49 protein-coding genes, 3 tRNA genes and 2 pseudogenes (1 of these 54 running past the window's edge) are annotated in these 56,929 nt (G+C 71.1%); 31 read left to right on the forward strand and 23 right to left on the reverse strand.

Annotated elements, in window-relative coordinates:
- The first annotated feature begins 162 nt into the window (after positions 1-162).
- Both AB0877_RS02665 and AB0877_RS02670 read left to right on the forward strand, forming a co-directional pair.
- Complete coding sequence (locus tag AB0877_RS02665; RefSeq protein WP_366605955.1) at positions 163-1,593, forward strand: extracellular solute-binding protein; 1,431 nt, start codon at positions 163-165, stop codon at positions 1,591-1,593.
- 125 nt (positions 1,594-1,718) lie between these two features.
- Positions 1,719-3,626, forward strand: coding sequence for an ABC transporter permease subunit (locus AB0877_RS02670; RefSeq protein WP_366605957.1), 1,908 nt, complete (start codon positions 1,719-1,721; stop codon positions 3,624-3,626).
- Between the two features lie 198 nt (positions 3,627-3,824).
- Here the strand turns inward: AB0877_RS02670 and AB0877_RS02675 are convergent.
- From AB0877_RS02675 to AB0877_RS02685, 3 genes and pseudogenes are all read right to left on the reverse strand, one after another.
- Positions 3,825-4,379: pseudogene (locus AB0877_RS02675) on the reverse strand (dihydrofolate reductase family protein); the annotation flags it as partial.
- 105 nt (positions 4,380-4,484) lie between these two features.
- A complete protein-coding gene (locus AB0877_RS02680) occupies positions 4,485-5,381 on the reverse strand; it encodes a helix-turn-helix domain-containing GNAT family N-acetyltransferase (protein WP_366605959.1) in 897 nt (298 codons plus the stop codon).
- Between the two features lie 27 nt (positions 5,382-5,408).
- Positions 5,409-6,569 (reverse strand): low temperature requirement protein A, encoded by a 1,161-nt coding sequence (locus AB0877_RS02685; protein WP_366605961.1) that lies wholly within the window; start codon positions 6,567-6,569, stop codon positions 5,409-5,411.
- Positions 6,570-6,749: 180 nt separating this feature from the next.
- Between AB0877_RS02685 and AB0877_RS02690 the strand changes: the two genes are divergently transcribed.
- Entirely contained in the window at positions 6,750-7,214 is a 465-nt protein-coding gene (locus AB0877_RS02690; protein ID WP_366605963.1) for a hypothetical protein, read from the forward strand.
- 55 nt (positions 7,215-7,269) lie between these two features.
- Here the strand turns inward: AB0877_RS02690 and AB0877_RS02695 are convergent, their stop codons facing one another.
- Entirely contained in the window at positions 7,270-9,579 is a 2,310-nt protein-coding gene (locus AB0877_RS02695) for a glycosyl hydrolase family 65 protein (protein WP_366606187.1), read from the reverse strand.
- Between the two features lie 259 nt (positions 9,580-9,838).
- On the opposite strand from AB0877_RS02695, the gene AB0877_RS02700 reads away from it, so the two are divergent.
- Positions 9,839-10,468: a phosphatase PAP2 family protein gene (locus AB0877_RS02700; protein ID WP_366605965.1), complete on the forward strand. Its 630-nt coding sequence runs from the start codon at positions 9,839-9,841 to the stop codon at positions 10,466-10,468.
- A gap of 16 nt (positions 10,469-10,484) precedes the next feature.
- Here AB0877_RS02700 and AB0877_RS02705 read toward each other — a convergent pair whose 3' ends face one another.
- The gene (locus AB0877_RS02705) at positions 10,485-11,162 is read right to left on the reverse strand and encodes an A24 family peptidase (protein ID WP_366606189.1); all 678 of its coding nucleotides are present in this window, start codon (positions 11,160-11,162) and stop codon (positions 10,485-10,487) included.
- Between the two features lie 852 nt (positions 11,163-12,014).
- Between AB0877_RS02705 and AB0877_RS02710 the strand changes: the two genes are divergently transcribed.
- The 12 genes and pseudogenes from AB0877_RS02710 to AB0877_RS02765 form a co-directional block, all read left to right on the forward strand.
- Positions 12,015-12,524, forward strand: coding sequence for a hypothetical protein (locus AB0877_RS02710; protein ID WP_366606191.1), 510 nt, complete (start codon positions 12,015-12,017; stop codon positions 12,522-12,524).
- The gene (locus AB0877_RS02715) at positions 12,518-13,447 is read left to right on the forward strand and encodes a hypothetical protein (RefSeq protein ID WP_366605966.1); all 930 of its coding nucleotides are present in this window, start codon (positions 12,518-12,520) and stop codon (positions 13,445-13,447) included. Before AB0877_RS02710 ends, AB0877_RS02715 begins: the two co-directional genes overlap by 7 nt.
- A complete protein-coding gene (locus tag AB0877_RS02720) occupies positions 13,444-14,103 on the forward strand; it encodes an SAF domain-containing protein (RefSeq protein ID WP_366605968.1) in 660 nt (219 codons plus the stop codon). The genes AB0877_RS02715 and AB0877_RS02720 overlap by 4 nt, the downstream gene beginning before the upstream one ends.
- Before the next feature lie 2 nt (positions 14,104-14,105).
- Positions 14,106-14,906: a ParA family protein gene (locus AB0877_RS02725; RefSeq protein ID WP_366605970.1), complete on the forward strand. Its 801-nt coding sequence runs from the start codon at positions 14,106-14,108 to the stop codon at positions 14,904-14,906.
- Positions 14,896-16,437 carry an ATPase, T2SS/T4P/T4SS family gene (locus AB0877_RS02730; protein ID WP_366605972.1) on the forward strand — a complete coding sequence of 514 codons (1,542 nt, stop codon included), beginning with the start codon at positions 14,896-14,898 and terminating at the stop codon, positions 16,435-16,437. Before AB0877_RS02725 ends, AB0877_RS02730 begins: the two co-directional genes overlap by 11 nt.
- Positions 16,438-16,441: 4 nt before the next feature.
- Positions 16,442-17,344, forward strand: a complete 903-nt coding sequence (locus tag AB0877_RS02735; protein WP_366605974.1) for a type II secretion system F family protein — start codon at positions 16,442-16,444, stop codon at positions 17,342-17,344.
- Complete coding sequence (locus AB0877_RS02740) at positions 17,341-18,213, forward strand: type II secretion system F family protein (protein ID WP_366605976.1); 873 nt, start codon at positions 17,341-17,343, stop codon at positions 18,211-18,213. The genes AB0877_RS02735 and AB0877_RS02740 overlap by 4 nt, the downstream gene beginning before the upstream one ends.
- A gap of 24 nt (positions 18,214-18,237) precedes the next feature.
- Positions 18,238-18,441, forward strand: a complete 204-nt coding sequence (locus AB0877_RS02745) for a hypothetical protein (RefSeq protein WP_366605977.1) — start codon at positions 18,238-18,240, stop codon at positions 18,439-18,441.
- A gap of 5 nt (positions 18,442-18,446) precedes the next feature.
- Entirely contained in the window at positions 18,447-18,890 is a 444-nt protein-coding gene (locus AB0877_RS02750) for a TadE family protein (RefSeq protein WP_366605979.1), read from the forward strand.
- Entirely contained in the window at positions 18,887-19,354 is a 468-nt protein-coding gene (locus tag AB0877_RS02755; RefSeq protein WP_366605981.1) for a TadE/TadG family type IV pilus assembly protein, read from the forward strand. Before AB0877_RS02750 ends, AB0877_RS02755 begins: the two co-directional genes overlap by 4 nt.
- On the forward strand, positions 19,351-19,803 hold the full coding sequence (locus AB0877_RS02760) for a pilus assembly protein TadG-related protein (protein ID WP_366605983.1): 453 nt from the start codon (positions 19,351-19,353) through the stop codon (positions 19,801-19,803). Before AB0877_RS02755 ends, AB0877_RS02760 begins: the two co-directional genes overlap by 4 nt.
- Before the next feature lie 14 nt (positions 19,804-19,817).
- A pseudogene (locus AB0877_RS02765) lies at positions 19,818-20,852 on the forward strand (LysM domain-containing protein); the annotation flags it as partial.
- Positions 20,853-22,119: 1,267 nt separating this feature from the next.
- Here the strand turns inward: AB0877_RS02765 and AB0877_RS02770 are convergent.
- On the reverse strand, positions 22,120-22,974 hold the full coding sequence (locus AB0877_RS02770; protein WP_366605985.1) for a Rieske 2Fe-2S domain-containing protein: 855 nt from the start codon (positions 22,972-22,974) through the stop codon (positions 22,120-22,122).
- A gap of 185 nt (positions 22,975-23,159) precedes the next feature.
- Here AB0877_RS02770 and AB0877_RS02775 point away from each other — a divergent pair, with 185 nt between their 5' ends.
- Entirely contained in the window at positions 23,160-23,960 is an 801-nt protein-coding gene (locus AB0877_RS02775) for a crotonase/enoyl-CoA hydratase family protein (RefSeq protein WP_366605986.1), read from the forward strand.
- A 1-nt stretch (position 23,961) separates the two neighbouring features.
- Here AB0877_RS02775 and AB0877_RS02780 read toward each other — a convergent pair whose 3' ends face one another.
- From AB0877_RS02780 to AB0877_RS02815, 8 genes are all read right to left on the reverse strand, one after another.
- Complete coding sequence (locus AB0877_RS02780; RefSeq protein WP_366605988.1) at positions 23,962-27,648, reverse strand: discoidin domain-containing protein; 3,687 nt, start codon at positions 27,646-27,648, stop codon at positions 23,962-23,964.
- Between the two features lie 189 nt (positions 27,649-27,837).
- Positions 27,838-30,735 (reverse strand): discoidin domain-containing protein, encoded by a 2,898-nt coding sequence (locus AB0877_RS02785; protein WP_366605990.1) that lies wholly within the window; start codon positions 30,733-30,735, stop codon positions 27,838-27,840.
- 143 nt (positions 30,736-30,878) lie between these two features.
- Positions 30,879-32,498, reverse strand: a complete 1,620-nt coding sequence (locus AB0877_RS02790; RefSeq protein WP_366605992.1) for a glycoside hydrolase family 13 protein — start codon at positions 32,496-32,498, stop codon at positions 30,879-30,881.
- Between the two features lie 138 nt (positions 32,499-32,636).
- Positions 32,637-33,524 (reverse strand): carbohydrate ABC transporter permease, encoded by an 888-nt coding sequence (locus AB0877_RS02795; protein ID WP_366605994.1) that lies wholly within the window; start codon positions 33,522-33,524, stop codon positions 32,637-32,639.
- 11 nt (positions 33,525-33,535) lie between these two features.
- Positions 33,536-34,492, reverse strand: coding sequence for a sugar ABC transporter permease (locus AB0877_RS02800; protein WP_366605996.1), 957 nt, complete (start codon positions 34,490-34,492; stop codon positions 33,536-33,538).
- Between the two features lie 87 nt (positions 34,493-34,579).
- Positions 34,580-35,959, reverse strand: a complete 1,380-nt coding sequence (locus tag AB0877_RS02805; RefSeq protein WP_366605998.1) for an extracellular solute-binding protein — start codon at positions 35,957-35,959, stop codon at positions 34,580-34,582.
- A gap of 333 nt (positions 35,960-36,292) precedes the next feature.
- On the reverse strand, positions 36,293-37,297 hold the full coding sequence (locus tag AB0877_RS02810) for a LacI family DNA-binding transcriptional regulator (RefSeq protein WP_366606000.1): 1,005 nt from the start codon (positions 37,295-37,297) through the stop codon (positions 36,293-36,295).
- An 80-nt stretch (positions 37,298-37,377) separates the two neighbouring features.
- Positions 37,378-38,853, reverse strand: coding sequence for an FAD-dependent oxidoreductase (locus AB0877_RS02815; protein ID WP_366606002.1), 1,476 nt, complete (start codon positions 38,851-38,853; stop codon positions 37,378-37,380).
- A gap of 92 nt (positions 38,854-38,945) precedes the next feature.
- Between AB0877_RS02815 and AB0877_RS02820 the strand changes: the two genes are divergently transcribed.
- Complete coding sequence (locus tag AB0877_RS02820) at positions 38,946-40,022, forward strand: serine hydrolase domain-containing protein (RefSeq protein ID WP_366606004.1); 1,077 nt, start codon at positions 38,946-38,948, stop codon at positions 40,020-40,022.
- Here the strand turns inward: AB0877_RS02820 and AB0877_RS02825 are convergent, their stop codons facing one another.
- Entirely contained in the window at positions 40,023-41,348 is a 1,326-nt protein-coding gene (locus tag AB0877_RS02825) for a deoxyribodipyrimidine photo-lyase (RefSeq protein WP_366606006.1), read from the reverse strand. It abuts the gene before it with no gap.
- On the reverse strand, positions 41,345-42,268 hold the full coding sequence (locus AB0877_RS02830; protein ID WP_366606008.1) for a phytoene/squalene synthase family protein: 924 nt from the start codon (positions 42,266-42,268) through the stop codon (positions 41,345-41,347). The genes AB0877_RS02825 and AB0877_RS02830 overlap by 4 nt, the downstream gene beginning before the upstream one ends.
- Positions 42,269-42,332: 64 nt before the next feature.
- On the opposite strand from AB0877_RS02830, the gene AB0877_RS02835 reads away from it, so the two are divergent.
- The 8 genes from AB0877_RS02835 to AB0877_RS02870 all read left to right on the forward strand — a co-directional run bounded on the left by AB0877_RS02835 (position 42,333) and on the right by AB0877_RS02870 (position 47,936).
- Positions 42,333-43,475: a polyprenyl synthetase family protein gene (locus tag AB0877_RS02835; protein WP_366606009.1), complete on the forward strand. Its 1,143-nt coding sequence runs from the start codon at positions 42,333-42,335 to the stop codon at positions 43,473-43,475.
- A gap of 28 nt (positions 43,476-43,503) precedes the next feature.
- Positions 43,504-44,985 carry a phytoene desaturase family protein gene (gene crtI, locus AB0877_RS02840; RefSeq protein ID WP_366606010.1) on the forward strand — a complete coding sequence of 494 codons (1,482 nt, stop codon included), beginning with the start codon at positions 43,504-43,506 and terminating at the stop codon, positions 44,983-44,985.
- Positions 44,982-45,602: an isopentenyl-diphosphate Delta-isomerase gene (gene idi, locus AB0877_RS02845; RefSeq protein WP_366606012.1), complete on the forward strand. Its 621-nt coding sequence runs from the start codon at positions 44,982-44,984 to the stop codon at positions 45,600-45,602. The genes crtI and idi overlap by 4 nt, the downstream gene beginning before the upstream one ends.
- Positions 45,592-46,536, forward strand: coding sequence for a MerR family transcriptional regulator (locus tag AB0877_RS02850; RefSeq protein ID WP_366606014.1), 945 nt, complete (start codon positions 45,592-45,594; stop codon positions 46,534-46,536). The genes idi and AB0877_RS02850 overlap by 11 nt, the downstream gene beginning before the upstream one ends.
- Before the next feature lie 75 nt (positions 46,537-46,611).
- Positions 46,612-47,391, forward strand: coding sequence for a polysaccharide deacetylase family protein (locus AB0877_RS02855; protein ID WP_366606016.1), 780 nt, complete (start codon positions 46,612-46,614; stop codon positions 47,389-47,391).
- 154 nt (positions 47,392-47,545) lie between these two features.
- Positions 47,546-47,618 (forward strand) — tRNA-Glu (locus tag AB0877_RS02860).
- 73 nt (positions 47,619-47,691) lie between these two features.
- Positions 47,692-47,765, forward strand: a tRNA-Asp gene (locus AB0877_RS02865).
- Positions 47,766-47,862: 97 nt separating this feature from the next.
- Positions 47,863-47,936, forward strand: a tRNA-Phe gene (locus tag AB0877_RS02870).
- Positions 47,937-48,382: 446 nt separating this feature from the next.
- Here the strand turns inward: AB0877_RS02870 and AB0877_RS02875 are convergent.
- The gene (locus AB0877_RS02875) at positions 48,383-49,435 is read right to left on the reverse strand and encodes a hypothetical protein (protein ID WP_366606017.1); all 1,053 of its coding nucleotides are present in this window, start codon (positions 49,433-49,435) and stop codon (positions 48,383-48,385) included.
- 156 nt (positions 49,436-49,591) lie between these two features.
- On the opposite strand from AB0877_RS02875, the gene AB0877_RS02880 reads away from it, so the two are divergent.
- The gene (locus tag AB0877_RS02880) at positions 49,592-50,119 is read left to right on the forward strand and encodes an SRPBCC family protein (RefSeq protein ID WP_366606019.1); all 528 of its coding nucleotides are present in this window, start codon (positions 49,592-49,594) and stop codon (positions 50,117-50,119) included.
- 13 nt (positions 50,120-50,132) lie between these two features.
- Here the strand turns inward: AB0877_RS02880 and AB0877_RS02885 are convergent, their stop codons facing one another.
- Positions 50,133-50,837 carry a DUF2786 domain-containing protein gene (locus AB0877_RS02885; protein WP_366606021.1) on the reverse strand — a complete coding sequence of 235 codons (705 nt, stop codon included), beginning with the start codon at positions 50,835-50,837 and terminating at the stop codon, positions 50,133-50,135.
- 129 nt (positions 50,838-50,966) lie between these two features.
- On the opposite strand from AB0877_RS02885, the gene AB0877_RS02890 reads away from it, so the two are divergent.
- On the forward strand, positions 50,967-51,407 hold the full coding sequence (locus AB0877_RS02890) for a hypothetical protein (RefSeq protein WP_366606023.1): 441 nt from the start codon (positions 50,967-50,969) through the stop codon (positions 51,405-51,407).
- Positions 51,408-51,463: 56 nt separating this feature from the next.
- Here AB0877_RS02890 and AB0877_RS02895 read toward each other — a convergent pair whose 3' ends face one another.
- Positions 51,464-51,853, reverse strand: coding sequence for a hypothetical protein (locus tag AB0877_RS02895; RefSeq protein ID WP_366606025.1), 390 nt, complete (start codon positions 51,851-51,853; stop codon positions 51,464-51,466).
- A gap of 155 nt (positions 51,854-52,008) precedes the next feature.
- Here AB0877_RS02895 and AB0877_RS02900 point away from each other — a divergent pair, with 155 nt between their 5' ends.
- Positions 52,009-53,355, forward strand: a complete 1,347-nt coding sequence (locus AB0877_RS02900) for an ABC transporter substrate-binding protein (RefSeq protein WP_366606027.1) — start codon at positions 52,009-52,011, stop codon at positions 53,353-53,355.
- Between the two features lie 67 nt (positions 53,356-53,422).
- On the opposite strand, the gene AB0877_RS02905 is transcribed toward AB0877_RS02900, so the two are convergent.
- Together AB0877_RS02905 and AB0877_RS02910 are read right to left on the reverse strand one after the other, a co-directional pair.
- The gene (locus AB0877_RS02905) at positions 53,423-54,166 is read right to left on the reverse strand and encodes an enoyl-CoA hydratase/isomerase family protein (protein ID WP_366606028.1); all 744 of its coding nucleotides are present in this window, start codon (positions 54,164-54,166) and stop codon (positions 53,423-53,425) included.
- A gap of 52 nt (positions 54,167-54,218) precedes the next feature.
- Positions 54,219-55,076, reverse strand: coding sequence for a 3-hydroxyacyl-CoA dehydrogenase family protein (locus AB0877_RS02910; RefSeq protein ID WP_366606030.1), 858 nt, complete (start codon positions 55,074-55,076; stop codon positions 54,219-54,221).
- A 177-nt stretch (positions 55,077-55,253) separates the two neighbouring features.
- Here AB0877_RS02910 and AB0877_RS02915 point away from each other — a divergent pair, with 177 nt between their 5' ends.
- Positions 55,254-55,541 carry a hypothetical protein gene (locus tag AB0877_RS02915; protein WP_238660820.1) on the forward strand — a complete coding sequence of 96 codons (288 nt, stop codon included), beginning with the start codon at positions 55,254-55,256 and terminating at the stop codon, positions 55,539-55,541.
- A 54-nt stretch (positions 55,542-55,595) separates the two neighbouring features.
- Here the strand turns inward: AB0877_RS02915 and AB0877_RS02920 are convergent, their stop codons facing one another.
- Positions 55,596-56,375 carry a class I SAM-dependent methyltransferase gene (locus tag AB0877_RS02920; protein WP_366606032.1) on the reverse strand — a complete coding sequence of 260 codons (780 nt, stop codon included), beginning with the start codon at positions 56,373-56,375 and terminating at the stop codon, positions 55,596-55,598.
- 54 nt (positions 56,376-56,429) lie between these two features.
- Between AB0877_RS02920 and AB0877_RS02925 the strand changes: the two genes are divergently transcribed.
- Positions 56,430-56,819, forward strand: coding sequence for a PPOX class F420-dependent oxidoreductase (locus AB0877_RS02925; protein WP_357206845.1), 390 nt, complete (start codon positions 56,430-56,432; stop codon positions 56,817-56,819).
- A gap of 98 nt (positions 56,820-56,917) precedes the next feature.
- Here the strand turns inward: AB0877_RS02925 and AB0877_RS02930 are convergent, their stop codons facing one another.
- Positions 56,918-56,929, reverse strand: the end of a protein-coding gene (locus AB0877_RS02930) for a BldC family transcriptional regulator (protein WP_007073996.1). It continues 198 nt past the right edge of the window; only the last 12 of its 210 coding nucleotides appear in the window; its start codon lies off the right edge, out of view; it ends in the stop codon at positions 56,918-56,920.

The raw sequence follows: 56,929 nt of genomic DNA on the forward strand, positions 1-56,929 counted from the left end.
GCGGACCCGCCCACCACCGTGGCAACCCACCGGCGCACTGATCTCGACGGGCGGCCCTCGGTGGTCGCCGGCAGAAACCAACTGGAGCACAACCGTCGCGGTGTCCGCCAGCCATGCCTTCGGCGTGCAGCCGTGCGCGGGAGATGAAGGAGGCGAGTGTCCATGGAGGACAAGTCGGGGTGGTCACGGCGCGGCTTTCTGGGGATGGGGGTTGGGGTGCTCGGCGCGGCCGGTCTGGCCGCGTGCGGGGGCGACTCCGACCCGCCCAGCAGGGTGCAGCCGGAGGTTCCGCAGGAGCTGGTCGACGCCGCGGCGGCGATGAAGGGCTCGTCGATGGGCATGCTGTCGCAGAAGCTGTATTCGACGGCGGCGAACGAAGCCCTCGACAGCTCGATCAAGAAGTTCGCCGACACCACCGGCACGAAGATCGAGAACAGCCTGGTCCAGGCCGACGCCGGTGACGTGGTGGCCAAGATCGACGCCGAGGTCAAGGGCGGGGTGGCCCGTGACCTGGCATTCATGACCGACTCGCGGTTCGTCGCGCAGTTCCACGCGCTGGGGGACCTGGAGGACGTGACGGACGTCGTCGACGCGCTGACCGCCAAGTACGGCGAGCCCTGCGCCGAGGCCAAGAACTTCTGCGTCTTCGACGGCAAGTGGTTCGCCATCCCGTACCACTTCATCGGGATCGGGTCGTTCCTGCGCAAGGACTGGATGCAGGACAAGGGCATCTCCCCCAAGGACATCTACAGCTGGGAGGAGCTGCGGGACCTGTGCCTGGAGATCTCCGATCCGGCCAAGCGCCGGTTCGGCTGGGGCATGACGGTGAACCGGTCCGGTGACGGCAACGGCATGATCGAGGCGCTGATCAACGCCTACGGCGGGTCGATCGCCGGCAACGACGGCCGGAAGGTCACCTTCAATTCCCCGGAGACGGTGCAGGCGGTCAGCTTCCTCGGCGACATCTACACCAACCCGAAGTACAAGCCGATGTTGCCGCCGGGGATCGCGAGCTGGACCGACACCAGCAACAACGAGAACTGGCTCGCCGGGATCCTCGGCTACACCCGCAACCAGTTCAGCGTGTACGCGGACTCCAGGACCAAGAAGAACCCGGTGCACGCCAACACCCACGTGTTCTCCGACTGCATCGGACCGGCGACCGACAATCCGCTGCTGCTCGGCCAGTCGCAGGGCTTCGTCGTCTTCAAGGGCGCCAAGAACCCGGCGCTCGCCAAGCTCCTGGCGCAGTACCTGGTCAGCGCGCCCGCGCTGCTCGGGGTGGCGAAGGAGGCACCCGGCCTGGTGATGCCCGCCTGGGAGAAGGTCTGGGACGCCGACCCGTTCTTCACCAGTGGCGACCCGGCGTTCCCGATGCTGCGCAAGATCACTGAATTGAAGCTGCCGCTGAACACGAAGAACGGCCTGACCTTCCCGCAGAAGGCCAGCGCGGGCCAGCAGGCGGTGGGGTCGGCCTACGTCCTCACCGACATGATGCAGCAGGTCGTGCAGGGCACCGCGCCGGCGCAGGCCGTGTCGGCCGCCCACACGAAGATGGTGCAGATCTTCAACCAGCAGGGGCTGCCGCAGTGAGGTCTGTCCGTCCTGTCCGGGTCCCGGCGGCGAGGAAATCTTCGCCGTCGGGGCCCGGCTCCCTCACCGCTGTCCAGCGGCGGCTGGGTCGCGACTGGCGACTCGCGGCCCTGTTCCTGGCGCCGATGGCGGTGCTGGTCGGTGGGCTCGTCCTCGTGCCGATCGCCCGGTCGATCATCACCAGCACCACCGAACGGCACGGGCAGGACACCGTCTTCGTCGGCCTGGACAACTATCTCGCGCTCGTCGGCGACGACCAGTTCCACACCGGCGTGGTGAACTCGTTCGTATTCACCGCGTACGCCGAGATCTTCAAGGTCGTGCTGGGGCTGGCCGCAGCCCTGCTGCTGCACCATCGCCGACGTGGGCGGGCGGTGCTGGCCGGGCTGCTCCTGGTGCCGTGGGTGGTGCCGACGGTGGTGACGGCGTTCAGCTGGCGCGCGCTGCTCGACCCGATCTTCGGCAGCGTCAACACGCTGCTCACCGCCACCGGAATCGGGCCGTTGCTGGCCAGCGCCCACCTGGTCGACAGTTGGCCCGCGGGCTGGCTGTCCGACCCGGAGCTGGCCATGCCGTCGGTGATCCTCGTCAACGTCTGGAAAGGGGTGCCGTTCTTCACCGTGTGCTTCCTCGCGGGGTTGAAGGCCATCCCCGCAGACCTCTACGAGGCGGCGACCATCGACGGCGCCTCGTCGTGGCAGCGGTTCAGAAGTGTGACGCTGCCCGGACTGCGCCACGTGATCACCGTGACGGTGACCCTGTCGTCGATCTGGACGTTCAACAACTTCGACCTCGTCTGGTTGCTGACGCAGGGCGGCCCGGGCGACGTGACAGCGCCGTACGTGCTCATCGCCTACTCGAAGGCCATCCTGCAGTTGCAGTACGGCGCGGGTGCGGCGGTCACGCTCGTCATGCTGCCGATCATCGGCGGGCTGGTGTTCGTCCTGGTCCGGTTGTTGCGCCAGGACACCAACATCAAGTTGCCCCGGCGACGCCGCTCGGCGCTGCGGATCGGGGCGCAGCGGTGGGCCGGGACGGCGCGGAGGGCAATGCCGTGGGTCCTCACCGCGCTGGTCACCGGTCTGCTGCTCTGGGCATCACCGCAGATCTTCTGGAAGGCGGCGGTGGTCCTCGGTGTGATCCTGCTGATCGCGGCGGGGGTCGGCCGGGTGGTCTCGACCCTCCAGTCCCGAGGTGGTCGCCGTTCGTCGACAGTGGTGTCGGGGCTGGGTTCCTGGGCCGCGCTGGCTGGCCTGCTCTTCTTCGTGCTGGGCCCGCTGTACTGGATCTTCGTCACGGCCTTCAAGTCCGAGGGCCAGGTCGTCATGCGTACCGACGACCTGTGGCCGACGCCGTGGACGCTTGAGCAGTTCGGCGCCCTGTTCGACAACCAACCGTTCGGCCGCTGGTATCTCAACACCCTGCTGGTGTCCGCGGCGTCGACCGCTGTGGCACTGGTCTGCGCCGCCCTGGCGGGCTATGCGCTGGCCCGGCTGCGATTCCGCGGGGCGCAGGGCTTCACCGTCACGGTGCTGCTCACCTACGTGATGCCGGGCGCGCTGCTGTTCATCCCGCTGTACCAGATGCTGATCGGTGCCCGGCTCACCGACTCGTTGTGGTCCCTGGTGGTGACGTACCCGACCTTCACGCTGCCGTTCGCCACCTGGCTGCTGGTGGGGTACTTCTCGTCGATCCCCATCGAGTTGGAGGAGGCCGCCCTGGTCGACGGGTGCAGCCGCATCCAGGCGTTCGGCCGGGTGGTGCTGCCGCTGGCCAAGCCAGGGCTGCTGGCGGTCGCGCTCTTCACCCTGACCAACGCCTGGAACGAGTTCCTCTTCGCCTTCGTGTTCATCACGAAGGACGAGTACAAGACGCTCCCGGTGGGGATGCAATCCATGATCGCCGGAGACGTCGTGCCGCAAGGGCAACTCGCCGCGGCGTCGCTGCTGGTCAGCATCCCCGTGGTGATCATGTACGCCCTGGGGCAGCGCTTCCTGACCGAGGGGCTCACCGCCGGCGCGGTGAAGGGCTGACCGGGGCAGCCGACCGCTCGCGCTACCAGGCCGTGTCGACGGCCGGCTCGTAGGCGTTGCGGGCGGGAACGACGAACCCGACGGGCTCGCCGTTCCCGCCCGACGTGCCGACGCGCCACCACTCACGAGGGCGGTGACGGGCTCACGCGGACTCGGCTCCGGTCGGTGTGCGCGTAAGGTGAGGAAGAGCGCGCCGCTGTCCAGGACTGTGTGGTCGGTCAGGCGCCAGGTGCGTGGGGCGAAGACGGCGTCACGGCCGAAGAGCGGGATGCCGGCACCGATGGTCAACGGGGCGAGTTTGACGATCAACTGGTCGATCTCGGGGTAGAGGGCACCGGCCAAAGCGCCGCCGCCGATCACCCAGACATCCTTGCCGTCGTGCCGCTTCAGCTCTCGTACCGTGGCGATCGGGTCTTGGCCGATGACCTCGACGGCCGGGTCCGGGCTGCTGCCCAGCGTCCGGGAGAACACCAGGTGGCGCAGGTGCGGGTACGCGTCGGTGACACCGGCCTTCAGGCCCACCTCGTAGGAGTTGCGCCCCTCCACCACGGTGTCGAACCGGCTGCCCTGGTCGGTGATGCCGAACGCCTGCCGGGCCGGACCCGGCAGGGTCTCCGGGTACTCCGCGACGAGGTGGCGCAGGTAGTCGTCCGGAATGGGCCAGAACCCGCCGGGGCCGGTCGGGTCGGCGCCGTCGGGGCCGGCGATGAAGCCGTCGAGCGTGGTGGCGATGTAGTACACGAGCTTGCGCACGGGTGGCTCCTTCAGTGGAGGCGGATGCTGATCATCGCTCCGACACCCGTCAGCATTCCCCAGCAGGACCAGGCCGACAAGATCGCGACTGGGGCGCGCGTCGCCTCACCGCCTGAGCTGCTTCTCGAACCAGTGGTGGGCGTAATGCTCGGTGTTGTACGCCTCGATCTCCCGGTAACCGGTCGCCCGGTACAGGGCGATCGCCTCGGTGAGGTCGCGGTTGGTGTCCAGCCGGACCGCTGTGGCGCCGCGCTCGGCGGCGTACCGTTCCAGCTCACCCAGCAGCCGCCGCCCGACGCCGAGCCCGCGTACGGTGTCGGACACCCACACCCGTTTGACCTCGGCGGGCGCGTCGGGGTGGAGTTTGACGGCCCCGCAGCCGATCGGTTCGCTGTTGAGGGTGGCGAGCAGGAGCACCCCGTTGGGCGGGACGAGCGCTTCGTCGGGGAGCGGTTTGCTCAGCGCGGGGTCGAACCCGCCGTCGAATCGTCGTGCGATGTCACGGACGTAGGCCCGCAGGCATGCACGGGCTCGCGGGTCGCTCGGTGGGCACGGCTCGATGACGACCATCGAGCCCATGAGCAGCCGTTCGACCTCGGCCATGGCGGTGACGAGTCGTTCGCGGCGGTGTTCGCCGAGCGGTTCGAGGATCGAGGCGGCGAGATTGTCCGACCGTTGGTCGAGGTCGGTCCACTGGGTTCGGCCGGCCTCGGTGAGCGTGACGACGCGGACCCTGCCGTCGCCGCCGGTCTGGTCGACCGGTCCGACGGTGACGAGGCCGTCGTTCTCGAGGGTGCGCAGGAGTCGACTGAGATATCCGGAGTCCAGGCCGAGCCGGGCCCGTAGCGCGGCGACCTCGGCACCGGCGGGGCCGATCTCCCAGAGCAGCCGGGCCTGCCCGAGCGGGCGTCCCTGGGCCATGTACTCGTCGTCGAGCGCGCCCACCCGTTGGGTGACCGTCCGGTTGAAGCGCCGCACGGCGGCGATGAGAGCCGAGTCCATATACCTGACTTTAGTCAGGCTTCTAGACTACGCGCCAGCTCGGTGCCGGTACGAACCGATCCCGGCGTGGTCCAGGACGACCACCGCGAGCACCACCCCGGTGGCGACGGCGCTGACCGCCAGCAGCGGCATCCGCAGCACAACCCCCGCGCCGGCCAGCACGAACAGAGCGGCGACCCGGGGCCAGGAGAATCGCCGGTGGATCGCCGCCGAGAAGAGGATCCGCCCGAGGAGGAACAGCATCGGGCCGCCCAGGATGAACAGGACCGCTGTCATGTCACCGGTGCGCAGCGGATGCGAGATGCTCAACTCGGCGCCGACGGAGGTGACCACCAGCCCGGCGATCATCACCAGGTGCAGATATCCGGTGGTGACGCCGAGACTGGCCGGATCGGCCCGCTCGATGGCGGGGCCGAGGCGCTGGCCCGCGGGCGTGACGTAGAGCAGACCGATCAGCACGGCGGTGGCGAAGACCAACAGGAAAGCGGCGGTCTGCGGGAAGTGGAGATCGGTGCCGGCGTACGAGAGGCCGGCGACCAGGACGAGTTCACCGAGCGCGATGATCATGATCTGCTGGTACCGCTCGGCGAAGTGCCTGCCAGCCAGGTGCAACTCCTGCCGCCCGGTCCGGCCCAGCCCCGGCGTGGGCCAGCGCAGGCGCGGGCCGGTGAGGTCGATGGCGAGGGCCAGCACCCAGAGCGGCACCCGCCACTGCGGCAGAAACCCACCGACCAACCACGGTACGGCGGAGACGCTGAACCAGCAGAGGATGCGCAGCGTTCGAATCTGTCGCGGATGACCGCGCAGCCAGACGGTGGTGACCACACCCCGGGCGATGTGCACCGAGACGTACGCGCCGGCGAAGAGCAGGCCCCGCCCGTCCAGCGCCTGCGGGATCGCCACCCCGGCCAGCAGGCTGCCCAACGCGGCACCCACCAGCAACCACCGCACCGCCGGACTCTCCGGGTCGTACCAGTCGGCGAACCAGGTGGTGGGCACCCAGATCCACCAGATCCCGGTCAACAGCAGGGCGGTACGCAGCGCGCCGGCCAGGCTGAGGTCGTGCAGCAGGTGGGCGGCCAACTGACTGAGCGCGAGCACGAACGCCAGGTCGAAGAAGAGCTCCAGGAACGACGCGCTCAGCGGCGAGTTGCCGCCCCGCAGCAGCCGTTCGGGTCTGCTCGCCATCGGCGCTCCTCCCGCCGACACACGCCCTGCGTCCGTCGTACCACCCGAGGCCGGCCACCGGAGGCGAAAGCGGTCAGCCGCGGAGCGACGACCCACCGCCCCCTCGTGTCGTTGATCCGGCTGCGCCCATGGTCACCGCTGACCACGGTGGGGGCACCGACTCAACGAGGAGGGACGCCGATGACCGCTCAGCGCGAGACCGTGCAGGTCGACCACGACCTGTTCCGCGCCGTGTACGACTCGCCCGCATCACTGCCCGGCCGACACCGGTGGACCACCCCCGAGTCGGACGTCCGGCGGCTGGAGAAACTGCTCGGCATGCCGGCGCGCAGCATCGGCGCCCCGCTCTGGGTCAGCGGCGACGAACCCGACTGCCCGAAGTGCCGTCGCCGGGTCACCTGGTACGACATCGTCTCGTCGGCGCTCTCCGGCCTGCACGACAAGGCCATGATCGCCACGGTCATCCTGGGCGAGCGCAAGTACGTCAACACCGAGATCCCGGATGCCATCGCCGGGGTGCGCTGCTCCGACTGTCACACGGCGATCGACGGCCTGCGCAGCTTCAAGTGCCACAACTGGGCGTACGCCTTCGAGGCGCTGGAGGCCGTCCGCCAGCGGATGGCCGGCGGTCCCGTTCCGACCTGAACCGCCCGCGCCGGCTCGGAACGGAGCCGCGCCAGCCCGAAACGGTCGGGGCGACTCAGGCGGCGCAGCGGCGGGTGGGGCGGCGGCCGGGCGGGGAGGGCGGTTCCGGGCCGGGGTCGGGCACCGGCGGCATCGGTCGGGTGACCGGCTCGGCGCCGGTGACCCGCAGCGACTCGCCGTGGTGCCGCAGCTCGACCTCGACGTCCGCGGCGGCGTCGGGCAGCTCGTAGCGGACCTCGGCCGGAGTCAACGTGACCCGCAGCCGGTGGCCACGCCAGCGCAGGCTGAACGCCAACCGGTCGATCCGGCGCGGCAGCCGGGGGTCGAAGGAGAGCACCCTCCGGTCGTCGCGCAGCCCACCGAAGCCCTGCACCAGAGCCAGCCACGCGCCGGCCAGCGAAGCCAGGTGCAGCCCGTCGGCGGTCTTGTCGCCCAGGTCGGCCAGGTCCTGCAGGACCGACTCGGCGAACAGGTCGTACGCCAGATCCAGGTGCCCGACCTCGGCGGCCAGCACGGCCTGCGGTGCCGCCGACAGCGACGAGTCGCGGACCGTGCGGGCCTGGTAGTAGGCCAGGTTGCGGGCCTTCTCGTCGGCGGTGAACTCACCGGGGCAGAGCTGCATGGCCAGCACCAGGTCGGCCTGCTTCACCACCTGCTTGCGGTACAGCTCCAGGTACGGAAAGTGCAGCAGCAACGGGTAGTCGTCGTCACCGGTGTTCGCGAAGTCCCACTCGGGCTGTTCGGTGAAACCGGCGGCCTGCTGGTGCACCCCGCGCTCGCTGTCGTACGGGATGGCCATCGCGTCGGCGGCGGCCCGCCAGCCGGCCACCTCGTCGCGGTCCACGCCGAGCCGGTCGGCCAGCTCGGGATGCCCCTCGGCCGCGTCCGCCGCGCCGCGCAGATTGCGCTTCGCCATCAGGTTGGTGAACACGTTGTCGTCGACCAGCGCGGCGTACTCGTCCGGGCCGGTCACCCCGTGCAGGTGGAAGTCACCCCCGTTCGACCAGTGGCCGAAGCCGTGCCAGAGCCGGGCGGTCTCCACCAGCAGTTCCAGCCCCGCCTCGGCCAGGAACCGCTGGTCGTCGGTGGCCGCCAGGTAGCGCAGCACCGCGTCGGCGATGTCGGCGTTGACGTGCAGCGCGGCGGTGCCCGCCGGCCAGTAGCCGGAGCTTTCCCGACCGCCGATGGTGCGCCACGGGAAGGTCGCGCCGGTCAACCGCAGCTCGGCGGCCCGCTCCCGCGCCTCGGGCAGGTGGGCGTGCCGCCAACTCAACGCCGAGCGGGCCACTGCCGGGGCCAGGTAGGTGAGTACCGGCAGGACGTAGCTCTCGGTGTCCCACAGGACGTGCCCGTCGTAGCCGTTGCCGGTCAACCCCTTGGCCGAGATGGTCCGGTCGGAGTCCGGGCGACCAGCCTGGATCAGGTGGAACATCGCGAACCGAACGGCCTGCTGAAGCTCCGGATCGCCGTCGAGCCGCACGTCGGCGACCTGCCAGGCCGCGTCCAGGGCGGCGCGCTGGTCGGTGAGCAGGGCGTCGAAGCCGTCCGCGCGCGCCGCGTCCGCCTCGGCGGCGACCAGGGCGGCCAACTCGTCGGCGGGCGTCGCGTCGACCGCCGCCCACTCGTACGCGGCGAACTTCGTCAGCCGCAACGGCTCCCCCGGGTGCAGGCGACCCGCCACGGTCAGCCGTACCCGGTCCGGCGTGCAGTCGCCGCTGGTCGTCACGGTGCCTGGGCCTTCCAGCAGGTGACTGACCGCGACCGCCACCCGCTGGCCGCTGCGCTCGGTGCGGTGCACCAGCACGCCGTCGAGGCCGGTCGCACTGTGCTTCTCGGGGGTCAGCGGGTCGGTGGGCACCGAGGCGGCCCGAGGGTCGTCCGAACGTTCCGGCACCTTCTCGTTGGCCAGCAGGTCCGAGCAGACCCTCAGCTCGACGGCGGTGTCCAACGGCTCGACCTCGTAGCGGACGGCAGCCACCGGGCGGCGCGGCAGGGACACCAACCGGGTGCTGCGGATGCGTACGCCCCGCCCGGCCGGTGAGACCCACTCGGTCTCCCGGCGCAGCACGCCAGTACGCAGATCGAGCACCCGTTCATGGCGGCGCAGCGACCCGGTCCGCAGATCCAACGGCTCGTCGTCGACCCAGAGCCGGATCAGCGCGGCGTTCGGTGCGCTGATGACGGTGTCGCTGGCCGGCGGGAACGCGTACCCCTCCTCGGGATAGCTCAGCTCGCGCCGCTCGTGGAACCCGCTGACGTAACTGCCCGGCATCCCGCACGGGGCACCCTCGTCGAGCACCCCACGCCAGCCGATCCACCCGTTGCCCAACGCGAAGATCGACTCGGTCTCGCCGAGTCGGTCCATGTCGGCTTCCGTGCGCCGGATCTGCCAGGTCTCGTCGTCCGCCGTAGGGGCGGTGGACTGCGGTTGATCGGTGGCCGAACCGGTTTGCACGAGGTCTCCTGTCGATGTCGACGTCCTGGACAGCCAACCAGAGCCGGCTGTGCGAAACCTGGACGAAGGTCCCACGGACCACCCGACCTTCGACAGCAGCGATGCCCTCTGGCCCGTTCCTAGGGTGTCCCCCAGGTGAACGAGGTATGAACGTGAAGTGAGGTGATGCATGGTCGACAACGGCAGCATTGACGTTCCGGAGATCAGCGCCGAGTGGTACAGCGACGTCGTCGACGTCGCCGCCGGCAGCCCAGAGCCGGTGCAGTGGTTCGTCGGGCACGCCACCGAGGGGGTGATCCTGCTACTCGGCGCGCTGCTGGTGATGGCCGCGCTGAGCCGCTGGTTCGGCCGCCCGCACGACCGGGCGCTCGCCCTGGTCGCGCCCGTGCCGGCCATCCTGGCGTACGCGGGCAGTGAGTTCCTCAAGACCGTGGTGAACCAGGACCGCCCCTGCCGGACGATCGGTCGGGAGATCATCGCCGGCGTCTGCCCACCGCCGGGCGACTGGTCGTTCCCCAGCAACCACGCCACCATCGCCGGCGCGCTGGCGGTCACCACGTTGCTGCTCTCCCGCCGACTCGGTCTGGTCGCGCTGCCCCTGGCCGCGCTCGGCGCCTTCTCCCGGGTCTTCGTGGGCGTGCACTACCCGCACGACGTGATCGCGGGTGTGCTGTTCGGTGCCCTGGTCGCCGTGGTGCTCACGCCGTTGCTGGCCCGCCCGACCAGTGAGGTGCTCCGCCGCCGGGCCAACCGTCCCGGCAGCCCGGCCCCCAAGCTGGCCAGCCGATCCGGCCCCTGATCGGCAGCGAGGCGGGTCAGGTCGCCAGCAGGAGGGCGGCCGTTGTGCCGAGCAGCAGGAACGGGCCGAACGGCAGGTGGGTGCCCCAGTTGGCGCGGCGGGTGGCCAGCAGGACCAGACTCACCAGGGCGGAGAGCCCGAAGGTGAGCACCAGCCCGAACAGCAGCACCGGCCAGCCGTACCAGCCGAGCAGCGCGCCGACGCTGAGCGCCAGCTTGGCGTCGCCCAGCCCGAAGCCGCGGCGGCCGAGCAGCACCGCGGTGCTGGCGAAGAAGAGCGCCAGCCCGGTGCCGCCGACGACGGCTCGCAGCCAGTGCCCCGGGTCGGCGTCGAGCGCGGCCACACCGAGCAGCAGCCAGGCCCCGGCCGCCGCGGGCAGTGTGAGCCGGTCAGGCAGGCGGTGCACGGCCAGGTCGACGAGGATCGCCGGGATGGTCCAGCCCAGCCACCAGACCAGCGCCGGCAGCACCCCGCCGGGCGGGCCGGCGATCGCCAGCAGCACGGCCGTCGCGAGCAGTGCCAGCTCGACGGTGGCCGGCGGTGGGCCGACCCGGGCGCGGCACCGACCGCACCGCGCCGCCGGGCCCAGCGCCGGCCAGGGGCGGGTCAGGCCGACCGGCGCGCCGCAGGCGTCGCAGCCACTCCGGCTGGGCAGACCCGGGGGTACGGCGTAGCGCAGCGCGGCCAACCGCATCAGCGGGCTGATCGCGAGGACCGCGAACACTGTCGAGACCCGGGTGCGTGCCACCGCCGGGGCGGGGTCACCCGGTCGTTCGCGCGGCGGATCGGGCGTCGCCTGGCCCGCAGGGTCCGTCACGGCACCGGACGGTTGGGCTGCCGGACTCAGATCGGGTCGGTCTTCCCGCCCGGGAGTGGCCGCCGGGGGGCCGGTCAGCGCCATGTCTTCTCCATTGCGGGTGACTGCTCCCCTGCGACAGCGAACACGGATCGTGATTGCGCGCTCGCTACGGTGTAGCGGATGGCGCAGAAAGCGACCTGCTGACCGGAGCCCGCGCGGCCGCTTTCGACCAACTCCGAGCCGGGCGTGCCGTTGGACGAGGTAGCCCGCTCACCGGGGGCCGACGTCGGTCGAATGCCGGGATCAGACCACGATGTCCCACTCCCGCGACCGGTGACGCGACTGCGGCGAACCCGTCCGGCCCGGCGACGCCGCATCAATAACGACAGTTCGCTCGCCCATTGCCCGGGGAGCAGTGTGGACACCCGCCACCACCACCTCACATCACGCTGAGTGTTCACATGAATTGCCTCTGTTGCATCGGCGAGCGTCAGCCTATGCTCGCCCCTTGGGTGCGACGCAAGCCTCACCTTCACCATCGGACGACACAGGACCCCAATTCGCAGAAGATCCGTAACGGTGAATGCAGAAGCGCAATGAACGCTCCGGATGTGCTGATCCGGGCGCGCTTCCGCATGCCCGACGGCGGTGAACCGTCACCGCCCCGGGCGACCACGAGGAGGCTCGACGGTGCGCGGACGGCAGCTCAGAAGAGCGGCAATCTGCCTGCTGGTGGGCGTGGTGGCGATGCCGGTCGCCGCCTGCGCCAGCGGACGGGAAGCGGTCGAACGGCCGACGGAAGTCCGCGACAACGGACCCCGGACCGATTCCGACGTCGAACGACGCGCTGCCGAAAAGGCGGCACTCGACGCGTACTCCGGATATCTCGCGGCCTCGCGCACGGCGGGCCTGCGCAGTGATCCGCGTTCGCCGGAACTGACCCGGTTTCTCGGTGATCCACTTTTGACTCGGGTCCGGGTGTCCATTCGCGAGGCTAAGGAGCACGGCGCAATGCGTACCGGATCGTTCAAGTCCGACCCGACCGTGACCGCCGTCAGCCTGGACGCGAAGCCGGCCACCGTGGAGATCCAGGACTGCCTGGACACGACCGGCTACCGGTTGGTCTACGCCAAGAACAAGCGGGCGGTACCGGGCAGCGGCGGCGGCAGACACCTCTCCACCGCCACCGCGACCCGATATCCGGATGGTCGCTGGCTGATCAACTACGGCGCGACGCACCGGGACCAGCCGTGCTGAGCCGGGCCGCGACAACCCGACGGGTGCTCGCCGGGATCGGCCTCACGCTCCTGCTGGTGGCCGGTGCGGCCCCGCCGGCCACCGCCGCCCTACGGGCCGACCCGGGAGCCGGCTGCCCGCCCGACCAACCCGACTGCAGCGTCTGGGACGACGAACCCGGCAACCCCGGTGATCCCGGCGGCGGCGGTGACGACGGTGGGGGCGGGGACGACGGGGGCGGCGGCGGGAGCGGCGTCTGCCAGTGGAACGGGCGGACCATCCCCTGCTACGACGAGGACCTGGGCTGGTTCAACAGCGGCGACGGCTGCTACTACAAGCTGACCGAGGGGCCGGAGCCGCCCCCCGAGGGTGAGCAGTGGTATCTGCAGACCTGCAACGGCGGCGACCTGGGTGCCCAGGACATGGTGACGCTGGCCGATCCGCCGGCCGGCTTCGGCGCCCCGCCCAACCCGGAGGAGCTGGCCCGTCGCGCCCTGGCATCGATCAAGCTGTTGCCGGCCCCGTTGGGCGTCGCGCCCCGCAAGCGCGTCGGCCCCGGCCTGGTCGGCCTGCCGGTGTGGATGTGGTCCGAGAAGAAGTCGGCCTACTTCGGCCCGATACAGGCCCGCGCGACCGACCGGGACGTGACCGTCGAGATAACGGCGAAGGTCACCGAGATCGTCTGGGACATGGGCAACGGGGACAAGGTCTCCTGCCCTGATGAAGGCACCGAGTACAAGCCGACGGGCGATCGGGCCGGATCCACCTCCCCGGACTGCGGCTACGACAAGGGCTACCAGAAGGCCGACACCTACCGGGTCACCGCCACCACCCACTGGACGGTGACCTGGCGCGGCGGTGGCCAGAGCGGAGAAATCCTGGTGACCCGAAACAGCGGCACTGTTCCGATCCAGATCAACGAACTTCAGGTGGTCACCAGATGAGCCTCGCGACGCGCAACGGGACCCCGTCGGTGGACGCACCCGTCAACCCGCCCACGGTGGTCCGCCAGCGCCGGGTCCGTCCCGGGCTGCTCGGTCTCGCCGTCCTCCTGATCGCGTTGGGTGGGCTGGGCGCGGCCTTCGCGGTCACCTCGGTACGGGCCACCGGCAGCTATCTGGCGGTGGCCCGACCGGTCGAGGTGGGCCGGGAGATCAGCGCGGCCGACCTGGTCACCGTGCAGGTCGCCGGCGGCCAGGGGCTGCGCCCGGTGCCCGCCGCACGGCTCGACGAGGTGGTCGGCAAACGGGCCGCGGTAGCGCTGCTCCCGGGCACGCTGCTCACCCTGGGGCAGGTCACCGACGACCCGCTGCTCGGCCCCGGCCAGCAGCAGATCGCGCTCGGTCTGAAGACCGCCCAGGTGCCGGCCCGCGAACTGCACCCCGGCGACAAGGTCCTGCTGGTCAGCACCCCGGACACCGATGCCGAGAAAGACACGGCCGCCGCCGGCACCCGATTCTCGGCCACGGTCATCGACATGGTCAGCCCGGCCGACGACGACCGGGTCCTGTACCTGGCGCTACTGACCCGTGACGTACCCGCGGTGGTGGCGCTCGCCGCACAGGAACGACTCGCCGTCGTACTGACCGAGGCGGCCTGAGCATGGCGATCATCGCGCTGGTGTCCGCGAAGGGTTCGCCCGGCGTCACCACCTCGGCGCTGGCCTGCGCGCTGGCCTGGCACCGGCGGCTGGTGGTCGCCGAATGCGACCCGGCCGGCGGCTCGATCCTCGCCGGCTACCTCGGCGGCCAACTGGACGGCCCACGCGGCATCGGAGAGCTGGCCGTCGGCGAGTTGCGCGACGGCAACCTGGAGACCGCGTTCTGGTCCCAGCTGGTCGACCTGGACGCCCCCCGCCGGGAACGACTGCTGCTGCCCGGCCTCGTCGACCCGGCCCAGAGCGGCAGCGTCACCCCGCTCTGGCAGCGCTTCGCCGACTACTTCGACGCCCTCGACCGCGGCACCCCCGGCTACGACGTCCTTGTCGACTGTGGTCGGCTGCACGTGACCGGGCCTCCGTGGCCGGTGCTGCGGGCCGCCTCGGTGGTGCTGTTGGTGACCCGGGCGAACCTGCCGGACCTCTCCGGCACCCGCGCGGTGGTCACCACGATCGAACGGGACTTCGCCGAGCACCGGGTGCCCCCGGGCACCCTGCGGCTGCTGTTGGTCGGCCACGGGCACGGGCGGGCCGAGATCAGCCGCGCCCTGAAACTGCCCGTCATCGCCCGGCTGCCGCACGATCCGCGTACCGCCGGGGTGCTCGCCCTGGGCGGGACCGTGCGGGCCGGTCGGCCGCTGATGCGCGCGGCGGCCGCGCTGGAGGTCCCGATCGGGTCGCTGCTGGAGCGGCGACGGGCCCGGTTGGCGTGGCCAGTGCAGCAGGGGGTGCCGGATGCGGTTTGAGCCGGTCTCCACCGATCCGCGCCAACAGCCACCGGCAGTGACCTCCACCGCGCCGCCCCTGGCCGTGCCGAACGGCCGGCACCACCAGTCCGGGCCGCAACCGCCGTCGACGCCGGCGGCCAGCCCGCCGCCCGAGTCACCGCCCCGGGCGCGGATGGACTTCCAGGTGGTCCGGGAGCTGCGCCGGGAACTCACCGAACGACTCACCCTCTGGCAGCGCGGCCGGGAGTTCACCGTCGACGAGGAGGACACCGAGCGGGCCCGACTCGCCGTCACGGTGGTCGCCGCGTACGCGGACTCGGTGCGCCGGGCCGGCACGCCGATGCCCGCCGGCGACGAACGCCTGCTGCTCGACCAGGTGACCGCCGAGCTGGTCGGGCTCGGCCGGCTACAGACGCTGCTCGTCGACGACACCATCGAGGAGGTGCACATCCTCGGCTGCGACCAGGTACGCATCACCCGGCACGGCGGTGGGGTGGACTGGGCCGAGCCGATCGCCGACAGCGACGCCGAGCTGGTGGAGATCCTCCAGGCGGCGGCCCGTCGGGCGGGCGCGACCGAGCGGTCCCTGTCCACCGTGAAGCCCACCCTCGACCTGCAACTGCCCGACGGCAGCCGGCTGGCCGCGGTGTTCCTGGTCAGCCACCGCCCGTACGCGGTGATCCGCAAGCACAACACCCTGGACGTGAGCCTCGACGACCTCGCGGGCGCCCGAGGTGACCTGGACGAGATGATCGACCCGCTGCTGCGCGACTTCCTCCGCGCCGCGATGCGCGCCGGTCTGAACATCATGGTCGCCGGGTTGGCCGGCGCCGGAAAGACCACTGTCATCCGCGCGCTGATGAACGAGATCCCGCAGGACGAGCCGTACGTGCTGCTGGAGGAGAGTCGGGAGCTGCTCCCGGCCCGCCGCCGGGAGCGGCACCGGGCGGTGATGAGCTTCGAAGCCCGGGAGGGGCACGGCGAGCGCGGCTTCGACGGCCGCCCGGCCGGTGAGGTGACCATCGCCGACCTGATCCCGTTGTCGCTGCGGATGGGCGTCCTACGGATCATCGTGGGCGAGGTGCGGTCCCGGGAGATCGTGCCGATGCTCCAGGCGATGACCACCAGCCGGGGGTCGATGTGCACCATCCACGCCCGTACCGCCGCCGGTGTGGGTGAACGGATCGTCGAGCTGGCCCTGGCGCACGGGCGCGAGATGACAGTCGACCAGGCCCGGCGGATGGCCGGCAACGCGCTCGACCTGATCGTCTACGTCACCGTCGAGGACGAGACCGCGATCGGCGGGCGGAAGCACCGGTTCGTCTCGCATGTGGAGGAGGTGATCGGGGCCGGCGAAGCCGGTCGGATCACCACCACCACCGTCTTCGGGCCCGGCCCGGACGGTCGCGCGGTCCCCCGGCACCTGCCGGAACGGGTCCGCGACCAGTTGCTGCGGGTGGGTTACGACGCGCGGCTGCTGACCCGGTGGGTCGAGGCCGGTGCTGGTGCCTGGCGGCGGCCTCGGCAGACCCGACTGGCCCGGCGGTGACCTGATGTTCGACAGCCTGGAGTTGATCGCGGTGGTCTCCGGCGCGGCCTGTGTGGCCGGGCTGCTGCTGGCCGTGGTCGCCCTGGTCGGCACCCGTCGACCCGCGGGACGACGGCCGGGCCGCGGGCCGGGGCTGAGCCGGCTGTGGCGCGGGCCGGGCAACACACCGACCGAGCATCGCGCCTACCAGGCGCTGCTGGCCGCCGCGCTGGCCGCCGGCGCATTGGCGTTCCTGCTGACCGGGTTGCCGGTGGTGGGCCTGCTGGTGGCGGTGGCGGTACCCGGCACCCCGTGGCTGTTCGGAGTCGGCAAGGCCGAACAGCGGGCCATCGCCCGGATCGAGGCGGTCGGCGAGTGGACCCGCCGACTCAAGGACGTCTCCGGCACCGGGCAGGGCCTCCAGCAGGCGATCATCGGCACCATCGGCAGCGTGCCACCCGGCATCGAGGACGAGGTACGGCTGCTCGCGGCCCGCCTCCAGGCCGGCTGGATGGCCCGCTCCGCCCTGTTGGCGTTCGCCGACGAGATCGCCGACCCGGTCTGCGACCAGGTGGTGGCGGCGCTGATCCTGCACCTGTCGGACCGGGGTGAGCGGCTGGGTGACGTGCTCAGCTCCATCGCCGGCGCGGCGTCCGCGGAGGTGGCCACCCGGCGGGAGATCGAGGCCAAGCGCACCCAGCCCCGGTTCGCGGTCCGCTTCCTCACCGGGATGACGCTGGCGACCCTGGCGTACGGGCTGATCAACACCGAGTACATCAGGCCGTACGGCACCCCGGTGGGTCAGCTGGTGATGGCCGCCCTCGGCGCCGCCTTCATCGGCCTGCTGGCCTGGGTGCGGTCGATGAGCCAGCCGCAACGGCCGGCCCGGTTCCTGCCGGCGCCCGACCCGAGCGAGGTGATCGCGTGATCGTGAACTGGCAGTTCGTCCTCGCGGTCTGCGGTGGCGCCGGGGTCGGTCTGGGTGTGTTCCTGGTGGTCCGGGAGCTGGTGCCGGCGACACCGGCGCTCGGGCCCGCGCTGCGCCGGCTGCATCAGCCGCCGGGCACCGGCCGGGTGTCCACGCCCGCGTCCCGGCGACTCGACTGGCTGACCGGGATGTCCCGCTGGATGCGGCCGCCGCAGATGCAGCTCGCCCTGATCGGTCAGACGCCCGAGCAGTACGCCTTGTCGGTGCTGCTGTCCGCGCTGATCGGGCTGGCCACACCGACTCTGCTCGGGGTGATGCTGTGGGCGCTCGGCGTCTCGTTCCCACTGGTGGTGCCGGTGCTGGGCAGCCTCGGCCTGGCGTTGCTGGCCGCCCTGCTGGCGCACCGCGCCGTACTGACCAAGGCTGCCGCCGCCCGCGACGAGTTCCGCCAGGCCGTCTGCACCTACCTCGACCTGGTGGCGTTGCAGCTCTCCGCCGCGCACGGGCCGGTGCAGTCGCTGGAGCGGGCGGCGGCGGTCTGCGACGGCTGGGTGTTCGACCGACTCCAGGAGTCGCTGCGGATCGCCCAGATGCAGATGCACGCGCCCTGGGACGAGCTGCGCGACCTGGCCGACAAGATCGGCATTCCCGAGTTGGGCGACGTCGGCGCGATCATGCGTTCCTCCGGCAGTGAGGGCGCGCAGGTGCACGAGACGCTGCGCAGCCGGGCGGACTCGTTGCGCGACCAGATCCGCACCGACAACCTGGCCCGCGCCGAGGGGATCACCAGCAAGCTCGACATCCCGGGCGCGCTGCTCGTCTTCGTGCTGCTCGGGTTCGTCCTCTATCCGTTCATCGCCCGTGTGTGACCCCGCCCCCTGAAGGAGAACGCCATGTCCATCCTCAGCTACCTGCACGTCGTGGTGACGACGCGCCTGGCCGAACTGCGCCGCGATGGTGAGCGCGGCGACAGCCCGGTGCCCACCGCAGTGATCATCGCCGGCCTGGTCGCCGTCGCCATGGCCATCACCGCTCTGGCTCTGACCAAGGCCAGGGGCTGGATGAACGGCATCCCGAACTACACGGTCCCGAAGTAGCCGGGATGCGTCGAGCCGCGTACCCGAGGTGGAGCCGAGCGGTCACCGCCGCCCGGCGCCGCCTCGCGGGCGGCGACCGCGAGCGGGGCGCCAACCCGGTGGAACTCGCCGTGATGATGCCGTTGATCCTGGTGCTTCTCTTCGCCTCGATCCAGGTCGCGGCCGTCTTCCTTGCCCGCTCCACCGCGTTGAACGCCGCCCAGAGTGGCGTCAACGCGCAGCGGACGTACCAGGCGGGCAACGGTGCCGGGGTGGAGAGCGCCTCCCGCTTCCTGAAGGGCGCCGGCGGCTGGCTGGTGGGCTGGGAGAAGGCCGGGCCGACGTGCGTGACCACCACGACCGACGTGACCTGCACGGTCAGCGGCCGATCCCTGTCCGTGGTGCCGGGCGTGGACTTCGCGATACAGCAGACCGCCCACGGAACGGTGGAGAGGGTGACACCGCCATGACCCGTACCGCCGAGCGGGGCTCGGTCTCCATCGAGGTGGCGGTCCTCGCGCCCGCGTTCATCGCGCTGATGGTGCTGGCCGGTGTGGTCGGGCGCAGCGCCGTGGCAGCGGAGACGCTCCAGACCGCCGCGCACGACGCCGCCCGGGCCGCCTCGATCTCCCGGAATGCCGACACCGCCCGCGAGAATGCGCTGAAAGCCGCCCAGGATCAGCTGGACTGGCACGGCCTGGCCTGCGCCAACGACCTGGACCCGACGTTCACCGGCAGGTCGCCCGGCAACGCCTCCAGCTTTGACGAGGCCTTCAGCAGCTCGGTCGGTTCGAACGCCACTGTGACGGTGAGGATCAGCTGCCTGGTGTCCTTCAAGGACATCACGCTCGGCATCCTGCCCGGAATGAAGACTGATCGGCTGATCACCGCGGAGTTCACCTCCCCGCTCGACCGATACCGGAGTCGGCAATGACGGCGGCCACCGCCTCGGCTGCCGGGCCCCCGCGGGCCGGTGAGCACGGCCGGGTGAGCATCTTCCTCGCTGTGACGATGATCGGCGTACTGGCCATCATCGGCCTCTCCTTCGACGCCGCCGGGCAGCTCCGCACCCTGCAACACGCCCAGAACCTGGCCGCCGAGGCGGCCCGGGCCGGCGGTCAGGCCATCGACCGCGCCACCGCCATCGAGGGCGGGCCGAAGCGGATCGACGAGCCGGAGGCGCGCAAGGCGGTGGCCGACTACCTGACCGCCGTGAAGACCGCGGGCCACACCGTGAACTTCCCCGATGTCGACGGGGAGACCCTGATCCGGGTGACCGTCTCCATCACCTACCAACGCTCCATGATCGGGCCGTTCGTCCAGGAGAAGACGGTCACCGTCACCGGCGAGGCGACCGCGCGTGCCATCACCGCAACACCGTAGGAAGGAAGGCAGCCATGCCCGTATCGGGTGGTTCCGTCGTACGGCGGACCGGACGGATCCTCACCGGCATCGGCGCGCTGGTCGTGCTCCTGGTGCTGCTGGTCGGCGCGCCGATCGCGCTGCTGGCCTTCGCCGGTAACCCGCTGCCTGATCACCTACCCACGATCAGCGAGGTGGGCACCGCGCTGACCAGCCGGGACGACGGCCAGCTCTTCCTGCGGGCGATGGCCCTGGCCGGGTGGTTCGGCTGGGCCACGTTCGCCTTCTCCGTCCTCGTCGAGTTGGGCGCACAGACCCTGCGCCGGCCGGCGCCGAAGCTGCCCGGGATGGGCCGCCAGCAGAAGGCCGCCGCCGCGCTGGTCGGCTCGGTCGCGCTGATCCTGGTCGCCAGCCCGGCCGCCGCCAGCGCCGCGGCCATCTACAACACGCCGGTGTACGCCAGTCCGAGCGCGACGTCCGTCACCACCTTGGCCGCGCCCACCCGAGCCGCGACGACACCGGACACGGCAGCGCCGGTGGCTCGGGCCGGCCTGCTCGGCCTGGCCGGGACGGGGCTGGCCGCACCCGGTGCCTCGGCGGCGAACGACGAGGCCGCGCCGGTGTACCGGGTGGCGCGAGGCGACTACCTCGGGGAGGTGGCCGAACGGTACCTGGACGAGTTCGACGACTACCGACAGCTCGCCAAGCTGAACAGGATCGACGACCCGGACCGGATCCGCCCCGGCCAACTGCTCCGACTGCCCACGGAGGCCGCCGACCAGGGGTCCCGGCAGCACGCCACCGGTCGGCTCGTCGACAGGGCCGCGGCACCGAAGCCGCCCGCGCCCCGGCCGGCGCCCGAGCGGGCCGCACCGCCGCGGGTGGCCCCGGCACCAACCAGCGGTACGGAGTCAGCGGGCCAACCACCGGCGATGACAGTCGGTGCCGCCCGGGTCGGTCCCGCCGATCGGGTGAACCGCCCGCTGGCGGTCTCTGCCGTGCTGGCCGTGGCGAGCATCGTCGGCGCCCAGATCGGCGCAGTCCTGGGGCTGCGCCGCCGTCCAGCCACCGCCGGAGCGGCTCCCCGACTGGCCACGTCCTCCCGCACATCACGCCGCGGCGCGGGCCGAAGCGGTACGGGCGCGGGCCGAAACGGTGGCTCGGGCCGAAGCAGTGGCGCGGGCCAGGGCGGCAGTGGCGCAGGCCGAAGTGGCGCGGGCCAGGGCGGCAGTGGCTCGGGGCACGGCAGTGGCGCGGGCCGGCGCAGCGGTGGTGGGGCGGCCGGGAGCGGTGCAGCCTGGGCTGCCAGCCGGGCGGCCGCGGCCATTGAAGGCCCAGCGACACCGCACGGCGGCGCGGTACCGAGCGGGAACGACTTCGCACCGCGGGGCGGCGCAACGACGCATGTCGGCAGCGGGGTCGCACCCGCCGGTAGTGCGGTGACGCCCGCCAGTCGGGTCACGTCCGCCAGCGGCGTGACCCCCGCCAACGAGGTGACGCCCGCCAGTCAGGTGACCTTTGCCAGTGGGGTGACGTCCGCCAGTGGGGTGACGTCCGCCAGCGGGATAGCGCCCGCCAGCGGGGTGACGCCCGCCGGCAGCGGAATGGCCTACCCCGGCAGCACGGCGTTCCCGGGCAGCGGGATGGCACTCTCCGGCGGCACGGCACCCCACCGCAGCGGAATGACGGCCGCCGGCCCCGAGCGCTGGGATGATGACGAAGGCTGGGCCGGTGCTGGCGGCGAGGGCGGGCTGTTCGACGGCGGGCACGGCCTGGACTCGGTACCGGACGGTCCGCCGGTCGGCCGACACCGACGCACCTGAGCGGCCCGCACGCCACCCCTGCGACGCGGCTGGCCACCCCAGTCGGCGGTGTCCGCCGGACCCTGCGCGCAGGCGGCGTCGTGGGCAGCGACGCGGCTGCGCCACGCTGCGACGCGGCTGGCCACCCCACGCTGGACTGGTTCCACCACGTCGCGCCGGTCACGCCCGAGGCGGTCTGGTCACGCCGCCCTGGCGGGGCGGCCGGGGCGACATCTCGGAGAGCCTGATGACCCTGGGTCATCATGATGACTCACAGACATCAGCGTAAAAGAAGTAAGGCCCTGGGGCGCGGAGCATCTGCGTGAGGTGCGGCCAACCCGACGCCGGATGCGCCCGGACCAGGCCGCAGCGAGGGTGGGTCAGCGCCAGACCACAGCGCGGACAGGGCAGCGCCAGACCACAGCGCGGGCAGGCCAGCGCCAGACCACAGCGCGGGCAGGCCAGCGCCGGACCGTGGCGCGGACAGACCATGGGGCGGACAGACCATGGCGCGGGCGGGCCAGCGCGATCGAGGTCAGGGCAGACGGGTCTGGAGCACGCCGTTCTGGATCCGGGTGGGCAGGGTCTGCTGGTCGTTGCCGGACGGACCCTGTACGACCTCGCCGCCGTTGAGCCGGAAGGCGCTGCCGTGCCACGGGCAGACCACGCAGGCGTGACCGTCGATCTCCTGCACCTCACCTTCGCCGAGCGGCCCGCTCTGGTGCGGGCAGCGCTCCAGCATCACGGTCACCTCGTCACCGTGCCGGTAGAGGATCACCGAGATGTCGTCGTCCACCTCCCGGGTGATCAGCGTGCGTTGCGGCAGCGTCGCCATGTCGGCCAGCGAGTGCCAGCCATCGGTCATCCGGTGCAGCTCGGAGACGCTCTGGTTGACCTGGGCCCCCTGCTTGTACGCCAGGTGACCCCCGATGTACGCGCCGAGGCTCACCGTGGAGAGCCCGAGAAAGCCGAGGGCGCGACCCATTCCGTGGCGGCCGGACAGCCGGGCGGCCAGCGAGCCGGCGTAGAGCGTCATGCCGACGGTGTTGGCGGCGGCATGCACCAGGCCGACCCGGCGCTGGTCCCGGGCGAGTGCCGCCCAGTCGTTCAGACCGGCGACGGCCGCCGGAACCGCGCTGACGGTGCCCAGACCGACCAGCACCGTGGCGGGCCGGCGCTGCCCAGGCATGAGGTCCAGCACCGCGGCGCTGATCCACGCGCCGACCGGCACCTGGACCATCGCCGGGTGCAGCGGATGCCCGAGGGTCACCCCGTGCAGCAGGTCGCGCAGCCGGCGTGGACGCAGCGTGCCCAGGACGACCTTCTGCAACCGGTCACCCGCGCGGTCCAGCCGGGAGTCCTGCTCAACTTTCGTCAGAAGTGCTCGCACGAGTACCGACTTCCCGGCGATCGCCGTCGCAAACCGGCCAGCGGCGACAAACCTGCCGCATCACCCACGCCGCCGATCTTGCACTTTGTGCTCCCGGAATTCGGGGCACAAGCGGCGGATCGACAACCCAAAGTGCAAGATCGGCGGGGATTGTGGGGGTGGGGCCGGGCCGGCATGCTGGCGGGATGGGTGTGCGGGTGGAGCGGGTCGGGGCGGTCACCACAGTGGTGCTGGACCGGGCGGACGCTCGGAACGCCGTCGACGGTCCTACGGCTCGGGCGCTGGCGGACGCGTTCCGGGCCTTCGAGGCCGATCCGGACGCGTTGGTGGCCGTACTCTGGGGCGCCGGTGGGACGTTCTGCGCCGGCGCCGACCTCAAGGCGATCGGCACACCGAGCGGCAACCGGGTCGAACCCGAGGGGGACGGCCCGATGGGTCCGACCCGGATGACTCTCAGCAAACCGGTGGTCGCGGCGATCTCCGGGTACGCGGTGGCGGGCGGGCTGGAACTGGCGCTCTGGTGCGACCTGCGGGTCGCCGAGTCCGACGCGACACTCGGGGTCTTCTGCCGCCGCTGGGGAGTGCCGCTGATCGACGGTGGCACAGTCCGGCTGCCCCGGTTGATCGGCGAGAGCCGGGCCATGGACCTGATCCTCACCGGCCGGCCGGTGCCGGCCGACGAGGCGTACTCGATGGGGTTGGTCAATCGGTTGGTGCCACCCGGCCAGGCGCGGGCCGCGGCCGAGGAGCTGGCCGCGGCGATCGCCCGGCATCCGCAGACCTGCCTGCGCAACGACCGGGCGGCGCTGCTGGCCGGCGCGGGACGACCGGAGCCGGAAGCGCTGGCGACCGAGTTGGCGTACGGGATGGAATCGCTGGCCACCGACGCGCTGGCCGGCGCGGCCCGGTTCGCGGCGGGCGAGGGCCGACACGGCGCGACGCCGCCGGGAGGGTGGGTCCCCCCGACGGCGTCGGCTACCGGGTGACTCAGTTGCGGATGATGGTGAACGTCGAGGTGGGGTTCTGGATGTCCACCGCGTTGTTGCTCAACCGGAGGTTGTTGAAGGTGACCGACCCGACGGCCGGCCCCTGCCCCGCCTCCGGCATGGGGTTCGCCCAGATGGCGTAGCCGGACTTCGCGTCGTAGGCGTCCCCGCTCTTGCGGGCGCCGCTGATCGAGACGTTCGTGAAGACCGTGTCGGTGATCGGGTTCTGCGGCTGCCCACCGACGTAGTTGGTCTGGAACATGATGCCGCTGTAGGTCGGATCGATGATGTCGACATCGCTGACCCGGATGCCCTGGAACACCTTCGAGGCGGAGAAGACCCAGATCGCCGGGAAGGTCTGCCCGCCCCAGAAGTGCCCACCGGCCCGCACGATCGAGATGTTCTCGAACCGGGTCGGCGGGTTGGCACCGAAGCCGTTCATCGGGTAGCCGAAGTCCAGCGAGCTGATGGTGATGCCCGAGTAGACCAGGGTGTCCGCGATGTAGATGTTGCGGAACGTGTTGCCGTAGCCGCCGTACACGGCGACACCGGCGGCCCGCCAGGTCAGGGTCGAGGTCAGGTTCTCGTAGATGTTGTCCTTCATGTCGGCGCCGCCCGCGTCGATGGCCGAGAACAGCGCGAAGCTGTCGTCGCCGGTGGCCCGCGCGTCGTTGTTGCTGACCAGGTTGTTGGTGCTCCCGTTGGTCATGTTGATGCCGTCGGCGAACATGTTCCGGATCCGGGAGTTCTTGATCGTCATGTAGTCGGTGTTCGCGCCCCAGTAGAGGCACACCATGTGCTCGTTCCAGATGTTGTCGATCACGATGTTCGACACGTTGGCGAAGTCGAACACCTTGCCCGGACCGTCGATCCGGGAGGTGTAGTTGCCGAAGTAGGCGAAGTTCTTGAAGGAGGAGTTCGCCGCCGAGTTCTCGGCCCGGAAGCCGATGTCGGTGTTGTCCTGGCCCGATGGCGCGTTGAACCGGGTGTACCAGGGGCCGGCACCGGTCACCTGGACGGCCTTGCCGTACACCTGGAACTTCGACGAGGTGGAGTAGTTACCCGCCGGCAGGTACACCCCGACCAGGTTGCCGGTGGTGTCCATCCGCACCCGGTCCAGGGCGTTCTGCACGTCCTGGTGGGTGAAGCCGGTCGGCGTGGTGTAGCGCGCCGGATCCGGGTTGGCGATCGGCGCGACCTGCTCGGTGTTGATGAAGTCGATCGCGTACGTGGTGGTGTTGGCCGGGTCCTTCTGCAGACGGATCTTGCTGCCGGCCGGGACGGTGGAGTTGAGCATGACGTTGGCTTCGTCGTAGATGTGCCGCGGTCCGCCAGCGCTCGGGGAGTTGCCCGGGCTGGCCTCGCTGCCGTAGAGCCAGGCGTACCGGGACGTCAGGTCGATGGCCTTGTGGAAGGTGCCGTTGACGTAGACGTTCAGGGTCGAGTTGATCCCACCGCCGCCCGGCGCGTCCGGGATGGAGAAGCGGGTGACCAGCGTGTTGGTGCTGGCCCGGGTGGTGAACTCGACGTAGCTGCCGGTCGAGTTGAGGGTCACCGCCCGTCGGCCGGACGCCTCGCCGGCCAGGTCGCCGATCTCCCGGTTCGGCCCGACGACCGCCGCGCCGCCGCCGACGACGCCGTCCTCGGCCTCGTACATGTCGTACGGCATGTTGGCACCGCGACCGACGAAGAGCGGCCGGTCACTGGTGTTGTTGGCCTGCTTCACCGGCAGCTCGTTGCCGTCCACGGCGAGCACCACCCGGACGGTGTACTTGCCGTTCGCGGCGGTCCAGGTGCCCAGGCTGATCGGGCCGACCGTGGCACCGGCGTTGATCACGCCGGAGTACGAGCCGGTCAGGGTACGGACCACGGTGCCGGACTCGTTGAGCACGGTCAGGGTGATGCCGTGCGCACCGGAGGCGGAAGCCTGGTTGCCGGCGTTGCGGATGGACACCGAGAAGGTGACCGTGTTGCCGGCCGACGGGTTGCCCGGCGACCAGGCGACCGCCGAGGCGACCAGGTCGGAGCTGGCGACCGCGGCGACGACCAGCGGGCTGGGGTTGGTGTAGCTGTTGTTGGTGTCGTCCTGCTCGACGACGGTGTTCGACTCGTCCACCTTGGCGCTGAGCGGGTAGCTGCCCGAGTCCCGGGTGCCGATGCTGGCGCTGACGGTGGTCGAGGCACCGGCCGCGAGACCGCCGACCGAGGCCGTGCCCACCCGGGTGGAGCCCAGGTAGAAGTTGACGTTGGTCGCGCCGGAGGCCGCCGAACCCGCGTTACGTACCGTCGCGGAGAGCGTGATGGTGCTGGTCTCCACCGGTGCGGACGGGCTGAACGACATGCCGGTAACGGTCAGGTCCGGGTTCGGGGCCGGGGTGCCGAAGACCTGGAACTCGGCCACCTGGCCGGCCGGGGCACCGGTGTTCGAGGCGATCGAGAGCCGTACGTCGGCCGCCGCGCCGGAGACCGGGATGGTCACCGTGTTGCCGCTGCCCGGGTTGAAGCTGTAGTTCGCCGCGCCGACCAGGGTGGTGAAGCTCGACGAGCCCTGGTCCCGGCCGAGCACCGTGATGTTCTGGGTACGCGCGCCCCACGCCGAGTCCGGGTTGAGCTTCACGACGACCTGGCTGAGGGTGGCGTTCGCGCCGAGCTGCACGGTCAGCGTGCTCGGGTTGCCGTTGCCCTCCCAGTAGGTGGCCACGTTGTTGTCGTTGGCGTTGGTGGCCACGAACGTGTGCACGAACCCGGAGGCGCTGATCGGCTTGCCGATCGCCAGGTTGGAGCCGGTCGGCGGGTTGCCGGTGCCGGTCCGGGTCACCGTGTTGCTGTTCGACGACTGGTTGCCGGCCGCGTCCTTGGCCCGCACGTAGTACGACACCGTGGCACTGGTCGGCTGGCTGTCGGTGTACGTGAGGGTCGAGCCGTTGACGCTGCCGCGCAACGCGCCGTTGGCGTAGACGTCGTACCCGGTCACCCCGACGTTGTCGGTCGACGCCGACCAGGCGAGCCGGATCTGCCCGCTGGCCGGCTGGGTGTAGGCCAGGCTGCCGGGGGCACTCGGGGCCTGGGTGTCGTTGCTGCCGGTGGCGCCGTACACCTCGACCTCGGACAGCTGGGCGGCCGGCCAACCGGTGTTGCCGGTGACCTGTACGCGTACGTAGCGGGTGCTGGCGGCGGTGAAGCTGACGGTCGCGGTGTTGCCGCTGCTCGGGTTGAAGGTGTAGCCGGCGGACGCCTTCAGGGTGGTGAAGGACGATCCGTTCGTCGAACCCAGGACCGACAGCGTCTGCGTACGGGTCTGCCAGTCCGATGCGGGTGGCAGCTTGAGCACCACCCGGTCCACGCTGACAGTGGCGCCGAGGTCGGCCTGGATCCACTGCGGGAACGCGTTGTTGGCGCTCTCCCAGTAGGTCGAGGCGTTGCCGTCGTTGGCGTTGCCCGCCACGTAGTTCTGGTTGTAGCTGCTGGCGGTCATGGTGGCGGAGAGCCCGGCGAGCATGGCCACGCGGGCGGCCGCTGCGGACGGGTCGGCCGCCGGTGCCGCGCTCGCCATGGGGGTGACGACCGGGGCGGTGGCGAGGAGCACGCCGGCGAGTACGCCGGCGAGCAGCCGTCGGTGGCCCGTGCGGGAGACGGGATTGTGCGCGCCGGTTGGCGGCGTGCCTCGTCTGGTGCCGTTACTGGACATGGGGTCGCTACACCTCTTTCGGGGGTGGGTGTGGGTGCGTTGCCCGGTGACGGGTGCAGGGGTACGCCCGTCGTTGGGCGACAGGTGGGGGACGGTGCTGGATGGGGACGGGGTCGGACGGCCGGCGCGGCGTTGCGCCGGGACGCCCGGACCGGGTGCCCCCGCCCGGTCCGGGCGGGGGCACCCGACCTAGCTGGAGTAGACCTCGAACTCGCTGAGCTGGCCGGCTGGCCAGCCGCTGTTGCCGGTGACGGTCAGCCGCAGGTACCGCTGGGTGGTCGCCGTGAAGGTCACGGTGACCGTGTTGCCGCTGGCCGGGTTGAAGCTGTAGCCGGCGGACGCCTTGAGCGTGCTGAAGGTCGAGCCGTTCGTGGAGCCGAGCACCGCCAGCGTCTGCGTACGCGTCTGCCAGGCCGATGAGGGTGGAAGCTTCAGCACGACCCGGGACACCGACCGGTCGGCGCCCAGGTCCACCGTCAGCGACTGCGGGAACGCGTTGTTGGCGCTCTCCCAGTAGGTGTTCGCGTTGCCGTCCACCGCGTTGGGGGCGGCGTACACGTCGGAGTGGCTGGTCTCGGTGATCGACCGTCCGGCCGCCAGGTTGCCGCTGGGCGGCGGCGTGGTCGGCGGCGGGGTCGTCGGGGGCGGGGTGGTCGGGGGCGGCGTGGTCGGCGGCGGGGTGGTCTGGGTGCCGCCGTACACCTCGACCTCGGAGAGTTGCGCGGCCGGCCAGCCGCTGTTGCCGGTGACGGTGACGCGGATGTAGCGGCGGTCACCCGAGGGCAGCCCGATCGACACCGTGTTGCCCGAGCCGGGGGCGAAGACCCGACCGCCGGACGACGCCAGGGTGCTGTACAACGAGCCGTCGGTGGAGCCGAGCACCGACAGGGTCTGGGTGCGTTGCTCCCAACCGCTGGGCAGTTTGAGCGCCACCCGGTCGACCGACCGGGACGCGCCCAGGTCGATGGTCACCGACTGGGGGAAGGCGTTGTTGGCGCTCTCCCAGTACGTCGACGCGTTGCCGTCCACCACGTTGGCGGCCGTGTAGCTCTGGTTGGTGCTGGTGGCGGTCGTCGACCGGCCCAGCGCCAGGTTCCCGCTGGTCGGGGGCGGCGTGGTGGGCGGTGGGGTGGTCGGGGGCGTCGTGGTCGGGGGCGGGGTGGTGGTGGGCGGCGGCGAGGTGGGTCCGCCGCCCCACTGGGGGTTGGGCCACGGGCCGCAGTACGGGGTCGGGGTGTACCAGCCGGAGTTTCCGGAGCCCTGGGTGATCTGGAAGCCACCGCCCACGCAGTTGTGCATCGGGTTGCTCTGCGCGATGTTGGTGGCCCGCACGTTGGTGAAGGACACCTGGCTGGGTGCCTGCACCTGGAGCGCGTACGTGCCGGCGCCGTCGATCCGCACGTTGGAGAGGTTGATGCCGCTGGTCTGACCCTCGATCCAGTGCAGCGCCGCGTAGGAGCTGTCCAGGATGTCGGTGTCGGTGATGTTGATGGTGGCCTGCTGGAACGACTCGTTCAGGGCGGAGAACCAGATCGCCCCGACGCCGAAGTTCCAGTTGTAGTCCGAGTTGCCGTTGCGGATCAACGTGTTCCGGGCGATCGTCCAGGTGCCTCGGACCGCGGTGTCGCCCTGCACACCCGGATAGCGGTTCGCGACGTGGATGCCGCCGCCGTTGGTCAGCGAGTCGGCGGTCACGTTGTCGGTGATCTTGATGTCCCGACCGCCGTAGCTGACCAGGTGGTTCGCCAGCAGGGTCACCCCGATGGTGTTGCGGGTGAAGGAGTTGTTGACGTTCGGCACGCTCTGCGCCCACATCGCCAACGCGTCGTCACCGGTGTTGCGGACGAACGTGTTCGTCACCGTCGAGTTCGTCACCCCGGTGTGGAAGTTCACCCCGTCCGCGGTCTGGTCCAGGATCCGGCTGTTGCGGATGGTGAAGTTGTCCATCGGGCCGTCCATCCACGCCCCGACCTTGGTGTTCTCCAGCCAGAGGTTGTCGACCACCGAGTTGGTCATCGCCCCGCCCAGGGCGTTGACCTGGTCGTCGTCGACCCGCTCACGGATGTCGCCGATGATGGCGAAGTCCCGCAGCGTGACGTTGCGGCTCGGCCCGTTGGCCTCGTGCGACCGGACCGGGCCGGTGTAGCCGCCACCGGGGACGTACTTGCCGTAGACGCCCACGGACCGGTTCCGCTCGGTGGGGTGCCGGCCGCCGAGCACCGAGTACCAGGGGCCCGCGCCGCGCAGAGTCACCCCGTCGACCACCACGTGATCCCAGAGGGTGAAGGTGCCGGTCGGGATCCAGACCGCCCGGCCCTGCGCCTTGCCGGCGTCGACGGCCGCCTGGAACTTCGCCGTCGAGTCGGTCGCGCCGCTCGGATCGGCCCCGAAGTCGGTGACCACGTCGATGACACCGGAGGGCTTGGCGATCGGCGCGACCAGCTCGAAGTCGGCCAGGTCGATGGTGAACGTGGGCGACTGGGCGGTCGAGGAGACCTGGAGCCGGATCTTCGTGCCGGCCGGCTGGGTGCTGCCGAACAGCGCCCGGGTCTCGTCGTAGAAGTGGTGCGGGTTGGTGTCACCCGGGTTGTTGTTGAACGGGTAGCCGCCGTAGTACCAGCCGTACTTCGACGTCACCGGGACCGACTTCAGCAGGTTGCCGTTGGCCCGCAGGTCGATGGTGGCATCCCGGCCGGTGCCGGCCGAGTTGTCCGGCAGGCTGTAACGGAAGGTGACAGCGTTGGCCGGGGCGGTGAGGGTGAACTCGACGTACTCACCGACGGCGTCCAGGGTGACCGCCTCCCGACCGGACGCCTCGGACGGCAGCGTGCCGTAGCGCCGGTCCGGGCCGATCTTCGTGCCGTTGTGGGCGACCTTCTCCGCCTCGTGCTCGATGAACGGCACGGTGGCGCCCCGGTTGGGGATGTCGAAGGGGGACAACCCCGCCGCCGAGGCCGGGGTCGCGGTGCCGGTGACCGCGAGGACGGTCACCGAGGTGGCGGCGAGCACGGTGGCGGAGATGGCGGCCAACAGTGCCCTGGTCGGGTGTCGAAGGTGGTGCGGGGTGCCGGTGGTGTGGTTGGCCATGAGCTGCGCTCTCCCTTTCGTCAGGCAGGCCAGATCCCCCCGTGTCGGTGCGGTGTCGCGCGTCCCCCTCGGTGCTCCCTTCCTGGGTGGCGTGGTGCCGGCGGCCGGGACGGGCCGCCGGCACCACGGCGAGCAGAGTCAGGTCAGGCCGGGCCGTCCGCCCCGCGCGGCCCGTCGGTGGATTCGGCGGTACGCAGCCAGACCGCTGTGTCGGCCGGCAGCAACCCGTCGTCGAGCGGCCCGCTGGCCAGCAGCAACTCCCCCTGAGCTGGCATCGGCACCGGTACGGCGGACAGGTTGACCAGGCAGGTGAAGCCACCGCCACGGCTGAACGCCAACACTCCGTCCGGGGCGGGCAGCCAGGTCAGCTCACCGTCACCGAGCGCCGGGTCGGCCTTGCGGGCCTGGATCGCCGCCCGGTACAGCTCCAGCATCGAGGCCGAGTCGCCGGTCTGCGCGCTGGCTGTCCGGTCCTTCCAGTCGGCCGGCTGCGGCAGCCAGGGCGCCGCGGCACCGTCGGGGCTGAACTCGAACGGCGGCTCGTCCCCGCCCCACGGCAGCGGTACGCGGCAGCCGTCCCGACCGGGGTCGATCCGGCCGGACCGCTCCCACATCGGGTCCTGCCGCATGGCGTACGGGATGTCCTCGACCTCGTAGAGGCCCAACTCCTCGCCCTGGTAGACGTAGGCGGCACCGGGCAGCGACAGCGAGAGCAGCGCCGCGGCGCGGGCCCGACGGGTGCCCAGCTCCAGGTCGGTCGGGGTGCCCTCGCGCTTGGCGGCGAAGCTGAACCGGGTGTCCGCGCGGCCGTAGCGGGTGACGTGCCGGGTGACGTCGTGGTTGGAGAGCACCCAGGTGGCCGGCGCGTTGACCGGCGCGTGCGCGCTCAGTGTCCCGTCGATGCTCTCCCGCAGCGCCGCGGCGTCCCAGGCACAGCCGAGGAAGTCGAAGTTGAACGCGGCGTGCAGTTCGTCCGGGCGCAGGTAGTTGGCGAACCGCTGCCGGTCCGGCAGCCACACTTCACCGATCAGCGCCCGGTCGGCGTACTCGTCGGCGACCCGACGCCAGCCCCGGTAGATGTCGTGCACGCCGTCGAGGTCGTGGAACGGGTGCGGCTCGTCCTCGCGGACCTCGGGCAGCGTCCCGTCCTTGACCAGGAGCCCGGCCGAGTCGATCCGGATGCCGTCCACGCCCCGGTCGAACCAGAACCGCAGGATGTCCTCGAACTCCTCCCGCACCCGGGGGTGGTCCCAGTTGAAGTCCGGCTGCTGCGGGGCGAACAGGTGCAGGTACCAGTCGCCGGGGGTGCCGTCCGGGTTGGTGGTGCGGGTCCAGGTCGGCCCGCCGAACTCGCCGACCCAGTCGGTGGGTCGCTCGTCGCCGTTGGGGCCCCGGCCGGGCCGGAACCAGAACAGGTCCCGTTCGGGTGCCCCGGGCCCGGCGGCGAGCGCGGCCTGGAACCAGGGGTGCGCGTCGGAGCAGTGGTTGGGCACCACGTCGACGATGGTTCGGATGCCCAGCGCGTGCGCCTCCGCGATCAGCGCCTCCACCTCGGCCAGGGAGCCGAACACCGGGTCGATGTCGCGGTAGTCGGAGACGTCGTAGCCGGCGTCCGCCATCGGGGACGGGTACCAGGGGCTGAACCAGATCGCGTCGACGCCGAGCGCGGACAGGTGGTTCAGCCGGGACCGGATGCCGGCGATGTCTCCGATGCCGTCGCCGTTACCGTCGGCGAAGCTCCGGGGATACACCTGGTAGATCACGGCTCCACGCCACCACGGACTTCTGTCAGCTGTGGACACGAGCACCTGCTTTCTGCGTCAGTACGTCGGCGGGTTCGCCGGACCTGGTCATGTGTCGGGCGAACGGTCGTTGTTCGCCGCGGAAGGATGCGGTGGTGGTTATCCCTTGATGCTGCCCGTGGTCAGACCGGACATGATGTTCCGCTGGAAGATCAGGAAGATGATGACCGTCGGGATCGCCGCGATGACCGACGCGGCGATCACCACGTTCATCGGTGTGCCGCCGGCGAAGGTGTAGATGCCGACGCTCACCGTCCGGGTCTCGGGCGAGGGCATGACCAGCTTCGGCCAGAGGAAGTCCTTCCACACCGCCGTCACGGCGAAGATCGAGACGACGCCGAGGATGGGACGCGACAGCGGCAGGATGATCGACCAGAGCGTACGCAGCGACGACGCCCCGTCCATGAGGGCAGCAGCCATCAGCTCCTCGGGGATCGAGTCGAAGAACCGCTTCAGCAGGAAGATGTTGAACGCGTTGGCGACCATCGGCAGCCAGATGGCGAACGGCGAGTCGAGCAGGTTGATGTGCAGGATCGGCAGGTCGAGCACCGTCACGTACTGCGGAACGATGAGGACCATCGCCGGGATCATCAACGTCGCCAGCATCAGGCCGAGGATCGCGTTGCCGAAGATCGGTCGGAGCTTGGACAACGAGTACGCCGCGGCGCTGTCGAAGACCAGTTGGAACAGCACCGCGCCGATCGCGTAGTAGAAGGTGTTGAACAGCAGTTTGGCGAGGGCCAGGTTGTTCCAGGCGTCGATGTAGTTCTGCGGCTGCGGATCCTTCGGGAACAGCGAGGGTGGGGTCTGCGCGATCTCCTGGCCGGACTTGAGCGCACCGGTGACCATCCAGTAGAGCGGGCCGAGGAACACCAGCGTGAACCCCGCCACGACGATGACCAGCAGCGTCCAGTAGATGACCTTGCCGCGCCCCCGGCTGATCTGGGTCTGGGAGATGAGGGTCCGGGTTCCGGAATCCTGTGCCATTCCTCGCCGTCCTAGTCCTGTTTCGCAGTCAGCCGCACGTACACGGCGGAGAAGCCGGCCAGCACCACGAGCATGATCACGCCCAGCGCGGCGGCGCCGTTGAGGTCGTTCTGGAAGAACCCGTGCTGGTAGATGAGGTACGCCACCGAGGTCGCGGAGTCCTCCGCGCCCGCACCGTTGGCGAGGATCAGTGGCTCGATGAAGAGCTGCATCGTGGCGACGATCTGGAGCATCGCCAGGAGCGCGAGGATGAGCCGGGTCTGCGGGATCGTGACGTGCACGATCCGCCGCCAGATCCCGGCGCCGTCCAGCTCGGCGGCCTCGTAGAGCTCACCGGGGATGTTCTGCAACGACGCCAGGTAGATCAGCACCGCGCCGCCCATGTTCATCCAGGTCGACGCGACCACCATGGCCGGCATCGTCATCTCGGGCGACTGCATCCACTGCGAGGTGGGCAGGTGCAGCGCCTTGAGGATCGCGTTGAAGAGCCCCGCCTCGCTGGGGTCGTACGCGTAGAACTTGAAGAGGAACAGCGCGGAGGCCGGCGGCAGCATCACCGGCAGGTAGACCAGGATCCGCAGGTACCCCTTGCCGTGGCGGAGTTCGTTGAGCAGGATCGCCACGAAGAACGGCACCACGTAACCGAGAGCGAGTGCGAGCACCGTGAAGTAGAAGGTGTTCTGCCAGGCCGTCCAGAAGCTCGGGTCGGCGATGATGCGGGAGTAGTTGTCCCAGCCCACCCAGGTGGTCTCGCCGCGCCGGGTCCGCTGGAAGCTCATCACGATGCCGCGGATCATCGGGTACCAGGAGAAGACGACGAAGCAGAGCACCGCCCCGATCAGGAACGCGTGACCGGTCAGGTTGTCCCGTACCTTGCGGCCGAGGCTGGTGCGCTGCGGCCTCGCCGAGTACGGCGACGGCGGGCGGCCCGGTTTCCTGCGGGTCTCCGGGACGGTGGTGATCGCCAAGGCAACTCCTGGGTGAGTCGGTGACGTCGACGGCGCGGTGCGGGGAGTGTGGGGGCCGGGTCGGCGTACCGGCCCCCACACGATCGGTCAGCTCTCGGCGGCGAGGAGCTGGTTGACCTTCTCCTCGGCGGTCTTGAGCAGTGCGTCGATGTTCGAGTTCGGGTTGGTCAGCACACCCGACATCGCGGCGTCGAGCACCGCGTAGACGGCCTGGGCGTTGCGCGGCTCACCCTTGATCGGAACCGGGGTCGCCTCGAAGAGCGCGAAGTTCGCCGTGTCGACGTTCGCGTTCGCCTTACGCAGCTCCAACTCCTGCTTCTGCGCGTCACTGCCGTTGGCGAAGAGCAGCGGCTGCGGCAGACCCACCGGGTAGTTCTGCGGCTTGGCCCGGACGTAGTCGAACTGGCCCTTGCCCGGGGTGAGCTTCTGGTACGCGACCCACTTCAGACCGGCCTTGACCTGCTCGGGAGTGAGGTCCTTCTTGAAGAAGTAGCCCTCGCCACCGCCGAGCGTCCCCTTGGCCGCGCCGTCCTGGCCGGGCAGCGGTGCCATCGCCCAGTCCTGGAACTTGCCCTGGAACTGGCTGACGATCGCCTGGGTGGCGTCCGGCGCGCCGATGAACATGCCGACCTTGCCCGCGCCGGCGTTCGTCAGCAGGTCACCCCACTGGAGCAGCTGACGGGCGCCCATGCTGTTGTCGCCGTACCGCATGTCCTTGAGGTTCTGCAGGACCTGCTTGCCCATCGGGTTGTTGAAGTCGGCCTTCTTGCCGTCCTCGCTCAGCACCGTGCCGCCCTGCGAGTAGAGCAGGGAGGTGAAGTGCCAGCCGCCGGTGTTGCCGGCGCTGTACTCCGAGTAACCGGCGATGCCGTTGCCGAGCGCGGAGATCTTCTTGGCGGCGGCACGGACCTCGGCCCAGGTCTTCGGCGGGCTGTTCACGTCCAGCCCGGCCTGCTGGAACAGGGCCTTGTTGTAGACCAGACCCATCGAGTAGTTCTTCACCGGAACGGCGTAGAGCTTGCCGCCGTCGGTGAAGACCTCCTTGAGAGCGGGGTCGACGCTGTCCCAGGTCGGGACGTTGTCCTTGTTGGCGTACTGGCTGATGTCCATCGCCTGACCGGAGTCGAGCACCTGCTGGAGATCGGTCATGTAGCCGTAGAACACGTCGGTCACGGTGCCGCCGGCGAGGCGGGCGGTGAAGTCCGGCGGGTTGTTGCACTGCTCGCCGACGCTGACGCTCTTGATGGTGATGTCCGGGTTCTGCTTCTGGAACTCGGCGACGTCGTCGTTCCAGTTCTTCAGCAGCTCCTTCTGGGCGCCGACCGGCTGGCAGTCGACGGTGATGGTGACCTTGCCGCTGGCGTTCGAGCCCTTGTCGTCGCTCTTCGTGGAGCACGCCGTGAGGCTGAGCCCCAGGCCGGCCACGAGCGCGACCGCCGCAGCCTTTCGGTATTGCGGTACGGACATCTGTCCATCCCTTCGGGAACGGGTGACTCCAATGACCTTCGCTGATCTGCGGTGATACGACCTGACGCCCAGTAGCTGCGTCGGAGCCAGGTGTGAGTGGAGTCACTGTAGCGAGGCCGACTCATTTCGGCAAGGTATCGACACTGTTCCGAAAGGACACGACGTGGTTACGACAGATGTTGGCAAGCCGCTGAAAGAGGCCCGACTTGTTGGCTATTGATCGCCTATGACCGGTCATTCGGCCCGGTCGATGCCGATCGTGGCGGGCAACGACGAAAACGGCCGCCGACCGCGCGAGGCGGTCGACGGCCGAAGCGTCGTTCGGTGTGGTGCCTAGCGGCCGGGGGCGGGCGCGGTGGAACCCCGCACCACCAGCTCCGGCTCGAACAGCAGCTCGTCCTGGAGGACGCCGGCACCCTCGATCTGGGTGACCAGCAGATCCACGGCGGCCTGCCCCATCGTCTCGATCGGCTGCCGCACCGTGGTCAGCGGCGGGTCGGTGCACGTCATGAAGGCGGAGTCGTCGTAACCCACCACCGACACGTCGGCCGGAACCGACCGGCCCAGCCGGCGGGCCGCCCGGATCGTGCCCAGCGCGAGCACGTCGCTGGCGCAGATGATGCCGGTGACGCCCCGCTCGACCAACTTCGTCGCGGCGACCCGCGCGCCCTCCAACGAGAAGCTGGAGCGCTCGACGCACTGGGCGCCGCCCTCGTCCCAGCCGGCAGCCTGGGTCATCGCGTCGAGCTTGCGCTGGGACGGAACGTGCCCCTCCGGGCCCAGCACCATGCCGATGCGTTCGTGCCCGAGCGAGCGCAGGTGCCCGTACGCCTGCTCCACCGCCACCGCGTCGTCGGTGGAGACCCGGGGGAACCCCAACTCGTCCACGCCGGCGTTGACCAGCACGACCGGGAGCCCACGGTCGGTCAGCCGACGGTAGTGGTCATGTCGGGCGTCGGTGAGCGCGTACGAACCGCCAGCGAAGATCACCCCGGAGACCTGGTGGTCGAGAAGCATCTCCACGTAGTCCATCTCGGAGACCCCGCCGATGGTGCGGGCACAGAGCGCCGGGGTGTAGCCGCGCTGGGCGAGAGTGCCGGTGACCACCTCGGCCAGCGCCGGGAAGATCGGGTTCTGCAACTCGGGCAGCACCAGCCCGACCAGCCGGGCGCGCTCGCCGCGCAGCTTGGTCGGCCGCTCGTAACCCAGCACGTCCAGCGCCGTGAGCACTGCGGTGCGGGTCGCCTCGGAGACCCCGTCGCGGCCGTTGAGCACCCGGCTGACGGTGGCCTCGCTGACGCCCGCCTTCTTGGCAACTTCAGTCAACCGCTTGGTCACGGCCGCAATGGTACGTCACCCTGATGAAAGAAATGAACAGCAAAATGCGCTGCGCTTGCTGCCCTTCGGCGGGGCTGGGGTCAGGACAGGTCGCGTAAGGCGCTTTCGATGGCCCGGTGAAAGGTCGGGTACGCGTAGATCATGTGGCGGAGCTGACTCAGCGGCACCGCCGCGTGCACCGCCACCACCAGCGCGGACAGCACCTCGCCGCCGGCCGGGCCGGCCGAGGTCGCGCCGATCAGCACGCCCTGGTCGGCGTCCGCCACGACCTTGATGAAACCGTCGTCGCCGACCCGGTGGATCCAGCCCCGCGTCGAACCGCTCAGCTTGGTGAAACCCACCTGCACGTTGATGCCGCGTTCGCGGGCCTGCTGCTCGGTGAGCCCGACCGCGCCGATCTCGGGATCGGTGAAGGTCACCCGGGGCAGCGCGCGGTAGTCCGCTCGCGGGATGGTGCCGGCCGACCCGCTCGACCCGCTGGCGGCCAGCGAGCTGGATGCGCCCATCGCTCCGCCGACCACGCTGGAGGTGCCGCTGGCGTCCGCGCCCGCTTTCGCCTGCCGGGCGCGGGCCAGGATGTCGGCGATGACGATGCCCGCCTGGTACATGGCGATGTGCGTGAAGGCACCCTCGCCGGTGATGTCACCGACCGCCCAGACGTGGTCGGTGACGTGCAGACGGTCGTCCACCGGCAGGTAACGCTGGCTGGCGTCCAGGCCGATCGTGTCCAGGCCCAGCTCGGCGAGGTGGGCCTTGCGGCCGGTCACCACCAGCAGCCGCTCGGCGGTGAACTCCGCGCCGCCGCCACCGCGCAGAGTGAATCCGGTCCCGTCGTGCTCGACCCGTTCGGCGCGTACCCCCGTGTGGATCTCCACGCCGTCGGCGCGCAACGCCGCGGCGGCTACCTCGGACGCTTCGGGTTCCTCGATGGCCAGCACCCGGTCGAGCGCCTCGACCACTGTGACCCTCACCCCGAAGCGGGCGAAGACCTGCGCCAACTCCAGGCCGATCGCGCCGCCACCCAGCACGAGCAGCGACTCCGGCAGCTCCTCGACCTCGATCGCCTGGTGGTTGGTCCAGTACGGCGTGTCGGCCAAGCCGTCGATCGGCGGCACCGACGGGCGGGTGCCGGTGCCCAGCACCACCCCGTGTCGAGCCTCGAACACCTGGTCACCGACGCGGACCCGGCGTGGACCGTCGAGCCGACCGCTGCCCCGCACGAGTCGCCCACCCTTGCCGACGAACCGCTCCGCCGCGACAGTGTCGTCCCAGGTGTCGGTGGCTTCCTCGCGGATCCGCTTCGCCACCGGCGCCCAGTCCGGCTGGACCTGGGCCGTCCCGGCGAGCCCGTCGACCCGGCGAGCCTCGGCGAGCGCGTTGGCGGCTCTGATCATCATCTTGCTCGGGATGCAGCCCCAGTAGGGGCACTCCCCGCCGACGAGATCCCGTTCGACGCCGACCACGCTCAAGCCGGCCTCGGCAAGTCGCTCGGCCACCTCCTCGCCGCCGACCCCGAGCCCGACCACGACCACATCCACCAGCTCCGGTTCCGCCACACCGAACAGCATCCCCCAGCGGCACCAGCCCAACCACCGGGGTCGGCGGAAAAGTCGGCACGCGCACCGGCCCGGACGCCTACCGTGGCCGGATGCACGCACGCTTCGCTCCGGTCCGGGACTGCTTCCACGACCTGCTCGCCTCCGGCCGGGAAACCGGCGCCGCCCTGACCATCTGGTACGACGGGCAGCCGGTCGTGGACCTGACCGGTGGCTCCCGCAGCGGCCACGGGCCGGGCGGCGAACCGTGGCTGCCGGACACGCTGGTGAACGTCTACTCGGTCGGCAAGCCGGTGGCCGCGCTCTGCCTGTTGCTGCTCGTCGACCGGGGAACCGTCGATCTCGACGCGCCCGTGGACCGGTACTGGCCGCAGTTCCAGACTCCCGCCACGGTGCGTCAGGTGTTGTCGCACACCGCCGGGCTGCCGGCCTTCCCGGTGCCCCGACCGGCCGCCGCGATCGCCGACTGGGCGCTGCTCACCGGCGACCTGGCCGCCGCCGACCCCGAGTGGGCACCGGGCAGTGTCGCCGGGGAACACGCCTGGACGTACGGGCACCTGGTTGGTGAGGTGGTCCGTCGCGTCGACGGGCGATCGGTGGGCCGTTTCCTGGCCGAGGAGATCGCCGACCGGTGGCAGCTCGACCTCGGCTTCGGGCTGACCGAGGCGGACCAGTCGCGCTGCGCGGACCTGCGGTACGGCGACCCGGGGTGGCCGACCCGGGCACTCGGTGAGCCGGGCTCGTTGCGGGCGCGGGCGCTGGGCAACCCGGCCGGTGGGCTGGACCTGGCCGTGCTGAACAGCCCGCTGTGGCGGGGCGCCGAGATACCGGCCGTCAACCTGCACGCCACCGCTGCGAGCCTGGCCCGGCTCTACGCCGGCCTGCTGGCCGGTGGTGTCCTGGACGGGGTTCGGCTGTTCAGCCCGGAGCTGGTGGCGGAGGCGACCCGGATCCAGTACGACGGGCCGGACCTGGTGCTGGATCGCGACGCCCGCTGGACGCTGGGTATGCAACGGGAGCCGGACGGGAGCTGGGGCATGGGCGGCATCGGCGGCAGCAGCGCGTGGGCCGACCCCGAGCGCGGCTACACCTTCGCGTACGCCACGGCGCACCTCGCCGAGCACGACCGGGTCGACGAACTGGTCGAGGTGTTGCACTCGGTGCTCTGATCAGCGCAGCCAGACGGGGTCGGTGCCGGGCACCGAGAGGGGCGGTGGGTAGTCGAGCGTCTGGCGCAGGGCGTCGGGCAGCCGCCACGGCTGGTGGACGGCTTTGCCCTGTACCGCGGCCAGCTCCGGCACCCACCGGCGCACGTAGTCGCCGTCCGGGTCGTACCGCTCGGCCTGCCGGACCGGGTTGAACCCCCGGTAGGGCTTCGTGTCGTTGCCGGTGCCGGCGACCCACTGCCAGTTGCCGGAGTTGTTCGCCACGTCCCCGTCGAGCAGCCAGCGGAAGAAGACCGCGACCCCGGACCGCCAGTCCTGCCCGAGGTGCTTGGTCAGGTAGCCGGCGGTGATCAGCCGGGCCCGGTTGTGCATCCAGCCCTGGGCCAGCATCTGCCGCATCCCGGCGTCGACGATCGGCATTCCGGTGCGTCCCTCGGCCCAGGCCGCCAACGCGTCGTCGTCGTAGCGCCACTGCTCGGTGGCACCCCGCCGGTACGCCGCTGTCGAGATCTCCGGGAAGGCGGCGGTGACCTGGTAGTAGAAGTCCCGCCAGCAGAGCTGCCGGACGAACGGGCTGGACCGGTCGCCGGCGCGGTTCGCCACCGCGAGCGGCGACACGCAGCCGAAGCGCAGGTACGGGCTGAGCCGGGAGGTGTCGTCGCCGGCCATGTCGTCGTGCTGATCGCCGTACCGGTTCAGCTCGGGCAACCAGTCGGTGAGCCGTTGGCGGGCGACCCGCTCGCCTCCGATGGCCGCGTCGGGCGAGTCGCCGGTCGGCAGCGCCGGCAACCGACCCACGCGTACCCGATCGGGCAACGCGATCCGCTGAGGTGCGGCCAGCTCATCGCGCCACCGGTTGGCCGCCCAGGCCCGGTGGTACGGGCTGAACACCCGGTAGTGGTCGCCGCCACCACCGGGGCGCAACGCGCCCGGCTCGACGACCGTCAACCCGGGAAACAGGCGCAGGTGCAGCCGATGCCGCTCGCACTCGGCGCGTAGTCGCCGCTCCCGGCGGCCGGCGTAGTGGCTGACGTCGGCCGAGAGCGCGACGGCGGTGGCACCGACCTCGCCGGCCAGCCGGATCGTCTCGGACACCGGGTCGCCGTGCCGAACCACCAGGTCGCCGCCACGCTCACGAAGTTGGTCGCGCAGGTCGGCGAGGGCCTGGTGCAGAAAGCGGGTGCGGTTGGCGGAGAGGTCGGCCAGCGCCGGGTCGAGCACGTACAGCGGCACCACCCGATCGAACGCCGCACACGTGGTGGCCAGCGCCGGGTGGTCGTTCACCCGCAGGTCGCGGGTGAACAGCACGATCGCCGTACTCGCGGTCACCGGCTCTCCGGCTCGATCGTCGGCCCGGGGATGACGACCGGCGTACCCGTCGAGGTGAGCAGGGCCCGCGCGGCCACCGCCATCCGTTGCCGCTGCGGCACCAGGGCCCGCTTGACGAAGACGTCGTAGTCCTGCCCGGCAACCTCGTCGAGGATGCCGCCGTAGAGGGCGTACGCGGTGCGCATGCAGGCCTGCGAGGCGGGCGCCAACATGGTGATGCCCGGTGCTGCGGCGGCGTAGTGCGCCTGGGCGCGGGTCACCTCGTACTCGATCAGCTCGCGGATCCGGGGGGTGACACGGCCCCGGGCGCGGGCCTCGGCCAACTCCTCGCGGGTGACCCCGAACTTGGCCATGTCCTCGTCCGGCAGGTAGGTGCGGCCCCGGTCGAGATCCTCGGCGACGTCCCGGATGAAGTTGGTGAGCTGGAAGGCGAAGCCGAGTTGCCGGGCTGGCTCCCGCGCTGCCACCGGGTCGGAGCTGCCGAGGATCGGCAGCATCATGGTGCCGATGACCGCGGCCGAGCCTTCCATGTAGTCGAGCAGGTGGTCGTAGGTCGGGTAAGCGGTGACGGTCAGGTCCATCGCCATGCTCTTCAGAAACGACGCAAAGTCGTCCCGGTCGAGATCGAAGACGGCGATCGTGTGCAGCACCGCCGGCAACAGTGGGTCGTCGACCGGCGCACCGTGCAGACCGGCCACGAACTGGCTGGCCCAGCGGTCCAGCAGAGCGGCCCGCTCGGCCGGCGGCAGGTCCTCGGTGCTGTCCACGATCTCGTCCGCGTACCGCGTGAACCCGTAGAGCGCGTGCACATGTCGTCGTTTCCACGCGGGAAGCAGGCGGGTGGCGAGATAGTAGGTGCGGCCGTGGCGTTTGTGCAGCTCACGGCACCGGTCATAGGCAGCGGTGAGATCAGTTTCCACCGGCCCTCCTCCATTATCGACGCACCAATCGACGCAACTCGTAGCCTAGGGTACGCTCAGCCGCATGGCCAACGACGCAGTTGCGGGCAACGTGACCCGCGTGGCGCCGGCAGGGCCGGGCGACGGAGACGATCCGGTCCGCGCCGTTCTGGCTGCTTATACCCACGATCTGGTCACGGCGGTCGATGAAACCCTCGACACCTTCCTCACCGCCGAGGTCGACACCCTCAACGAGATCGACGCGTCGATGGGCAGCTTCGCCGCCACCGCGCGGGAAGCCGTCCTGACCGGCGGCAAGCGGATCCGGTCCACGTTCGCCTACTGGGGCTGGCGCGGGGCCGTCGGCGGCACCGCGGCGCTGCCACCGGTGCTGCCCGCGCTGGCCGCGCTCGAACTGCTGCACACCTTCGCGCTGGTGCACGACGACGTGATGGACGCGTCCACCACCCGCCGTGGCCGCCCCACCGCCCACATCGCGCTCGCCGAACAGCACGTCGCCGCCGGCCACCGGGGAGATCCCGGCCGGTTCGGTGAGGCCGTCGCCGTGCTCATCGGCGACCTCTGCATGGTCTGGGCCGACCAGTTGCTGGCCCACGCCTCGGTGCCGTCGACCCGGCTCTTCGAGGTGCGCCGCTGCTACGACCAGATGCGGGTCGAGACGGTCGCCGGGCAGTATCTCGACGTGCTCGGCGAGAACGACCCGGCCAGCTGGTCGGTCGACCGGGCGCTACGGGTGGCCCGCTACAAGACCGCCAGCTACACCGTCCAGCGACCACTGCTCTTCGGCGCCTGCCTGGCCGGGGTGCCAGCCGACGACCCGCTCGCCTCCGCGTACACCCGCTACGGCCTGGCTGTCGGCGAAGCGTTCCAGCTCCGCGACGACCTGCTCGGCGTCTACGGCGACCCGGCGGCCACCGGCAAGCCGGCCGGGGACGACCTGCGCACCGGCAAGCCGACCACGCTGCTCACGCTGGCCCGTGAGCTGGCCACCCCGGCCCAGCTCGCGGCGTTGGAGCGGGCCGCCGACGGGTCGGTCGACACACTCGCCGAGCTGGTCGCCGAGACCGGCGCGGTGACCCGGGTGGAGCAGATGATCGCCGAGCGGGTCAGCGACGCGCTGGCCGCGCTCGACGCCGCACCCGTGGACCAGACGGCGCGGACCGCGTTGACCGGGCTGGCCACCGCCGCTGCCAACCGGCGGGCCTGATGATCGACTTGAGCGAGGAGGTGGTCACGTGCGGACGGTGACAGGACGGACGGACCGGGTGGTGGTCGTCGGGGCCGGGCTGGGCGGGCTCGCCTGCGCGCTGCACCTGGCCGGCAGCGGTCGGCAGGTGACGGTGCTGGAACGCGAGCCGGTGCCCGGCGGGCGGGCCGGACGCCTCGGCGTGGACGGCTACGAGTTCGACACCGGCCCGACCGTGCTCACCATGCCCGACCTGATCGCCGAGGCGCTCGGCGCGGTCGGCGAGGAGCTGCACGACTGGCTGGACCTGACCCCGCTCGACCCCGCCTACCGGGCGTACTACCCGGACGGCTCGACCCTCGACGTGCTCACCGACACCACCCGGATGGCGGCCGAGATCTCCCGGGTCTGCGGGCCCCGGGAGGCCGACGGCTACCTGCGGTTCGTCGAATACGCGCGAGAGCTGTGGCGGCTGGAGCGCACCGACTTCATCGAGCGCAACCTGGACGCGCCGACCGACCTGATCACCGGCAACCTGCTCAAACTGCTCGGCGGCGGGGCCTTCCGACGCCTCCAGACGAAGATCAACCAGTTCTTCCGGGACCCGCGTACCCAGCGGATCTTCTCCTTCCAGGCGATGTACGCCGGCCTCGCGCCACACGACGCGCTGGCCATCTACGCGGTGATCGCGTACCTCGACTCGGTGGCCGGCGTCTACTTCCCACGCGGCGGCATCCACGCGGTCTCCAGGGCGATGGCCGGGGCCGCCGAGAAGCACGGCGTGCAGATCCGGTACGACACCACGGTGACCCGGGTGGAGACCGTCAACGGCCGCGCCACCGGCGTGCTCACCGCCGACGGCGACCTGGTGCCGGCGGACGTGGTGGTGCTCAACCCCGACCTGCCGGTCGCCTACCGGGAGCTGCTCCCCGCCGCGCCGCAGCGCCGACTCACCTACTCGCCGTCCTGCGTCGTTCTGCACGTCGGCTCCCGACAGGGCTATGCGAAGATCGCCCACCACAACATCCATTTCGGTCGCGCGTGGAAGGGCACCTTCGATGAGGTCATCCGACGGGGTGAGCTGATGACCGATCCGTCGCTGCTGGTGACCAACCCCAGCCGGACCGACCCCGCGGTGGCCCCGCCGGACCGACACACCTACTACGTGCTCGCCCCGGTGCCCAACCTGCACCGGGCACCGTTCGAGTGGCGCGGCGACCTGACCCAGCGCTACACCGACCAGCTCATCGGCACCCTGGAGGAGCGCGGCTACGTCGGCTTCGGCGCCGGGGTCGAGGTGCTCCGGGCGATCACCCCCGCCGAGTGGGAGGAGCAGGGGATGGCCGCCGGCACCCCGTTCGCCGCCGCGCACACCCTCTTCCAGACCGGCCCGTTCCGCCCGTCCAACCTGCACCGCGACCTGTCGAACGTGGTCTTCGTCGGCTCCGGGACCCAACCCGGCGTCGGCGTACCGATGGTGCTCATCTCCGGCAAGCTCGCCGCCGGCCGGATCACCGGGGAAGGCCGATGAGCAGCCGTGAGAAGCACCTCGTCGAGCTCGTCGACGAGACCGGCACGGCCCACGGCGAGACGACCGTCGCGGCCGCGCACCAACCACCGGGGCAGCTGCACCGGGCCTTCTCGGTGTTGCTGGTGGACCCGGACGGCCAGGTGCTGCTCCAGCGCCGAGCCGCCGTCAAGACCCGGTTCCCGCTGCGCTGGGCCAACTCCTGCTGCGGCCACCCGCAGCCTGGCGAGTCGCCGGCCGAGGCGGCCAACCGGCGGCTGAGCGAGGAGTTGGGCGCGGGCCCGGTCGAGCTGACCGAGGTCGGCGTCTACGTCTACTACGCCGAGGACCCGGCGACCGGTCGGGTCGAGTTCGAGTACGACCACGTGCTGCGCGGCGAGTTCCTGCCCGGCGCTCCACTGCTGCCCGACCCGGACGAGGTCGCCGAGCTGCGGTGGGCCGACCCCGCCGCGTTGGAGGCCGAGTTGAAGCTCGACCCCCGGTCGTACGCGCCCTGGTTGGGCGGGGTGGTGAACCGGCTGCTCCGCCCCGCGGAGTCCGGCTCGGGCGGGACCGGCCCGGCCATGACGCCGACCGGATCGGCGGCGGACGACACGGCGGAGCGGTCGGGTGGTCGATGAGGCGCTGAGCGCGGGCGCCGTCGCACGTCGGTTGGGGGTCGCGGTGACGACCCTCCGCACCTGGCACCAGCGCTACGGGCTCGGGCCCAGCGAACACATCCCCGGCCACCACCGCCGGTACACACCCGCCGATCTGGCCCGTCTCGACATCATGCGACGGCTCACCGCCGAGGGGGTGAGCCCCGCCGAGGCGGCCCGGTGGGCCCGCCAGGCACCCGACCCGATGCCCAACGGCACCGTCGCCCCCGCCCGGGTCCACCCGACCGGCCGGGACGGCGGCGGCTCCATCCCGGTCGGCCGTGCCGGTCCGGCGGCCCGCGGCCTGGCCCGGGCCGCCATGCGACTGGACACCGCGGCGATCAGCGAGACGATCGCGCACGCCCTGGCGACCAGCGGGGTCGTGGCCACCTGGGAGGGTCTGCTGCGTCCGGTGCTCGCCGGCATCGGCGAACGGCACGCCGCCACCGCCGGCCTGATCGAGGTGGAACACCTGATGTCCCGCTGCGTCTCGGAGGCGCTCGCGGCGGCCAGCCGGGCCAACGTCCCCAGCGGGCCGGCCCGGATCCTGCTCTCCTGCGCCGACGAGGAGCAGCACACGCTGCCGCTGGAGGCGTTGGCGGCAGCTCTCGCGGAGGCTGGCGTCAGCTACCGGATGCTCGGCGCCCGGGTGCCGGTGGCCGCTCTCGTCGAGGCGGTCAACCGGACCGGACCGGCCGCCGTGGTGCTCTGGTCGCACACCCGGGCCACCGCCGACCCGACCCAACTCAGCGCACTGCTCGCGGCCCCCCGGCGCCCGTTGCTGGTGCTCGCCGCCGGCCCCGGCTGGCGAGCCGACACGCTGCCCGCCGGGGTGGTGCGGCCGGTCGACCTGGCCGAGGCGGTCTCGCTCTGCGCCGCCGTCCGCGACTCCCTGGACCAGTCGAGGCGTGATTGATCGCACTGTCGCCGAATCGCGGCGTGAACTACCGTCGGGCGGGTCCGCCTACCCCGACCCTCCGGGAGCGAGCAGATGCAAGCCCGCGCCATCCTGGCGTCCGTCCTCGCCGTGGCGCTGCTCCTGTCCGGCTGCGCCCAGCCACACCGCACCATCACGCCCGCCGCCGCGCCGAAGCCGGTGGAATCGAAGCCACCCACCCCGACACCGCACCCCAGCGTCACCAAGCCGGCCAAGCCGCCACTGCGGCCGCTGCCGGCCAAGCTCCCCTCCGGCCTGGGGCGCAACACCGGCGTACGCCCGGTGGCCCTGACGTTCGACGACGGGCCCAGCCCGGCCTGGACGCCCAAGGTGCTCGACCAGTTGAAGGCCGCCAAGGTGACAGCGACCTTCTGCGTCGTCGGTCGCGAGGCACAGCGTCACCCGGAGTTGATCCGGCGGATCGTCCGGGAGGGACACCAGCTCTGCAACCACAGCTGGAAGCACGACCTCCAGCTTGCCCGTCGACCCCTCGGCGAGATCCGGGCCGACCTGGACCGCACCAACAAGGCCATCCAGAAGGCCGTTCCCGGCGCGAAGGTGTCGTTCTACCGGCAGCCCGGCGGCCGGTGGACGGCGGAGGTGGTCGGGGTGGCCAAGGACCTCGGCATGCGTCCGCTGCACTGGTCGGTCGACCCGCAGGACTGGGACAAGCCGACCGCGGCCACGATCGGCAAGCGGATCCACGCCGCCAGTCGCCCCGGCGCGATCGTTCTCCTGCACGACGGGGGCGGAAATCGGGCCGCGACGCTCGCCGCGTGCCCGAAGGTGATCGCCGACCTGAAGAAGCGCTTCGGCATCACCCGACTCCGCTAGAACCGCTCTGACCTGCAGTTATGGCCCGCCCTAAGCCCTTGCGGACACCGATTTTGTCGACCGACGGAGCATCACGTATGCTTTCGAAGCCTCCGGCGGGGCCGGATGGGAGCAAGTCCGCTTGAAGTTGCGAGTGTGCAATGATGGCGGGGCCGCCCTCATCGTCTAGCGGCCCAGGACGCCGCCCTTTCAAGGCGGTAGCACGGGTTCGAATCCCGTTGGGGGCACGACCGGCGCAAGCCGGAGCAAGGCCGGCGCAAGCCGGAGCAAGGCCGGCGCAAGCCGGAGCAACAAAAGCTAGGTCCTGTGGAGCAGTTGGAGTGCTCGCCGCCCTGTCAAGGCGGAGGTCGCGGGTTCAAGTCCCGTCAGGACCGCAGCGCTGACGCCGCGCCCCGCGCGGCGTTCTGCGTATCGGAGCAGGTCGCCTTGCCGCCGGTTCGTCCGGTTGCCGGGTAACATGTGCCGAGACACGGCCAGGTAGCTCAGTTGGTACGAGCGTCCGACTGAAAATCGGAAGGTCGGCGGTTCGACCCCGCCCCTGGCCACATAGCCTTTCGCCGGGCTACAGAGGTCCCCACCAGCGAATACGCAGGTGGGGATCTTGCTATTTCCGGCATTTTCCCCGAACACGGGCTGCGCGGCTGTGCCGACGTCAGCCTTACCCCGGCACCGCGACGCGCAACGGGACCCCGGCATCGCTATACGGCTCGCGGCATCGCCGCCACCTCCAAGATCGTGCTCGATCCAGGAAAGAGTGGTCTCGGACCGCGGACGAGGCCACTAGATCAAGGATCGAGCACGATCTTGCGGGAAAGCATGGCCTGGCGACGCGCCGGACCACACCTGCGAGCGGCAGCCCGCGCACTATCAGGGAAAGTGCGGCCTCCCGACCGGCTGAGGCAGCACCTTCCCTGACATTGCTCAGATCTTGGCACCCTTCGCGTGGCCACCAGTCGGAAACACGCCCTGCTCGACCGGGATCGGTGCCTCGTCAGTGGTCGCGGCGGCCCGGCGGACGATGCTGGGCCACGCTGCCCTGGATCGCCTCCCACACGCTGCGTCCGGCTTCTCGCAGCGTCTCCCCCGCCTGCTCGGCGAACTGGGCTGCGCTCTGCGCCGCAGCCTGCGCCGCGCCCGGCAGACCACCGTCGCCGCCACCGGAAGACGGGCTCGGACCCGACCCATCCGACTGCTTGCGGGCCTCTTCGGTGCGACGCGGACGCTCGTGCCGCTGACCTTCCGAGCCCTGGGCCGCCGGCGGGCCGGCCTCTGACTCACGGCCCTTCGAACGCTGACCCTCGGCACGTTGGCCCTGCGGCTGCGCCTGGTCGGCCGGTCCTGGGCCGCCGGCTCGCGGTCCAGGACCGCCGGCACCCGGTCCCGAGCCGACCGGACCAGCCTCGGACCGACCAGCCTCGGACCGACCAGCATCCGACCGACCAGCATCCGGTCGACCAGGCCCAGGCTGATCCAGCTCCGGCTGTTCCAGACCATGGCGATCGGGACCCGACCGGCCAGCGACCGATGGCCGACCTGGACGAGTCCGATCGGAGCCCAGTCGGTCGCGGTCGGCCACTGGGCTGGCCGCGCCGAACTGCCGGTTCGGCTCGTCGCGGACGTCGTCCGAGCGTCGACTCGATGCCTTGATCTCCGCCGCGCCTGCGGCCAGCTGCTGGCCGCCGCGGTTCACGTCGTCGACGGCGGTGCCGGCCGTACGGGCGAGCATCTCGATGATGTGTGGGTTGTGGTCGAGCGTGTCGAGCGCGCGGCCCAGGATCGTGGTCAACTGCTCCAACCGCACCCGTAGCTGCGCCTCGGCGTTCACCCCGTCGATGTTCAACTCGCCGCCGTTGAGGTGCACCCGTACGCCGGCGTCGACCTGGAGCAGGTTGGCCACCCGGGCCCGCAGCGACAGGTCGGCCTCCAGGCCGTCGACCGCCAGTCGGATGGAGTCGACGGTGACCTTCGGAACGTCGAGCAGGACGTCCGGGTCTGCGTCGTCGACGGTCCGGTCCGGCCCTCGTTGCTGCGCGTTCTCGCTCATGATCTCCCGCCCGCCCGCACGAAGGTCCCGGTCGTCCGCGCGGTTACCCGCTTTCCGGCCGGGCATCCCGTCGGTGACGACTCGACGACCCTCTGTCCGGAACCGGGCACCGCGCGAAGCTGCACACCGAGGCATCAGCCGGTATGGTCCGGGCCTATGGGACAGGAATTGACTGATCCGGCCGACATCCGGCAGGACGTCGGCCAGTTCTCTCTCCGGTGCAGCGTTCTCGTCCCGGGTGCCGCCGAGCACGCATTCGCGGTCTTCAGCGACGAGCTGACCGACTGGTGGGTCACCGAATACACCTGGTCCGGCCCGGCCGCACTGGCCGAGCTGGGCATGGAGCCCCGGGCCGGGGGGATGCTCTACGAGATCGGCCCGTACGGTTTCCGGGCCGACTGGGGCCGGGTGCTCACCTGGGATCCGCCCCGCCGACTGGTCTTCGCGTGGCAGATCGGTCCCGACCGGGCACCGGTGCCGGACCCGGCCCGCGCGAGCGAGGTCGAGGTGCTGTTCCATGCCGAGGGGCCGGAACAGACCCGGCTCGAACTGGAGCACCGGCACTTCGACCGGCACGGCGAGGCCGCCGAGGGTTATCGCAAGGCGCTCACGGCCGGCTGGCACGAGCTGCTCACCCGCTACGTCGCCACGGTGTCGCGCCATCGCCCCAGCACGGCGGCCTGACGACCTACCGGGGTCACCGGCCGAGCCGCCGACCGGCGGCGGCGCCGTCGAGGTCCCGACCACCGAGGTTCGCGCGTTCGCCGGCCTCCGCCCCCGCGCCGAAGCCGGTGCCGCCCAACCGACGTGGCGGTGCCGTCCGTAGCCGCGGGTACTCCTCGGTGAGCCGGCGCTGCACCCGGTCGGAACGGTCGGCCAGCACCAGCGCCACCGACGGGGTGCCCGACTCGCTGGCCGCCGCCGACTCCGCCGCCCAGAGTCGGCCTCCGATCACCTCCGCGAAGCCGGCCAGCCACGAGCGGCGGAAGGCGGCGGGGTGGTCGTCGGCGGGCACCTCGGTGGCGGCCAGGCCGTGGGCCGCCTGCACGAGCAGTGAGGTGAAGAGCAGGTCGACCCGTTCCAGGTCACTGGCGAAGCCGAAGAGGTGCAGGGTGAAGCCGTTGCCCTGTCGACGGCGTACGCAGCGGCAGCGCAGCGGCTCGGCCACCGCGGCCAGCAGGCCGACCTTGTCGCGGGCGTACGGGGCGACGACGTCCAGCACCCGATCGCCGACCGGGTCGGTGGTCGGGTCCCGGGCGGCGAGCAGCGCCCGGTCGACGCCGTAGCGGGCGATCAGCTCGGTCGCCTTGGCGGTGAACGCGGCGGACTCGGCCGGCGTGCAGGCCGGGTCCTCGGCCTGGGCCAACAGCTTGCGCACCTTGCTGAGCATGGCCTCGGACATGCCTAAAGAGCTACCACACGGGCCGGACATCACCGGGGCCGCGCGGCAATCGATCGATACGTATCATCGTCACGGCCAGATGATCAGTCCAATACGGACTGTTGACCAAATGATTGGAGGAACGAACGGATGCCATCCCCGACCGCTCGTCTGCTCGCCGTCGCCACGGCCATCGCTCTGCTCTCCGTCGGCATGCCCGCGCAGGCGGAGCCGACCACACCGACCACGCCGGTCAGCTCCGGGCCGAACCTGTTCGCCCCGCTCGCCACCTGTTACGGCGGGGCGGTCCGGTCCTACTTCGAGACCGGGCGCTACGGCGGCTCAGCCGGCCAGTACCGCACCACGACGCGCTGCCGCGACATCAACGTGCGCAACGCGAGCGTGTACGCCACCGACGCGTGCGTGATTTTCGTTGACAAGACGGGCGCCTGCAACTACTGGACCTACCTGCCGGCCAACTCGGGCTGGATCACGGTAGCGACCAACGTCCGGGACGGCGTCAACTTCCGGGTCCGCTTCGAGAACCTGCGGTACGAGTACGAACCGCTCATCGCGTACCACGCGTTCTGAGCGACCCGCACGGTCGCGGCGTCCGCCTCCGACGGACGCCGCGACCCGGCGGCGGTTCACTCCGCGCGGCTGCGCAGGGTGGCGATCGTCGAGCCGGCGAGTGTGAGCAGGCAGTCGGGGAGCCGCCCGTCGGCGGCCGCCGCGCCGAACAGCGCCTCCCCGGTCGGTTCGTCCCGATTCGCGTACGCGCTGACGAAGCGGGCCACCCAGCGGGTGTCGTACCCGGCCTGGTCGATCCCCGGAAAGTCGAGCGCCGCTCCGCTGGCCGCCGGCGCGTCACCGAGCATCGTCGCGGCCAGGCACCAGGCGACGTCGTACGCGCCGTCCAGGCCGGCCCGGTCGACGACCGCGTCGAAGGCTCCCACCACCGCTTCTCCATCGCCGGTCAGCGCCGAACGGAGCACGGCGGCCGCGTCATCGAACGTCTGCTGTGGTAGGTCCGTCACGCAGCGCACAGTAGGACGGCTGGTCAAGCACCGCCGCAACCGTCACTGTCGGTGTTCAACGTGAGCTACCTGCGCATTACGCTGCCTCCACGGTCCCGCCGCCGGCGTCGGCACGCTAATGTGCGCAGCGGACCTTCGCCGGAGGAAGGACGACCATGTTCGTATCACGCCGCTCGCGGGTAGCCACACTGGCTGCCTGCGCGACGATCCTGCTCGCCACAAGCGCCTGCGGGGATGACAAGCCCGAAGAGGCCAGCGCCCAACAGGTGCGCCTCTACGGCACGGACGGCAACATGCTGAACTCCTATCCAGCGGAGTTGAAGGAACGGGCGAGTCTCGTCGACGGGATGAAGGGCACCACGCCCCTCGTGCCGCTGCCGGACGACTTCAAGGGTCGGCTACGGACCGTCAATCCGGCGCTGACGGACTTCGTGTACTCCGCCGAGACGTACGACGCGGTGGTGATCGCCGTGCTCGCCGCGCAGTTGGCCGGGAGCACCGACCCGGCGGCCATCACCAAGCAGATCGTCGCCGTGACCAACGACGGGCAGCGCTGCGAAGATCCGGCGAGCTGTCTCGCGCTGGCCCGCAACGGGCAGGACATCGAGTACCGCGGCGTGTCGCTGACCCGGGCGGGCTTCACCGACAAGGGTGAGCCGGCCACCGCCAGCTACGCGACGCTGACCTTCGACGGGCAGCAGATCAACGACGGCAAGACCGAGTTCGTCGGCGCCGGCATCGAGTCGGCGGCGAGCACCAAGGCCCCGCCGAAGCCGAAGAAGCAGCGCCCGGGTGACGCCGCCGCCGACCAGGAGCCGCTGATCCTGGGCGGCCTGCTGCCGAAGACCGGTGACCTCTCGATCGCCTACCCGCCGATGGCCGCCGGCGCGGCGCTGGCGATCAAGGAGATCAACGCCGCTGGCGGCGCACTGGGCAAGCCGGTGACGTGGCTCGACGGCGACGACGGCACCAACCCGGCGGTGGCCAAGGCGACGGTCGCCAAGCACGTGACGGACGGCGTCAGCGTGATCATCGGTGCCGGCGGTTCGGGCATCTCCCGGGCGGTGCTGCCGGACGTGGTGCGGGCCGGGAAGATTCTCTTCTCCCCGTCCAACACCGACAGCGGCCTGACCGACGTCGAAGACGAGGGCCTCTACTTCCGTACCGCCCCGCCGGACAGTCTCCAGGGCCGGGCGCTGGCCGACGTGATCCTCCGCGACGGCTCACAGAAGATCGTCATCGTCGCCCGCAAGGACTCCTACGGTGAGGGCCTGCAGGGCACCGTCCGTGACGAGCTGGAGAAGGCCGGTATCGCCAACGACCGGCTCAAGCTGTTGACGTACGAGCCGCCGGTCGACGCGAAGGCCGCTCCGGTCGACTTCAGCGGCGGCGCGAAGGAGATCAAGGAATTCGGCGCGGACGCCGTACTGATCATCGGTTTCGGTGAGTCCGCCCAGGTGATCCGCGGCCTGGCCGACGCCGGGGTGCAGATCCGGCAGTAGGCAGGCCCGGAAACCACGACGGCCGCACCGGCTTCGCGCCGGTGCGGCCGTTTGCGCGTACGCGGAATCAGCGCGGCCGGCGGCGCTCCAGGAACTCGGTCATCCGGCGGTGCTTCTCATCGTCCTCGAAGAGCACCGCCTGGCTGACCAGGTCGAGGTGCGGGTGTGCGGCGGCCGGCGCGTCCACCGCCAACTTGGTCAGCCGTACCGCCAACGGTGAGCCCAGGGCGATCTCGTCCAGCAACGCGTCCGCCACCGTCAGCAGCTCGCCGGGCTCGTCCGCCACCCGGTTCACCAGGCCGATCCGCAGTGCCTCCGCGGCGTCCACCCGCCGGCCGGTGAAGAGCAGCTCCTTGGCCCGGCCCTCGCCGATCAACGATGGCAGCCGGTGGGTCGCGCCGGCGCCGGCCAGGATGCCCAACCGCACCTCCGGTTGCCCGAAGACCGCCCGCGCCGTGCACACCCGCAGATCGCAGGCGTACGCCAGCTCCGCGCCACCGCCCAACGCCGGGCCGTCGACGGCCGCCACGGTCGGCATCGGCAGCGCCCGGATGCGGGCGAAGGCGGCCGAGTTGATCGCGGCGAGGGCGTCTGTTCGACCCCGTTCGCGGAGCTGGCCGATGTCGGCGCCGCCGGCGAAGATGCCCGACGTGCCGCCGGTCAGCAGCAACAGGCGAGGGCGGGCCTCCAGCTCGGCGCAGACCTGGTGCAGCTCGGCGATCAGGTCGGCGTCGATGGCGTTGCGCTTCTCCGGCCGGTCCAGGGTGACCACCAGCCGGTCCGGCCGCTCCTCGACCCGCAACCCGCTCACTCTGCCCACCTTCCGTTCGCGACCGCGGGGCTCGCCGGCTCACTCCTCGCGCTCACTGCCTGATCCCGCCTTCCCAGCGGTAGAAGCCCTGCCCGGACTTCTTGCCCAGCCGCCCGGCGGCCACCATCTCCACCAGCAGCGGCGGCGGCGCGAAGCGGTCCCCGTACGCGGCCTGAAGGGTGCGGGCGATGTCCAGCCGCACGTCGAGGCCGACCAGGTCGGTGAGCTCCAACGGCCCGATCGGGTGCCGGTAGCCGAGCGCCATGGCCTTGTCGATGTCCGCCGGGCTGGCCACCTCGTCGGCGACCATCCGGATCGCCTCCAGCCCGAGGGTGACCCCGAGCCGGGAGGTGGCGAAGCCGGGCATGTCGCGTACGACGACGGGGTCCTTGCCGAGCCGGCCGGCGAGCGCGACGGCCGCGGCGGTGGTCTCCTCGGCGGTGGCCGGGCCGACCACGATCTCCAGCAGCGCCATCGCCCAGACCGGGTTGAAGAAGTGCAGGCCGACGAAGCGCTCAGGCGCGTCCAGCTCGGCGGCCAGCGCCCCGATGGCGATGCTGGAGGTGTTGCTGCCCAGCAGTGCCGGACGCAGCGCGGCGGCGTCCCGGAGCACCGCACGCTTGAGGTCGATGCGCTCCGGCACCGCCTCCACGATCACCTGGGGGGCGGGAGCGACCTCGGCGAGGGTTGGGCGCAGGGTCACCCGCTGCCGGTTCGTGGCGGCCTCGTCGGCGCTCAGCTTCCCGCGCTGCACCGCCCGCTCCCCCAGCTCGGCGAGCCGGTTCAGCGCGGCCGCACCCCGCTCGGGGTTCACCTCGACCAACTCGACGGCGTGCCCGGCCCCGGCCGCCACGTACGCGATGCCGAGCCCCATCGTGCCGGCACCGACGACCACGAAACGATCGCTCATCACGCCTCCCTGTCCCGCCCGCCGACGCACGGGGTCCCCGCTGCGCCGGCCCGGGTGTCCCGCCCGCTCCGCTCGTTCATGGTGCGACCCTAGACAGCACGACGACCCGGCCCATGCGTGGGGGAGCGCCGGATCGGGTAATGACGGCCCGTCAACCGAGGGAAGGACCGCATCGACATGAGCCAGGCACCGGAGAGCGTCACCGACGGGGAGACCGTGGAGACCCGAGGCGACGAGCGGGTCGAACTGCTGCGCGCCGACACCAACAACGACGGCAAGACCGACGTGTGGGTGGTCGACACCGACGGCGACGGCAAGGCGGACCTGTTCCAGTTCGACACCGACGGTGACGGCAAGGTGGACATCACCATGGTCGACATCGACGAGGACGGCCAACCGGACGAGGTGGTCGACGGCGACGGCGGCCTTCCGCCCGAGCAGCTCCCCCCGACCGTCCAGGTCTGAGACGTACGGACGGCCCCCGCTCCCCGTTCGGCGGTGAGCGGGGGCCGTCTGCGTTCAGTCGACGAGACGCAGGGTGGCCAGGTAGTAGGGGGCGTCACGGTCGTCCACATCGGTGAGCCGCCAACGGGTGCCGTGCACCAGGCTGGCGAACTCGTCCGCCGAGCAGACCAGATAGTCGAACCACTCGGTGCTCAACTCGCGGTAGCGCAGCCGCAGCCGCAGCTGGCCACCGAACCGGCCGCGTCGTCGGTTGCGCTCGTGGTAGCCGGTGTGCACCGGGTCGCGGGTGCCGTACGGGTCGGTGCCCTGCGCGATGATCTGCGCGCCCGGTCGGGCCAGCGCGGCCAGCGCGGCCAGGAACTCGGGGGCACGCTCCCGTCCCTCGAACAGCCCGAGGTTGTTGCCGAGCAGCAGGAAAGTGTCGTACCGCGACCCGTCGGCGACGTGCGTGTCGACGGTGCCGTGCACCAGCCGCCGGACACCGCGACGTCGGCTCACCTCCAGCGCGCCGGCGGAGGTGTCCAACCCGGTGACCGGTACGCCGCGCTCCTGGAGCAGCAGCGCGATCCGGCCGGCTCCGGTGCCGATGTCCAGCGTCTCGCCGTGCGCCCGGTCCACCGCGCGGTGGTCGTACGGCTGCCACTGCGCCGGCCCGTCCAGGTAGTGGGCGGACGGGGCGCCGTTGATCAGACCGTCGTCCCGTTCGATGATCTCGATGACCGGCCGCGGTAGTCGGCCACCGACCAGGGGCCGGGGGCCCACCCCGGTGGCCACGGCGAGCGTGTCCCGCAGCAGTTCGCCGACCACGTCACCGATCTGGGGCTGCACTGTCACGACGTTCACGCTATCTGGCCACTCAGTGGCCCGTACCGGCCGTATCCTGGCGGCGTGACCATGCTGGACCGGCTGTCGGCCGAGAAGTACATCCTGCTCACGACCTTTCGCAAGGACGGTCGGGCGGTGCCGACGCCGGTCTGGGCGGTGCGCGACGGCGAGGCGTTGGCGGTCTGGACCCGGGCCGACTCCGGCAAGGTGAAGCGGATCCGCCGCAACGGCGAGGTGACCGTCGCTCCGTGCGACGTCCGGGGCCGGCCACACGGGGCTGAGGTGCCAGCTCACGCGACGCTCTACGGAGGTGGCGACACCGGCCGGATCCGCGACCTGCTCAAGCACAAGTACCGCGTGATCGGTCGACTGAGTCTGCTGAGCAGCCGGTTGCGTCGCGGCGAGGGCGGCACCGTGGGCATCCGGGTGACGTTGGCCGAGCCACGGCGCTGACCCGGCGGCCCGACGCGCGGTCGGGGTCGTGCTCGCCGGGGCATACGAAAGGGGCGGCGGATCGAGATCCACCGCCCCTTTCGAGGAACTATTGCCGCTCAGTCGCCCTG

It is taken from the genome of Micromonospora sp. NPDC047644 (genome assembly GCF_040704315.1).
Lineage (GTDB): Bacteria > Actinomycetota > Actinomycetes > Mycobacteriales > Micromonosporaceae > Micromonospora.

Coding starts and splice junctions, on each gene's coding strand:
- AB0877_RS02665 (WP_366605955.1), top strand. CDS start 163: ATGGAGGACAAGTCGGGGTGGTCACGGCGCGGCTTTCTGGGGATGGGG.
- AB0877_RS02670 (WP_366605957.1), top strand. CDS start 1,719: ATGGCGGTGCTGGTCGGTGGGCTCGTCCTCGTGCCGATCGCCCGGTCG.
- AB0877_RS02680 (WP_366605959.1), bottom strand. CDS start 5,381: ATGGACTCGGCTCTCATCGCCGCCGTGCGGCGCTTCAACCGGACGGTC.
- AB0877_RS02685 (WP_366605961.1), bottom strand. CDS start 6,569: ATGGCGAGCAGACCCGAACGGCTGCTGCGGGGCGGCAACTCGCCGCTG.
- AB0877_RS02690 (WP_366605963.1), top strand. CDS start 6,750: ATGACCGCTCAGCGCGAGACCGTGCAGGTCGACCACGACCTGTTCCGC.
- AB0877_RS02695 (WP_366606187.1), bottom strand. CDS start 9,579: ATGGACCGACTCGGCGAGACCGAGTCGATCTTCGCGTTGGGCAACGGG.
- AB0877_RS02700 (WP_366605965.1), top strand. CDS start 9,839: ATGGTCGACAACGGCAGCATTGACGTTCCGGAGATCAGCGCCGAGTGG.
- AB0877_RS02705 (WP_366606189.1), bottom strand. CDS start 11,162: ATGCGGTTGGCCGCGCTGCGCTACGCCGTACCCCCGGGTCTGCCCAGC.
- AB0877_RS02710 (WP_366606191.1), top strand. CDS start 12,015: ATGCCGGTCGCCGCCTGCGCCAGCGGACGGGAAGCGGTCGAACGGCCG.
- AB0877_RS02720 (WP_366605968.1), top strand. CDS start 13,444: ATGAGCCTCGCGACGCGCAACGGGACCCCGTCGGTGGACGCACCCGTC.
- AB0877_RS02725 (WP_366605970.1), top strand. CDS start 14,106: ATGGCGATCATCGCGCTGGTGTCCGCGAAGGGTTCGCCCGGCGTCACC.
- AB0877_RS02730 (WP_366605972.1), top strand. CDS start 14,896: ATGCGGTTTGAGCCGGTCTCCACCGATCCGCGCCAACAGCCACCGGCA.
- AB0877_RS02735 (WP_366605974.1), top strand. CDS start 16,442: ATGTTCGACAGCCTGGAGTTGATCGCGGTGGTCTCCGGCGCGGCCTGT.
- AB0877_RS02745 (WP_366605977.1), top strand. CDS start 18,238: ATGTCCATCCTCAGCTACCTGCACGTCGTGGTGACGACGCGCCTGGCC.
- AB0877_RS02750 (WP_366605979.1), top strand. CDS start 18,447: ATGCGTCGAGCCGCGTACCCGAGGTGGAGCCGAGCGGTCACCGCCGCC.
- AB0877_RS02755 (WP_366605981.1), top strand. CDS start 18,887: ATGACCCGTACCGCCGAGCGGGGCTCGGTCTCCATCGAGGTGGCGGTC.
- AB0877_RS02760 (WP_366605983.1), top strand. CDS start 19,351: ATGACGGCGGCCACCGCCTCGGCTGCCGGGCCCCCGCGGGCCGGTGAG.
- AB0877_RS02775 (WP_366605986.1), top strand. CDS start 23,160: ATGGGTGTGCGGGTGGAGCGGGTCGGGGCGGTCACCACAGTGGTGCTG.
- AB0877_RS02780 (WP_366605988.1), bottom strand. CDS start 27,648: ATGTCCAGTAACGGCACCAGACGAGGCACGCCGCCAACCGGCGCGCAC.
- AB0877_RS02785 (WP_366605990.1), bottom strand. CDS start 30,735: ATGGCCAACCACACCACCGGCACCCCGCACCACCTTCGACACCCGACC.
- AB0877_RS02795 (WP_366605994.1), bottom strand. CDS start 33,524: ATGGCACAGGATTCCGGAACCCGGACCCTCATCTCCCAGACCCAGATC.
- AB0877_RS02805 (WP_366605998.1), bottom strand. CDS start 35,959: ATGTCCGTACCGCAATACCGAAAGGCTGCGGCGGTCGCGCTCGTGGCC.
- AB0877_RS02820 (WP_366606004.1), top strand. CDS start 38,946: ATGCACGCACGCTTCGCTCCGGTCCGGGACTGCTTCCACGACCTGCTC.
- AB0877_RS02835 (WP_366606009.1), top strand. CDS start 42,333: ATGGCCAACGACGCAGTTGCGGGCAACGTGACCCGCGTGGCGCCGGCA.
- idi (WP_366606012.1), top strand. CDS start 44,982: ATGAGCAGCCGTGAGAAGCACCTCGTCGAGCTCGTCGACGAGACCGGC.
- AB0877_RS02855 (WP_366606016.1), top strand. CDS start 46,612: ATGCAAGCCCGCGCCATCCTGGCGTCCGTCCTCGCCGTGGCGCTGCTC.
- AB0877_RS02875 (WP_366606017.1), bottom strand. CDS start 49,435: ATGAGCGAGAACGCGCAGCAACGAGGGCCGGACCGGACCGTCGACGAC.
- AB0877_RS02880 (WP_366606019.1), top strand. CDS start 49,592: ATGGGACAGGAATTGACTGATCCGGCCGACATCCGGCAGGACGTCGGC.
- AB0877_RS02885 (WP_366606021.1), bottom strand. CDS start 50,837: ATGTCCGAGGCCATGCTCAGCAAGGTGCGCAAGCTGTTGGCCCAGGCC.
- AB0877_RS02890 (WP_366606023.1), top strand. CDS start 50,967: ATGCCATCCCCGACCGCTCGTCTGCTCGCCGTCGCCACGGCCATCGCT.
- AB0877_RS02900 (WP_366606027.1), top strand. CDS start 52,009: ATGTTCGTATCACGCCGCTCGCGGGTAGCCACACTGGCTGCCTGCGCG.
- AB0877_RS02910 (WP_366606030.1), bottom strand. CDS start 55,076: ATGAGCGATCGTTTCGTGGTCGTCGGTGCCGGCACGATGGGGCTCGGC.
- AB0877_RS02915 (WP_238660820.1), top strand. CDS start 55,254: ATGAGCCAGGCACCGGAGAGCGTCACCGACGGGGAGACCGTGGAGACC.